Below are 57,671 nucleotides of genomic sequence, written 5' to 3' on the forward strand. Positions count from 1 at the left end.
ATATTATAAATAAATATTTTATAGTATATTTAATAACGTAAACTAAGATCTTTAATTAAAAAAAGATAAATTGAATATTTTTTTGATTTTATATAATCTAATAATTTTCTACGTCGAGAAACCATTCTTAACAATCCTCTTCGACCACAGTGGTCTTCTTTATGTTCAGTAAAGTGTTTTTGTAAATAATTTATTTTTTTAGTTAATAGAGCAATTTGTACTGACGTACTACCGCTATTAGTATGCAATTTACCATATTTTGAAATTAAATTTTGCGTTTCTAGTATATTTTTTAACATATATAAAACTCCATAAAAAACTTTATCCCAAATAACAATTACATAAATATTTAATATTTTGTAAAAAGAATTCAATTCATCAAAATACATTTTGGAATCAATATCCCTAATTTATTTATTACTCCTATCCCCAAAAATATACTATTTATTCCTGTAATTACTCGCACTAAACCTGTTTTATATATCTTTAATAAAGATATATTCATTTTTTTTTGAAAATTTTTTACATCTTCATGAAATAATTTTATCGAAGGATATTTTAAAAATATAGAACTTACAGGTAACAAAAACATGCGCAACATACTATGCGAATAAAAACGATATATTTGATTTATTTTTTTATTTTCAACAAAATATAAATCAGATAATTTTACTAATTGAGACGAACAATAAGGTCCTACTTGTATCCGACGTAAAAAAACAACATGCGCGCCACATTTTAATCGTTTACCAATATCTTGCGCTAAACTACGTATATACGTTCCTTTAGAACAAAGTACCGTAAACTCTAAAAAACTGTCAACATATTGAATAAAATTTAATTTATAAATTATTATCTCTCTTTTTTTTAGTGGAAGAAATATACCTAATCGAGCATACTTATACAATGGAACTCCATAATATTTGATTGCTGAAAACATAGGTGGAACTTGTTCTATTTTTCCAATAAAACTATTCAAAATAGAACTAATCTGAGTTTGCGTTACATGTACCAATCGATTTTGTAAAATAGATCCAGATAAATCACCAGTAGTAGTAATTACTCCTAATTTTACTATTACATGATATTTTTTTATTGAATTTGTTAAATATTCAGAAAATTTTGTTGCCGAACCAAATAAAATAGGTAAAATTCCCGTAGCTAAAGGATCTAAAGATCCTGTATATCCTGCTTTACCAGCATAAAAAATTTTTTTAACATGTTGTAACGCACAGTTAGATGAAATACCTTTTGGTTTATCTAGCAACAATATTCCAGAATTATCTTTATTACTTTGATAATCCATATTTTTAATCCATATACATATCAATTCAACATTTTTATATACTAATATAACTTGCTTTTTTTAATAAGCTGAGAAATTAATATTCCCTTAGAAAAAGAAACGTCGTGAACAAAGCACAAATTAGGAACAATGCGCAAATATATATTTTTGTTTATCAGTGAACGAATAAAACCTGTAGCTTTTTGTAAAATACCTAATATTAATTGTATTTTATGTTTATCTTTGTCATGTAAACACGTAAAAAATATTTTAGCATAACTTAAATCCGTAGATAATTTTACTTCTACTATTGTTATTAAAAAATTTAATCTAGGATCTCTTATTTTTTGTTGAATAATTATAGCAATTTCTTTATGTAAACTACGTTCTAACTTCATAGATCGACTAAAATCTTTTAACATATTATTTCCTATATAAAAAAATATATTTATATAAAATCACAAAAATAATTTACAATTTAATATGAAAAGATATTAATCATTTTTTAACCATCTGAAAAACTTCAACAATATCGCCTATGCAAATATCATTATAATTTTTTACCCCTATACCACATTCAACTCCATGTCGTACTTCTAAAACATCTTCTTTGAATCGACGTAAAGATTCTAACTCTCCTTCATAAATAACAATATTATTACGTAATACTCGTATAGGGTTTGTTTTTTTAATAATTCCTTCTTTTACCATACATCCAGCTATTAAACCAAATTTAGGTGCTTTAAATATACTTCTAACTTCTGCTAATCCAATTACTATCTGTTTGTCAGAAGGTACAGATAAACCTGATAAAAACGCTTTAATATCATTAATTAAATCATATATTATTGAATAATACCTGATATTTAAATTCTCTAATTCTATAATCTTTTTTGCAGAAATATCAGCTCTAACATTAAATCCTACTAACATCGATGTTGTTGTCAAACTTAAACATACATCAGTTTCTGTAATTGCCCCCACCCCAGAAGTGATGATATTAACTTTAACAATATTATTAGACATTAAATTCAAAGAATCTGATATTGCTTCTAAAGAACCTTGAGTATCTGTTTTTAATATAATATTTAAATTTGAATTTTTTTTTGTACTAACCTTTTCAAATAAATTCTCTAAATCAAATTTTTTTTTATATGAAAGTTTATTTTCTCTAGATTTTAATTTACGCCACAATGATACTTTTCTAGCCTGTTTTTCATTACGAACCACAAACAATGTATCTCCTGATTTTGGTACTCCTGATAAACCAAAAACTTCTACCGGAATAGACGGACCAGCTGATAATATAGTTTTATGAAATTCATCTCTAAGTAATTTTATTTTTCCATATTCTAAACCACAAATAATTATGTCGTGTACTTTTAGTATGCCTGTATGTACTAATAGGGTAGCTACCGGACCACATTTAGAATCTAAATAGGATTCAATCACTACTCCTGTAGCCATTCCAGAATATACTGCTGTTAACTCTAACATTTCTGCTTGTAATAAAATTGCAGATAACAAGTTATCAATACCTAAACCGGTTTTAGCTGAAACTAAAACAAATATATTGTCTCCCCCTAATTCTTCAGAAACAATTGAATATTTCATTAATTCTTTTTTAATTTTGTCTATATTAGACAGTGTTTTATCAACTTTATTAATAGCAACTATTATCGGTACTTGTGCAATATTTGCATGTTGAATTGCTTCTATTGTTTGAGGCATCACGCCATCATCTGCAGCAATTACTAGAATAACTATATCAGTAATTTTAGTACCTCTAGCTCGCATAGCCGTAAAAGCAGCATGACCAGGAGTATCTAAAAATGTAATAATACCTTGAGATGTTTTAACATGATAAGCTCCAATGCACTGTGTAATTCCACCTGCTTCTTTAGAAGCGACCTTAGTTGATCTAATATAATCTAGTAAAGAAGTCTTTCCGTGATCTACATGTCCAATCATAGTTACTATTGGTGGACGAGACTTTTTCTCAGTATCTCCTAAATAACGATCTTGCATTACAGAAATTTCTAAATCGTTGTCTTGATGCATATATACTGTATAACCCATTTCTTCAGCAACTAATTGAGCTGTACTTGGATCTAACATATTATTAATAGTTGATGAAATTCCTAATTTTAGTAATATTTTAATTAAATAAGAATGCTTTATTGCCATTTTATTAGATAATTCTAATACAGAAACAGCATTTCTAATAATTATCTTCTTGTATACAGTTCCTGTAGGTTTATTAAATTTTTGTTGCAAAATAGAGTTCTTAACTGTATATAATTTATTTTTTTTAGGATAATTTGAAAAACGTTTATCAGATCCTTTTAATGAATGAATGTTATTTTTTTTTTTATTTTTACGAACATTAATAATAGGAACAAATCTTTTTTTATCAACAAAATTATTTTTTTTGTTTGTATCCATAGTAAAAACAGAATTAATTTGTTTACTTTTTAAAACATTTTTTTTATTAAATTGATTATGATCTAATATTTTTTTATTCGTAAACTTTTTAAATAAATCACTGTTATTTTTTTTATTTAATGCTTTAAAAGGAAGATTGGACTTAACAGATTTTGAATTTATTGGCTGTATAAGTTTTTTTTTTAAATTTATTGATAATTTTTTTTTATCTTTTTTTAATGATCTATTATCATATTTATCTCTTGATTTTTTCAATTTCACCGGTAAAATTATCTCTTTATTTAAAGGTAAATTTAACTCATAATTAATATTATAAAAATTTTATTAAAAATAATATTTTAATGAATATCCACATAAAACTATACATATAAAATTATTAATATATAAGAATTACTTCCCATGACAATATTTTTTTAAAATTATTTTTTATACAAATAAAATATTATTATTACATATACAATAAATACCTATGTAAATTAAGTGTTAATTAGCAACACTTATTACATGAATGTTTTACAAAATATAATAATTATTTTTTAAATTTATAATTACATATATATGTATTGATTATATTATTTAAAATCTAAATTATTTGTGTTCATTAAACCAACAGATATTACGAGCTTCCATAATTAATTGTCCAGCTTGAGTAGAAGTCAATACTGAAATATCATTTAAATCATCAATACTTTGTTCAGCTAAGTGTTCTAAAGTATATATTTTTTTTTCTGTTAATTTTTGGATTATACACTCATCAATATTTTTTAAACGTAGTAATTCTGAATTTAAAAAATTTTTTTTAAGTTTAGTTACGAATTTTTCTTGATTTTTTTTTAAAATAAATATTGCTTTTCTCTGTACTCGTAGAATAATATCACTCTTGATACCTTTAACCGATAATAATGTATGTGTAGGAGCATTAGCAATATCTTGTATTGAAGAAAATCCTGAACGCAGAAGAAGTAAAACATCGTTCTTATTCAAATTTAATTGATTTTTACAAAAACAAAAAAAATCTTGTTTCTCTATTTCATTCTGTTCATGTAAATCATTAGAAGTCATGATATTTAACTCCCATCCAGTTAATTGTGATGCTAATCGTACATTTTGTCCGTTTCTTCCAATAGCCTGTGCTAAATTACATGCTTCAACAGATACATTAATAGTATGAGTATAATCATCTAAAGTAATTGATGAAACATCAGCAGGTGACATTGAATTAATAACAAATTTTTCTGGATTTTTGTCCCATAAAATTATATCAATTCTTTCTCCACATAATTCATTAGATACTGCTTGTACTCTGGCCCCTCTTATACCAACACAAGCACCTACAGGATCAATCCTATTGTCGCACGTTGTAACAGCTATCTTGGATCTTGATCCAGGATCACGTGCAATAGCCTTAATCTCTATCAATTGATCTCCAATTTCTGGGACTTCAATTCTAAATAATTCAATCAACATATCTGATTTAGATCGACTAATTAGTAAATATGTTCCACGTGATTCATGAGATATATCATACAATAAACCACGAACTCTATCATTAATTCTAAAATTTTCTCTAGGTAACATATCTTCACGCGTAACAATACCTTCAATATTATTACCAACATCTAAAATAATGTAATCTCTATTAATTTTTTTAACTATTCCAACAATAATTCGACCTTTTTGTTTATAAAAACGATTTACTAGAATTTCGTGCTCTGCTTCTCTAACTTTTTGTATAATAACTTGTTTAGCTATTTGAGTAGCAATACGATCAAAAATTACAGAATTAATACAATCTTCAACATAATCATGTAACTGTATAGTTTGATTTTCAAGACGTGCTGCATCTAATGTAATTTCTTTAGTTGGATTAGATACAATATTTACTACTAGCCATCTTCGGTATGTATTATAGCTACCATCTTTACGATTTATATACACTCTAAGATTAATATCTTGACCATATTTTTTTTTAGTAGCAATTGCTAAAGCACTTTCTAAAGCTTCAAAAATTTTTTCTCTTGGAATAGATTTTTCGTGTGAAACAGCATCTACTACAGATAGTATTTCTTTGTTCATATCCTTTCCTTTATTCTTAAATTAAAGTGGATGTATTCAACTAAATAAAAAATTCAAAGAAAAAGAACTTTTGTTTACCTAAGTAGGTATTAGCATTTATTATTAAGAAATTTAAAGATGCACCAAATGCAATAATTCTTATAATAAACAGTACTAAACAACATTTTTTATATAAAAAATTGTAATAAAAAACCCCGATTTTTTCGGGGTTAAAATATTAAATAACTGTTATAATATAAATAATCATAATAAAAAATAAAGAAAGAAAGAAAAAAGAAACACAATTTATACCGAAGGTGGGAATTGAACCCACACACCTATTTAAAATTAAGTACTATCCCCTCAAGATAGCGTGTCTACCAGTTTCACCACTTCGGTTAAAATATTAAATATCAATAAAATATACAAATATGTTAATCATCTAATAAAAATAATATTAAAAACAAATATTTTTATTATAAAAAAAACAATTACTGTTGAAAAATACTGGTATAATATAAATTAACATGATAAATAAAAATTATATTTTTAAATGATTAATAGTCCATATACTATATCTACATAACAATAAATTGACTATAAAAAATAAAGTTAACAAGACTAAAACCATGTATGTCATAACATAACTTTTTGAATTCTCGGTAAATAATTGAGAAGAATAATCACTTGTATTAGTAGACAAATTATTTCCAGAACTAAATTGAAACATAATAATCGAAATTAAAAAAAAAGAAATACAAATAAATGTAATCAATAAAAAAAGATGCATATAAAACACCATATATACTATTTAATAATTTTGTATTATATTTTTATAATAAAATAATAAACTGAATTTATTATGTATACACTTAAAAAACTAATAAAAATAGTTCTTTTATTTATATATATTATACAATTATATATAAATAAAAGCACTATGTGAAATATTTTTTATATGTCTATTAACTAAATGAGATTTATATATTATATATATAACATAATAATAATTATTATATTTTTAAATATAAAAAATATATATTTTTATATAAATTTCTTGAATAATAAATTTATTTTAAATAAAACATGTCAAAAACATAATTTGTAATAAAAATTTGAAATATAAATAAAAATTTTATTAATAATAAACAAATTAAAATATCTTTTTCAAATTATAAATACAATAAGATTTACCTGTATAGTTATTAACTGTTTATAAAAAAAAATATATTTAAAATATTAAAAAATACATATTTTAATTACATATTTCTATAAATATATAATTTTTATAAAAAACACAAAAAAATTAAACTTAATACACAATCAATATTGATTATATTAATTAAAAACCATTATACTTTATTGAATAATATTAAAATGTTTTCTGAAAAATTTAATAAATAATGTTTATTAAACACATATATAAAAAAAATAATGTAAAAAATATTACTACCACAATATATCAATGATATCTATTTGATAAAATAGATATCATTGCATTATTATCAAAATAATTATTATCAATACTTATGTATACATATACATATACATACTTATTATAGTAGTGTCTATATAAATATCTAAATTTCTATTCCTATACAAAATTTTTATTGCTGAAAAAATATCAATTAAGATGAATTAAATAAAATTTAACGTAAATTCCAACCATCAGGTTCACGAACTAATTTTCTAGACATTAAATCATCAATTTGTGAAGAATTAATAGTCTCATATTTCATTAAAGCATCTTTCATAGCATGTAAAATATCTATATTTTCATGCAAAATTTTTTTTGCGCGTTGATAATTTTCTTTAACTAACAATTGTATTTCTTTATCAATAATACGAATTGTTTTATCAGAAAAATATTTTAATTTAGACACAGAGTTACCTAAAGAAAAATCTTGATGCTCTTCTGTATATAAAATAGGTCCTAATTTATCTGAAAAACCCCATTTAGTAATCATTTTTCGCGCTAAATTAGTAGCTACTTTAATATCATGAGATGCTCCAGTAGAAATTTTATTAGATCCATAAATAATTTCTTCTGCTATTCGCCCACCATACAAAGTAGAGATCTGGCTTTCTAATGTTTGACGATTTAAGCTAAATACATCATCTTTCGGCAAAAATACAGTTACTCCTAAAGATTTTTCACGTGGAATAATAGTAACTTTATGAACAGGATCATGGTCAGGAACTAATCTACCTACAATAGCATGTCCGGATTCGTGATAAGCAATAGATTCTTTATGACTTTCTGTCATGACCATAGATCTTCTTTCAGAACCCATCAATATTTTATCTTTAGATTTTTCAAGCTCTATCATAGAAATTGTGGTCTTGTTACAACGAGCTGCCAATAAAGCTGATTCATTTACTAAATTAGCTAAATCAGCCCCAGAAAAACCAGGAGTACCTCTCGCAATAACCATTGGAACAACGTCATTAGAGATAGCTACTTTACGCATATGAATTTTTAAAATTTCTTCCCTACCAACAACGTCGGGTAATGGAATTACAATTTGACGATCAAATCTACCTGGTCTCAATAAAGCTGGATCTAGGACATCTTGTCTATTAGTAGCAGCAATTATAATAACTCCTTCATTACCTTCAAAACCATCCATTTCTACTAATATTTGATTTAATGTTTGCTCGCGTTCTTCGTTACCCCCACTAACTCCTGTTCCTCTTTTTCTTCCAACAGCATCAATTTCATCTATAAAAATTATACAAGGAGAATGTTTTCTAGAATTTTTAAACATATCCCTGACACGAGCAGCTCCTATACCGACAAACATTTCCACAAAATCGGAGCCTGAAATTGTAAAAAAAGGAACATTAGCTTCTCCAGCAACTGCTTTGGCTAATAATGTTTTTCCAGTTCCTGGGGGACCAACTAGTAAAATTCCTTTAGGAATTTTACCTCCTAATTTTTTAAATTTTTGGGGTTCTTTTAAATATTCTACTAATTCCGAAATATCTTCTTTTGCTTCGTTACAACCTGCTACATCTAAAAAAGTAATTTTAATGGAATTATCAGATAACATTTTAGCTTTGCTTTTACCAAAGAACAAAGATCCTATGCCATTACTAATTTGTGAATATTTTAAAAAACAAAAAAACAGCACTATTAATAAAAAAAAAGGAAGCCAAGACAAAAAAATAGATACTAGAAAATTTTGTTTAACTGGAATTGTATTGGTAATTATAATATCTTTTGTGAATAAAACATCTAATGATTTAATGTTATAAACAAACATATTGGTGATATATTGAGTCATATCTTTTCTCATAACTACAATTTTGTTTATTAATGTATATATTAAAAATTTTATTTGTACTAATTTAAATTAAAAAAAATACATAATTAATTGAGTATTATATACAGTACATCCGTATAAATTTTAAAATAACAATACCTATATCACTAAAAAATCAAGAAAATTAAATTTTAATTATATCAGTAAATAACAAACCGCTTTAAATAAATATTAAAAAAAAAATAACAAATTATTTTTTAATTCCTCGAGCTATAACAAAAACTTCTCGAGAATTAATACGAGAAGAACATGGCTTAAAAATTTTTACTAATTTAAAAACATCACAAATTTTTTTCATATACATATTAAATCCATAACCTTGAAATAACTTCATTATCAAACATCCATTTTTTAATAATACATGCATAGAAATTTTTAAAGCAACATCATTTAATTTAAACATATTAGTATTATCTATAATAGAAAAGCCACTAACATTAGGAGACATATCAGACATAACAACATTCCAAGAATTTTTTCTTAAATTAAAAAAAATTTTTTTTTGCATACGAATATCAGTAACATCCTCATGAAAAAAAGTAACATTTTTTAACGGACGCATTGGTAAAATATCATATGCGAAAATAATTCCTGAATTTCCAATTTTTTGAAGAGCATATTCTGACCAACCTCCAGGATTAGATCCTAAATCTATCACTTTCATTCCAATATTAAAAATTTTTTCTGATTCATTAATTTCTTTTAATTTAAACCACGCTCTAGATCTCAAATTTTTTTTATTTCTTGCTCGTATATACGGATCTGCAAAATGTTTTTTTAACCAATTATTAGAATTTTTTGATTTTTTTTTTGCAATCATAATATTTTGTAAAAATACACACTATCAATATGTAAAAATTACATATATTGATTTAACTTAAAATTTTTAAAATAATTTATAAATGTTTTATAAATATAAATTTTGTTAAAAATATCAATATACATACCATTTATAAAAATTTTTATATAAAATATTTTCATAGAAAATAAAAAATTTTTATATATAATAAAATTATTTAAATTGTTGAAACATATGTTACTGTAAAAATCAACATTTTAAAAAAATTAATAAAAAACTATATATTTTGAAAATAAAATTATATATTTTAAATATATTCAATTTTTTTAATTAAATATTCTACTAAACCTGTAGGAGTACTTACTGTAATTCTATCGTTCTTTTTTCTTCCAATTAACGCACGAGACATAGGTGAGTAAACAGAAATTGAATATTCTTTACAATTCGCTTCGTCATCACCAACAATAGTATACACGAAAGTATTATTAGTACATATTTGTAATACCGTTACTGTGGCTCCAAAAATAACAACACCTCGAAAAGGTATTTTTGTAACATCAATAATTTCTGAACATAATAACTTATTTTCAATTTCACAAATTTTATTTTCACAAAAACTCTGTTCTTCACGAGCTGCATGGTACTCTGCATTTTCTTTTAGATCACCCAACTGCCGAGCATTAGAAATTGCTTCTACAATCAATGGTCGTGTAATATATTTTAATTTATTTAATTCAGATTTAAGTTTATTAAAACCCCGTAATGTCATTGGAACTTTTTTAAACAAGCCCATTACTCCTTTACATTAACATAAAAAATGCAATCTAATTCATATACATAATTTGTATATTATGATGTCATTACAAAAAACTATATAAAAATATTATAAATCATATTTAGTATGATACTATGTTAATATTATATAATATAATAAATAATTATATATATTTATTCTAAATAGATTTATTAATAAATAAAAATTATTTTTGTAAAAAATACAGCATAGAAAATATAGAAAAATAATTTATTATAAAAAATAAAAAAAAGAATTTTTAATATATCTTTAAAAACATTTTTTCAAAAATTAAAATTATCAATAAAAATATTGTATATAAAAATATTTTTATCAATAAAAATGATTTAATCATATAATTAAAAAATAAAGGATATAAAAATCAATAAAATTAATTTTTATATAAACTAATATATAACTATAGAGTAATAAATATGCAGTTAGATAAAATCCAATACGCTATTAAAAATCAATTAAACCTAAAAAAAGTATTAATATTAAATCATAATAATCATGTTTTAATTACTGCTATAGGAGATTCGTTTATCGGAATGAATTCGTTAAAAAGACAAAAATCTATATATAAAATATTAATGCCATATTTTTTAACTAAAGAAATCCATGCAATACAAATTCAAACGTATACTATATCTGAATGGAATAAAAAACAAAAAAAATAAAAAATAAATTATATATACATATAAAAATTTTTATGAAATATATTTTAAAAATTTATGTTATGATTTATTTAAAATATAAAAAATTTTTTAGTAAAATATTTAATTTTATTCAAAAAAAATAAAAAAATTTTAATAAAACATCATATTTTATTTTTAATATTAAAACTATATATCTAATAATCGTATTATGTATAGAAATCAATATATTATCATATAACAATATATATCATATACTTACATATATTTATATATTAAATATGTTTTTAATAAAAATACTTAAAATTATAAAAAATATTCATATTAATTAACATTAATAAAAAATATTTTAACAATAATAATTTCTATACACATTAAATTCATATATTATATACATGTAATTAACCCTTATAATATAAATTATATAAAAATTTACATAATTTTTATATAATAATAGTATCATTTAATTTTTAAAAAATACATTTTAATTTTTACATTTTATTGAAATAAAAAATAAAAAACATTAAACATCAAGATGAATGTTTTAATAAATAAAATTTTTCATTATTAACCTGTAATATAATATCTAGAGAAAAAATTATGTATGTTATATTTTTAGATCGTAATACACAATATAAAGTAAAATCTGGTGACATAATTAGATTAGAAAAAATCAATATAAATATTGGAAAAAAAATAATATTTGAAAAAATAATATTGTTATCCGATAATACCAAAATATCTATTGGACAACCTATACTCAACAATGTTTATGTAGAAGGATCAATCTATCGACATGGAAGACATAAAAAAATAAAAGTTATAAAATTTAATCGCCGTAAACATTATAAAAAAAATCAAGGACACAGACAATATTATACAGATGTTAAAATAAAAAATATAACATACAAAAATTCTACACTATAAGGTATAAAAATGGCTCATAAAAAAGCAGGTGGTTCTTCTCGAAATGGAAGAGATTCTCATTCAAAACGATTAGGTATTAAGAGATTCGGAGGTGAACATGTATATCCTGGAAACATTATTCTCAAACAAAGAGGAACTAAATTTCATCCAGGACATAATGTAAAATGTGGTAAAGATCACACATTATTTTCTATTGTAAGCGGATTAGTAAAATTTGAAAAAAAAGGTTTACCAAAAAAAACATATGTAAATGTAATACAATAATAATATAAAAATATGTATTTTAATTAAATCAACAAAAATGTTTTATACTAAAACAATATTCTGTCAAAGAGAAATATAACATGAAATTTGTTGATTCAGTTGTAATTCATGTATCCGCTGGAAACGGGGGACATGGATGTACTAGTTTTAGAAGAGAAAAATTTATACCTAAAGGAGGTCCCGATGGAGGAGATGGAGGTAATGGAGGTAATATTTGGATAATATCTGATTTGAATATGAATTCACTAACTGATTATCGTATTAAAAAAATTTTCCATGCGGAAAATGGACAAAATGGATTTAAAAAAAATAGTTCTGGAAAAAAAGGAGAGGACAAATATATTCGTGTACCTTTAGGAACTAGAATTATAGATATTGAAACTAATGAAATAGTAGCTGATATACAGTATAAAAATCAAAAAATTCTTGTTGCTAAAGGAGGTTGGCATGGTCTAGGAAACACTCGTTTTAAATCATCTACTAATCGAACTCCTAAAAAAAATACAAAAGGTTCATTAGGCGAAAATAAACTAATTTCATTAGAATTATTATTAATTGCAGATGTTGGAACATTAGGTTTTCCTAATTCCGGTAAATCTACTTTAACTAGCATGATGTCTAATGCTAAAACAAAAATAGACAGTTATCCATTTACAACTTTACATCCAGTATTGGGAACAGTTAAAAAAAAAAAAAAAAATTTTATTATTGCCGATATACCTGGAATTATACAAGGAGCGTCATCAGGGGTAGGCTTAGGAATAAAATTTTTAAAACATTTATCTCGTTGTAAATTACTACTACATATTATTGATATAAATACCATAAAAAAAAAAAATCTCAATAAAATCAGATACATTATCTTACAAGAACTTAAAAATTTTAATAAATCACTATTTCAAATACCGAGATGGTTAATCTTTAATAAAATTGATATTTTAACAAAAAAAAACGTCAATAAAATTAAAAAATATATAAAAAGAAAAATTCACCCTTGTCAAAAATGTTACTTTATTTCTGCTAAAGATAACATCGGAATTAAAAATTTATCTAAAGATATTATTCGATATTTATATAAAAAAAACAACATACATAAATATTTTTAAAAAATCCATTTTTTGTAAACAAAAATAATAAAAGAGCATAAAAAAATATATTTTTATGTATATCTTAATTTTAACTATAAAGAAACCCGGATTAAAAAAACCGGGATTTCTTTATTATACAAAAATTACTATCTTTTAGAAAATTGAGTTTTTTTTCTAGATTTACGAAAACCATATTTTTTACGTTCAACTTTTCTTGAATCACGAGTTACAAAACCTTCTTTACGTAATACCCCTCGCAATGTATTATCATATTGTATCAATGCACGAGTAATACCTTGACGAATTGCTCCTGCCTGACCAGATATTCCACCACCTTTGACAGTAATATAAAAATCAAATATATTCAACATATTTACCAAAGCTAAAGGTTGTTGAACAATCATACACGCTGTTTTTCGACCAAAATATTCTTTTAAAGAACGTTTATTAATACAAATTTTTCCTTTTCCTTTACGTAAAAAAACACGTGCAGAAGAAGACTTACGGCGACCTGTACCGTAATTTATATATTCAGACATTGTATATATCCTAATGTTTTATATATATTAAATATTTAAAAAAATTGGTTTTTGTGCACTCAAATTATGTTCGTGCAATGGAAATACCTTTAATTTTTTAAAAATCAATCTGCCAAGAGAACCTTTTGGTAACATTCCTTTAACAGCTCTTTCAAGTATTCTTTCTGGATGATGTAACATCATATACTGAAAAGTATATTTCTTAATTCCACCCACATATCCAGTATGATGATAATAAAATTTATTAATTGATTTTTTTCCTGTAACAATTATTTTTGATGCATTTATAACTATGATATAATCACCAGTATCTACATGAGGAGTATATTCGGGTTTATATTTTCCTCTCAAGAACATAGATATTTTAGCTGCGAAGCGACCTAATATTTTGTTTGTCCCGTCAACATAATACCAAGATTTTATAATTTTATCCGAATTAGCTGAAAAACTTTTCATAATAAATTTCACCTTAAATATATAATTTAAAAATTAATAAATTTATTTATTTGATATGCAAAAAAACTATAAATATTATTTATATATGCAATAAATATTTATATAATTTCATTTATAATTAAACATTTTAAACTAATTAAACGAGAGTTAATAGAATGGACAAGAAAAAGACATTACAATTATTAAGAAATCAAATTAATAATGTTGATCATAAAATAATCAAATTATTATCATTTCGAGAATCTCTCTCTATAAATATTTTACAAAATAAAATACATAATAAACTTGATATTCGAGATAAAAATCGTGAAATAGAACTATTTAATAATTTACATCAACTAAGTCAAAAAAATAAAATAAATCCAAAATTCATACAAAAAATATTTGAAATAATTGTTAATAATTCAATTCTTGTTCAAAAAAAACATAAAAAAAAAATAAAAAATAATTCCAAAAAAAATTTTTGTGCTTACTTAGGTCCAGTTGGTTCATATTCATCCGAAGTATTTAATAATTTATCTAAAAACAAAAAAAATTTTTTTCTTGCACATGAACATACTAATTTTAATTCCATCATTGAATCTTTAAATAATCGTCGTTGTTACGTAGCACTATTACCTTTTGAAAATAGAATATCAGGAATTATTCCAGAAGTATATGAGATACTAAAAAAACAAAATGAAATATATATAATTAAAGAAATTTATGCAAAAATTCAACATCATTTGTTTACAGTAAAAAATTGTTTTTTCTATAACATAAAAAATGTATATAGTCATATACAACCATTTAAACAATGTAGTATATTTTTAGAAAAATTTCCAGAATGGAAAAAAAAATATTTTAACAGTACTTCTGAAGGTATGAAAAAACTTTCTTCAGAAAACAAAAAAAACTCTGCTGTAATTGGAAGTTCTATAGGTGGTTCTTACTATAATTTACAAAAAATAGCGGCTAATATTTCCAATATAGAAAATAATATTACTAGATTTATATTAATTTCTAAAAAAAAAAAAAAAATAACAAAAAAAATTCCAGTAAAAACTACCATCCTTATAACTTTAAATAATACAGAAGAAAACATTACAAAAATAAGAAAAATATTCCAAACAAGAAAAATTGAAATTACTAATATAATTTTAGAAAAAAACATAATTAATAACCCAACAAAAACATATCTAATAGAAATAATAGAAAATTTTTTTTCTAATATTATACAAGAAGCTTTACATACCATAAAAAAGCATGTAGAAAATATAAAAATTCTAGGCTGTTATCCTGTTGAAAAAAATATAAATAAACTATTTTAACCAATTTTAATATTTTTTTTTATAACTATAAATTTTGATATTATTACATTAAAATATTACTGATATAAGGATAATTATTATTATTATGTTTAATAACCTAACAAAAAAAATAACTGATATTTTTGAAAAAATTTCTCACCGGAGTCACTTAAAAGAAAAAAAAATTAAGGAAACTTTGCGTAAAATAAAATCAGCATTATTAGATGCAGACGTATCATTAATAATTGCGGACATGTTTTTAAAAAAAATAAAATCAAAAATATCAGAAGCATACATAAACAAAAATTTTAGTCCTAGTCAAAATTTAATAAAAATAGTATTGCGTGAATTAACTAAAATAATGGGAAGTAAAAGTCACTTATTTAATTTCTTATTAAATCAATTAACTATTTGTACTATTATTGGTCAACCAGGATCTGGAAAAACAACAAGTACCGCTAAATTAGCTCATTTATTATCTAAAAAGTATAAAAAAAAAATATTGGTAGTTTCTATCGATATATATAGACCTGCAGCTATTCTACAGTTAAAAAGATTAATACAAAAAACTAAAGCTAATTTTTTTCAGTCCAACTGCAATCAAAAAATTATAGAAATAATTAAATTAGCAATGCTCACAGCAAAGAAAAAAAAATATGACGTACTATTAATAGATACAGCCGGACAAATACATACTAACTACTCAAAAATAAAAGAAATAGAAAAAGTACAAAATTATATCAAACCACATGAAACATTGTTTGTTATAGATTCTATGGCCGGGCAAGATTCTGTTAATGCAATTAAAAAATTCAACAAAATATTTACATTATCAGGAATTATATTGACAAAACTAGATAGTGATACACGAGGAGGAGTAGCATTATCAGTAAGAGCTTTAACAAAAATTCCAATTAAATACATTGGTGTTGGAGAAAAGATTTATGATTTACAAATTTTTCATCCCGAAAGAATTGCTAAAAGAATTTTGGGTATGGGAGATGTATTATCTTTAATAGATGATATTAAAAATAAAATTAAAGATAAAGAACTAGATTTAATGAAAAACACTACTAAAAAAGGAAATACTTTTAATCTAAATGATTTTCTCGTACAAATTAAACAAATCAAAAAAATAGGAGGCATTGAATCATTAATACATAAATTACCTATTAGTATTATTAACAATAACTCTATGTTAAATAATATTGATAAAGAATCTTTCATAAAAATTGAAGCTATGATTCAATCCATGACTGAAAAAGAAAGAAAAACACCATCTATTATAAAATATTCTAGAAAAAAAAGAATTTCCAAAGGCTCTGGAATTACTATACAGGAAATTAATATTTATTTAAAGAAATTCGAAAACATGAAAAATATCATAAAAAATCTCAACAAAAACAAAAAAAACAAAATATTTGAAAAAATTAAAAATTATCTGATAAAATAATATAAATTATATTTGTTATACTTTAAAAATAAACTAAACATTTAAAATAAACTTTTTTTAATATAAGAGAAAAATTATATGATAAAAATCAGACTAGCGCGACATGGAGCTAAAAAAAAACCATTTTATCAAATTATAGTATCTGATGTAAGGTCTGCTAGAAATGGAAAATTTATTGAACGTATTGGATATTTCAATCCCTTTGCTAAAAAAAATGAAAAAAAAATAAATTTATCCATTGATAGGGTAGATTTTTGGATAAAAAAAGGAGCTCAAAAATCATCACGATTTGAAAAATTATTAATAGAACATACAAAAAACATATATCATACACAAAATTTGTATAAATCATGATTATTATTGGAAAAATAGGAAATCCATATGGAATTTTAGGATGGATACATATCCATTCATATACAGAAAAAAAAGAAAATATTTTTTATTATTTTCCATGGAAATTAGAAAAATTAAATATATACATTCACAAAAAAAATATTATTAGATATAAAAAACACACAAATCACTTTTTAGTAAAAATAGATAATTTACATAACAGAACACAGGCTCATTCTATAGCTAACCAAAATATATTAATGAAGTCTACTAAATTACCTAAATTACAAAAACATGAATACTATTGGAACAACATTTTATTATGTAAAATTTTTAATGTAAAAAAAGAAATAATAGGTTTAGTAAAACAAATATTAGATAATAAAGTTTATAATATCTTAAAAATATTTAATTTTAAAAAAAATAAAAATATATATGTTCCATTTATACAACCTAATATCATTAAAAAAATAGATATACAAAATAAAATTATTATTATTAATTGGAATTTATGTGAATAAACATAGATTTATTTAAGAAGACAAAAATGATGCAATTTAGTATTGTTACAATTTTTCCTAAAATGTTTGATAACATATTTCAATACGGAATCATTAATCGAGCTATTAAAAATAAAATAATTAGCATTAATATTTTTAATCTAAGAAATTTTAGTACAATGAAAAGAAAAAAAGTAGATGATAAAATCTACGGTGGAGGTCCTGGAATGTTAATTATGTTTGCACCATTATTTAACGCAGTTACAGAAATAAAAAAAATTCACAAAAAAAACAGTGTAGTAATTTACTTATCTCCACAAGGAAAATTATTAAATCACAAAAACATTCAACATTTTCTTAACATAAAACACTTAATATTTATTTGTGGTCGCTACCAGGGTGTTGATGAACGATTTATACGAAATCAAGTAGATGAAGAGTGGTCTGTAGGTAATTATGTTCTCACCGGAGGAGAATTACCAGCTATGATATTTATTGATACCATTACACGATTACTTCCAGGAGTATTAAATAATAAAAATTCCTTATTAAATGAAACTTTTTCTAAAAATTTATTAGATTGTCCTCATTATACACGACCAAAAAAAATAAACAATATGAGTGTACCTAAAATTCTATTATCAGGAAATCATAAAAAAATAAAACAATGGAGATTACAAAAATCATTCAAGAATACTTTAACAAAAAAACCAAACTTTATAAATAAATAAACTTACTACAATATTAATATAATAAAAATAAAAATTATTACAATCTAGCTAAATAAAATTTTTACACACTAATTATATGAGATATTCAAAATATGAACAATTATATTCACACTTTAGAAAATAAATATAAAAAAAAACAAGTTCCATATTTTAATTCAGGTGATTCTATTGTTATTAAAACATGGATATTAGAAGGTAACAAAAAACGCCTGCAGTCATTTGAAGGTATTGTAATTGCAAAAAGAAATAGAAATCTCAATTCTTCATTTACAGTTCGAAAGATATCTAACGGTGAAGGTGTAGAAAGAAAATTCTTAATACATTCACCAAATATACATGAAATAAACGTTGTAAAAAAAGGATTGGTGAAAAAATCAAAATTATATTATTTACGATATCGTAAAGGAAAGTCTGCACGAATTAAAGAACGCTTAAACTAATAACAATACTATATGTATACATAACAACAATTTATTTTCATATAAATCATGCAGTCAGCATACAAAATTGACTGCACAATATATATATTTTATATATTCAACTCGTTCCACCAATTGTTAACTGATCTATTTTAATAGTTGGTTGACCAACACTTACTGGAATATTCTGTCCATTTTTTACACAATTCCCTACTCCGTCGTCTATACATAAATTATCTCCTACCATGGATATAGATTGCATTACCTCTGTTCCTGATCCAATTAATGTAACGTCTTTTATAGGATAAATAGTTTTACCTTTTTTAATAAGATATGCTTCGGAAGTAGAAAAAACAAAATTTCCTGATGTTATATCTACCTGACCTCCACTAAAATTAACAGCATAAATACCATAATCAACACTATTTATAATATCAATAGGAGCATCCTTACCAGCCAATAAATATGTATTAGTCATACGAGGCATAGGTAAATGTGCATATGATTCTCTTCGACCATTACCTGTACTTTTTTTATTCATAATATGTGCATTCAATTTATCCAGTAAAAAAGATTCTAAAATTCCATCTTTAATTAAAACATTATATTGACCAGGCACTCCTTCATCATCTATATTTATAGAACCTCTTTTATTATACAGTGTTCCATTATCTACAATAGTACATAAAGTAGAAGCAACTCTATGTCCTTTTTTTTTAGAAAATACAGAGGTTTTTTTTCGAATAAAATCTCCTTCTAATCCATGTCCTACTGCCTCATGAAACAAAATTCCTGGCCATCCGGGACCAAGGATCACTGGAAATAAACCAGATGGTGATGATTTTGCAAATAAGGAAATAAGTGCTATACGAACTGCTTCTTTAGTCCAAGTATCTATCAATGTTCCTTTATTAGTTTTTTTTTCAAAAAATTCATTAATTTTAAATCTACCTCCTCCTCCACTAGTTCCTTTTTCTCTACTATTATTGTGCTCTACCGTTACTTGTATAGTAATATGGATTAATGATCGAATATCACTTGATAATGATCTGTTATCAGTAGATCCAATTATAATTTCTTCATATTCACATGTTAATGCAGCATAAACATCAGTAACTCGACTATCTTGTTGTCTAGCTAATTGATCAATATAATTTAAAATATAAATTTTTTTTTCAATATAATCATTATTAATGGGATTAAATTGTGGATATATACTTTTAAAATTTGAATATAATTGTTTTTTTATAATATTATTTTTAGTATTGACAATCATATTACAAACCATATTAGTAAAATAAATTAAATTTTTTAACGTAATAGAGTTAGTATAAGAAAAACTAGTAGAAATATCTTTTACTGCTCGTATTCCAACACCTTCATCATAAAAATAAGATCCTTGTTTAACAATTTTATTATCTAGAATCCATGCTTCTTGTTCTTTTAATTGAAAATATATATCTCCAAAATCAACTTTATTTTCTAACATATTATCTAACAACAAAAAAACATCTTGTTTTTTAAGATTATATTTATTCAATAAAATATTTATCATTATTAGAAATCTCTTAATATTTATATCAATTTAATTTTATAAAAATATTTTGATGACAATCTTTTAAATATATTTATAAGTACATTATTTATATTTTTATTTAAAATATGATAATAATTATTATTATTAATTATTATTAAATGCTATTATATTGTAAATATTATTGTTATTTTTACTAAATTTATATAAAATGAGATTAAATATGAATCAAAAATTAAAAATATTATTAATAAACGGACCTAATTTAAATTTATTAGGAACTCGAGAAACAAAAATATATGGTTCAGATACATTGCCTGAAATTATAAAAAAAATAAAAAGTACAGCTGATACTTTAAACGTTGAATTATATGATTTTCAATCTAATGCAGAGCACGAAATAGTAGAAAAAATACATGAAAGCAAATTGCTAAAAATACAGTTTATTTTAATTAATCCTGGTGCATTTGCTCATACCAGCATATCTATTCGAGATGCTTTGTTGGCAGTACAAATTCCATTTTTTGAAATTCATATTTCCAATATTTTTTCTAGAGAAAACTTTCGTTCACATTCCTGGATATCAGATATATCACGTGGAATTATATCCGGATTTGGAACTGAAGGATACATATGTGCATTAAATACATCTGTAAACATGTTAATAAACAAGGATGTATAAAAAATAATTATAAATATATAAAATAAAATTTTTCATCTGTTAAATTTTTTATTTTTATAATATAAATTAAGTTTTTTTCTTAACGTTCCGCGATTAATTCCTAAAATTAAAGCGGCTTGTGTTTGATTACCTCGAGTATATTGCATGATATTATCAAACAATGGTTTTTCTATTTCAGATAAAAATCGTTGATATAGATTATTATCATTTTTTTTAATAACTACTGAAAAATAATTTTTTAAGGCAATTGTAATATAATTAATCAAAGGAGTATTAAATACTTCTTTATTAATGATATGTGATACAAAAAAACAACTAGAATTTCTTTTATTATTTAACATATATTTACTTAATTAATTTTATAAAAAATATTCTTAATATGATCAAAAGATCAGGAATATTAACATTAAACTGTTTTATTTAGTAATGAATATATTTTTTTAATACATGAAGTATATCACTGTAAACTATATTGGTATAATTGTATGACTAAATACATATTTATTATACCATATCTTCGTAATATAATAATGTAAGTAGATGCACCATATCTAAAGGAGGACTAATCGTCCAAGTTTTTAATTCATTGGTTATAGGATGTATAAAACTTAACATTCTAGAATGTAGAGATGGTCTAGAAAATTTACACAAAAACCTACATGTTTTCTTAGATAATCCCAGTGAATTATGTTTTATACCTTTAGAATATATACTATCTCCAAATATAGGATGAGCAATGGCAGAAAAATGTACTCTAATCTGATGCGTTCTTCCCGTTTTTATTTGTACACGAACATATGTATAATTTCTGAATCTAGTAATAACTTTATAGTGAGTAATTGCTTTTTTTCCTCCGCTACCAATTGTCATAATGGTTCGACGATGAATATTTCTTTTAATTGGATAATTGATATTTCCGTTTCGTTTAATTCTTCCAATAACAATAGCATCGTATTCTTTAATTATTTTACGGTTTTTAAATAAACTAACTAAATAATTATATGCTAAAATTGTTTTAGCTACAACTAACAAACCTGATGTATTTTTGTCTAATCTATGAACTATACCTGCTCTAGGTAAACTAGAATTACGTTTATAATGAAAAATTAAAGCATTTAACAATGTTCCAGATGTATTTCCGTAGCCTAAATGAACAACAAAATTAGATGGTTTATTTATTATTAATATCTCAGAATCTTCAAAAATAATATCCAATGGTATATTTTCTTTTTTTATTTTAACGAGATTAAATTCATTATTGACACATACAATAATTACATCATTAAAAAAAATTTTTTTTTTGGAGCAGTGACAATCACATCATTTACAGATATACATCCTAATAAAATCCATTTTTTTATACGCGAACGAGATACCGGAAAAAACTTTTGAACTAAAATTTTATCCAATCTATAAGACTGTAATTTTGATACAGTAGATATAAATTTTAATTTTATTGTGTTAAAAGACATATTATACTCATTAAATTTTGTATTTTTAAAAATAAAAAATAACTATTACATTTTAACATAAAAAACATTAAATTTAGATATTTTTATGTTCAAAAGATAATTAAAAAATTACTTTTACACATAAAATTTTATTTTAATAAATTAAAAAAATCAAATATTTTTATTTATATAAGATAACTATATTCTTTATTTTAATAAACACCTGTAGGAAAAAATTATATGAAAACTGATAAAATACGATCTTTATTTTTACAATTTTTTAAAGAAAAAAACCATACTATTATTAAAAGCAGTTCTTTAATACCTAAAAACGATAACACTTTATTGTTTACAAATGCTGGAATGAATCAATTTAAAGAAATATACTTAGGACATAAAAGAAACCAAAAATCATCATATACTAGTGCTCAATATTGTATTCGAACAGGAGGAAAACATAATGATTTCAATAAAGTAGGATATGAACCATACCACCATACATTATTTGAAATGCTGGGAAACTTTAGTTTTGGAGAATATTTTAAAGAAACATCTATTATATATGCGTGGGAATTTTTAACTCATAAAAATTGGTTAAACATATCAAAAAAAAAAATATGGATTACATATTACTACAAAGACATTGAAACAAAAAATATTTGGTTAAATAAAATAAAAATTCAATCTAATCATTTAATCACAATATATGACAAAAATAACATAGAATATCATTCCAATAATTTTTGGAAAATGGGTAATTCAGGTCCATGTGGTCCATGTACTGAAATTTTTTACGATACAAGAAAAAAAAATAAAGAAAAAAAAACAATCAAAAATTACAATGAACTAAAAAAATATTGTGTAGAAATCTGGAATTTAGTTTTCATGCAATTTAATCAAATCAAATCTAAAAAACTAATAAAATTACCTATTCCTTCAGTAGATACAGGTATGGGTTTAGAACGTATATCAGCAGTTTTGCAGAAAGTATCGTCAAGTTATGAAACAGATAATTTTATAAAACTAATACAATCTATCAAAAAAACTATAAAAATTAAATCAAATAACTATATTTCATTGCGAATTATTGCAGATCACATTCGAACAGCAACTTGTCTAATTTCTGAAAATATAATACCTGGAAATGAAGGAAGAAATTATGTATTAAGAAGAATCATTAGAAGAGCATTAAGTCATGGATATTTTATAGGCTTGCATAAACCTTTTTTTTATAAATTATCCGAATTTATAATTACAAATATGACACAAATAAATACAGATTTTAACATTTCTTCTAATATTAGTGTTATAAAAAAAATATTATTGTCTGAAGAAAAACAATTTTCTCAAGTATTGAAAATAGGGATGTACAAATTAAAAAAAGAAATCGTTATCAATCAAACAAAAAGATTGTGTGAAAAAAAAATATTTTATTTATATGAAACATTTGGATTACCTATAGAAATTACAAAAGATATTTGTAAAAAAAAAAAAATATCTATTAATTTTCAAAAATTAAATCAAATTATAGAATTAAATAAACAACAACAAAAAAAAAAAAATATACAAACAAACAAACATAGTTCATGTTTAATACATATTACTGAAACATCTATTTTTGACGGATATCATGAATATATAAAAAAATCTAAAATTACTCAAATTATTTATAAAAATAAATCTGTTTCATTTTTATCTGAAAAATGCGAAGGAATATTAGTATTAAATATAACACCTTTTTATGGTGAATCTAGCGGACAAATAGGAGATTCAGGAAAAATAATCAATAAGAAAGGAACGTTTATAGTTAACAATACACAAAAAAATGGAAATTTTACTGCACACCTAGGATACCTTAAAAAAGGTATTTTACGCGTAGGAGAAAAAATAGTTGCAAAAATAGATACTAAAAAAAGAAAAAGAATACAATCTAATCATTCTGCTTCACACTTATTACATGCTGCATTAATTAAAAAATTTGGATTAAATATAGTTCAAAAAGGATCCTATATAAATAATGAATACTTCCGATTCGATTTTATATATAACGATAATCTTACAGAAAGAGACATTCAAAAATTAGAAATTACAATAAATAAAAAAATTCAAAAAAATATCAAAATACATGCTATTATTACATCATTTTCTCGAGCACAAAAATACAATGCTATATATTTATCATCTAAAGAATATAAAAATACCGTCCGTATGATCTGTATTAACAATTTTTCTATTGAATTATGCAACGGAACTCATCATGAGTCTACTGGAAAAATCGGATGTTTTAAAATTATAAAATATAAAAATATTGGAAATTCAATAAAGCGTATTACTGCAATAACGGGTATACCTGTAATACAGTATATTCAAAAAAAAACAAATAAAGAAAAAAAAATACAATATTTACTAAAAAATAATTCTAATGATATATATAAATCAATAAAAAAATTAGTGAATAAAATTCGTTATATAAAAAAAGAAAAAAAAGACTTAATAAATCAAAATATTTCGCAAATATCTAAAAATTTAATATCAAAAGCATACAATATTAATAATGTATTAATAATAATTTCATATATATCCCATTTAAAATATACAATGCTTAAAAATATATCTGATACTATCAAACAAAAAAAAGAATCCGTTATTATTATACTAATCAATAAAAATACTTCAATAATAAGATTTTTAATTAGTGTTACTGACAATATTATTCAATACATAAATGCAATAGATGTTATGAACATAATGTTTTCTGTATTATCTGGAAAAGGTGGAGGAAAAAAAAATATTGTTAAAGGAAAATTAAAAAATACAAACATTATATCTGAAAAAATAAAAAAAATGAAAAAAAAAATCATAAAATATATACACGAAAATAATATACATAAATAATACTTATGTTATAGAAAAAAAATCTATGAATAATATATATATTATTTTATTTATTTTAATATGTTTAAAAAAACAAAATATATATTTTGTTTCTCAAAAGGAACGAAAGAAATGCTTATTTTAACTCGTCGAATTGGCGAAACGTTAATGATCGGCGATGAAATAACTGTAACAATTTTAGGAATTAAAGGAAATCAAATTCGCGTAGGAATTAATGCTCCTAAAAAAATATCTGTACATAGAGAAGAAATATATAAAAAAATTCAGCTAGAAAAAAATTCGTGTGAAAAAAACAAAAAATAAACACTTACTGTATTTTGTGAATATTCAAAATACAGTAAAAATATTTTTACTTATTAAAAAACAGTTTAATTTTTTAACAAAAATATTACTTTTACAATAAAAATCATCTTATTGAAAAAATTAACAAAAAATAAATATTGAATTTGATAATAAAATTTCATTTGACTTATTTTATAAAAAAAGTAATATAGTCATATATATTTTTTATATATTTAATACATTGGTGAGATGGCCGAGTGGTTTAAGGCGCTCCCCTGCTAAAGGAGTATGTATTAATTTGCATCGAGGGTTCAAATCCCTCTCTCACCACAAGAATATCATATATGCATCCGTAGCTTAGTTGGATAGAGCACTCGGCTACGAACCGAGAGGTTGAAGGTTCAAATCCTTCCGGATGCATGAACAATATTTTTGTATATAAATAATAATTAATTAATACCTTAATTTATGTTTTGTTTTATATAAAATAGGATTTTATATTTTGTATATTCCTAGAATTTATTTTAATAAATCAATAAAAATTGACACAATTATTAAATTAAAAAAAAACATGGTACATTTTTGTATAAATGTAATTAGATTACGTATAGGTGACATAATACATTTATTTAATAACACTAATTATATATTTATCTCCAAAATATTAGACATAAAAAACAAAAATATTTTAATAAAAATTATAAGTACACAACTAGATAATAAAGAATCTCCAATAAAAATTCATTTAGGACAATGTGTATCTAAAAAAATGAATATAACAATTGAAAAATCAGTAGAACTAGGTATTAATACCATTACTCCTATAATATCCAAAAAAAAAAATTCTGAGAAATCAATATCTAAAAAAATATGTCATTGGAAAAAGATAATTATTTCTGCATGTACTCAATCTCTTAGAAATGTTGTACCAAAATTAAACACACCATCTACAATACATCAATGGTGTGATGGCATAACCCCACAATCTACCAAAATTATTTTTGATCCTAAAGCTAAAAATAAAATTTACAGCATCCCTAATCAATACAAAAATATTTTTATATTAATAGGTTCAGAAAAAGGATTTCATGGATATGAAAAAAAATGTGCAAAAGAAAAAAATTTTTTAAAAATATCATTAGGACCTAGAATATTACGAACTGAAACAGCAAGTATTGTAGCAATAACTGCATTACAAATACACTTAGGAGACATATAAAATATATATAAAATATATATACTGTTAATGATTAACACATACAATAATATAATTAAAAATATCTATTTAGAATTTAAAGAAGAATCAATCATTTCGTTCAAAACCAACATTCGAGATTTTATATGTTTAATACAATGAACAGATTTATGTTTTTCTATTTCTAGTTCGTAACAAATATTTAAAGCAGTAATAAAAATTAATTGTTCTATATTAGAAACACCTGTTTTTTCTTTTAAATCTTCCAATCGTTTATTCAAAATATTTGCTAGGTAGTATAAATCTGAAGAATTTTTATCGGGACAATTAACACGTATAAACCGACCAAAAACTTCTATATCAATAGATTTTAATGACATAAATAATTCTCTATGAATAATCAGTTTAAAAAATATATAATATTATCTAATAATCTATTTTAAAATCAAGCATAAATACATACGTATTATAAAGATATTTTATCTATTCTATTAGAATAACTAACTAAAACTAAATCTGCTTTTCTTACACAAAATAATCCTACAGATACAACTCCAGGTATATTATTTATATATTTTTCTAAATAAATAGAGTTGTTTGTACATAAATCATACATATCAATAACATAATTACCATTATCTGTAATAAAATTTTTTCTATATTTAGGTATTCCACCTAATTTTACTACCTCTCTGGATACACTATTTAATGAAATAGGAATTACTTCCACAGGAATAGGAAAATTATCAAATTTTTTTACATATTTTGATTTATCTACTATACACAAAAATTTTTTTGAAACAGAAGCTATAATTTTTTCTCTAGTTAAAGCTCCTCCACCACCTTTTATCATTTCTAAAGAATGATTTATTTGATCTGCACTATCAATATAAATATCAAGTGATGTAAGTGTATTTAAATCAACAATCGGTATATTAAATTGTTTTAGTAAATCTTCTGACATAGAAGAACTGGGTACAACTCCTCGAATATAACTAGAAATGGTTGATAACTCTTTAATAAAAAAATTTATTGTAGATCCTGATCCAATTCCAATGATAGAATTTTTTGGTACATAATTTATTGCAGATATAGCTACAGATTTTTTTAACGTATCAAACATATGTTCTCCATAATACATTAAAAATTATTTATCAAAAATAAAATGTTATAATGTTTTTTTTAGATAAATCAATTATAATCATAATAATAACAAAATTTAATCATTTCATTAATTATTAAAATAATAATACAATGTATATGTACATTTTGATATAAAAATAATCATTAAAAAAGTATTTTCATATAATTATTGTATAAATAATATTTATCTGGGGTACCTGGATTCGAACCAGGGATGCCGGTATCAAAAACCGGTGCCGTAACCTCTTGGCTATACCCCAAAATTCACATTAATAAAAATTTTTAATACTATTATAATTATGCGGAAGGCGAGATTTGAACTCGCAAACTTTTCAGCGCCAGAACCTAAATCTGGTGCGTCTACCATTTTCGCCACTTCCGCTTAATATATATATAATTTTTATGGCTATAACGAGAATCGAACTCGTGACCTCAGCGTTATGAGTGCTGCGCTCTAACCGACTGAGCTACATAGCCGGAATAATAAAAACTAATATTTAAATGTTAATTTTACACAAATAAAATGTTTTTTACAATAAAAATTTATAAAAATTATTTTATAAAAAAATAACTTTTTTTAACAAATATGACGTTTAAAAAAAACATCAAGTAAAATACAATAAAAATCATTATACATAAAATATATATGGAATAGTTTAATAATGAAACATACAAATAACAATAATTTCATTAATAAAATTGTAAAATATTCAATTTTGAAAAATCCTAAAAGAAAAATAAAAACACGATTTCCACCAGAACCTAATGGTTACTTACATATAGGACATGCGAAATCTATATGTTTAAACAATAATATCGCTAATAAATACAATGGTACATGTAATCTTAGATTTGATGATACAAATCCTAGAAAAGAAAATGAAAAATACATTCAAGCAATTAAAAAGGATATAAAATGGTTGGGTTTTGATTGGTATAAAAAAACAACATATACTTCAAATTACTTTAATCAATTATACCAATATGCAATTCAGTTAATAAAAAAAAAAGTAGCATATGTAGACGAATTAAATGTAAAAGATATAAAAAAATATAGAGGAACATTAAAAAAAAATGGAAAAAATAGTCCTTTTCGCAACCGAACTGTTAAACAAAATTTAATGTTATTTAAAAAAATGAAAAACGGAATGTTTCCAGAAGGATCCATGTGCTTACGAGCAAAAATAGATATGAAATCATCATATATTATATTACGTGATCCTGTTCTGTATAGAATCATTTTTTCTAAACATCATCAAACAGAAAAAAAATGGTGTATTTATCCCATGTATGATTTTGCACACTGTATTGCAGATGCTTTAGAAGGAATTACACACTCTTTATGTACATTGGAATTTTTAGATAATCGTCAATTATATATATGGATACTAGAAAAATTAAATTTTAATAAAATACCTCCAAGACAATATGAATTTTCTAAATTAAATTTAGAATATACAATTTTATCTAAAAGAAAAATACAAAAATTAATAGATCTTAAACTAGTAAGCGGATGGAAAGATCCAAGACTAAGTACACTATCGGGTTTACGAAAAAGAGGATATACTAACAATTCTATTAAAACATTTTGTCAGAAAGTAGGGGTTACCAGACAACAAAGTCTAACAGAATTATCTCTATTAGAATCGTGTATACGAAAAGATCTTAATTATTCTTCTCCTAGAAGGATGGCTGTTATTAACCCTATTAAATTAATTATAACAAATATTGATCATAATTATACAGAATACTTAGACGTTCCAAATCATCCTCATAGAAAAGACATGGGTTACAGAAAAATTTTATTTTCCAGAGAAATATATATTGAAAAAGAAGATTTTCGTAAAAGACCTGTTACAGGCTACAAAGGATTAGTGTTAGGACAAAAAATTCGATTAAAATATGCATACACTATACGGGCAAATCAAATTATAAAAAATAAAAACAATGATATTTTATGCATTTTATGTACTTATTACTTAAATAAAAAAAAAAAAAATATTTCATTAGAAAAAAAATATAATATAATTCACTGGGTATCTAAGAAAAATTCTACTAAAACTCAATTCAAATTATTTGATGTATTATTTACATCTAAAAATCCAGAAAAAGAAAAAAACATTATTCAATTGTATAATCCTAATTCATGTATAATTAAACTAGGATATACTGAATCTATAATGGATAATGAAAACATTCAACATGCTTACCAATTTGAAAGAATAGGATATTTTTTAAAATTAAAAAAAAAAAATAAATGTAATATTTTAGTATTTAATAGAATTGTATCGTTAAAAAATAAATATAAAAAACTAATACATTAAATTTTATTTGTTTAAATTTATTAAATATTTATTTATATTTTATAAAATTTATAATACTAAAATATTAATTCATGTAATAAGAATCATTTGTTTTTCTTATAAAATTAACAATAAAAAATATATATCAATATTAATAATTAACTTATCACTAATATTGATATAAATAAAAATACTATTTTTTAAAATAATATATGTAACTATTATATATTATATAAACATAAAAATTTTAGAATCAAATCATAATAACTGTCTAATAGTTTTATTTATATATAAAAGTATTGATAAAATAATAATTAATTTTATATTTTTATAAAAAATTTACGCATATGGAATAATAAAATGTCAAAAATAAAAAAAATATTTGCTCGCGAAATATTAGATTCACGCGGACATCCAACTATTGAAACTGAAGTGCATTTAACTAGCGGACATATTGGATTAGCTTCTGCTCCCTCCGGAGCATCTACTGGTTCTAAAGAAGCTTTAGAATTAAGAGACGGAGATTTGAAACGTTTTTTTGGTAAGGGAGTGCAAAAAGCAATACAGTGTGTGAATACAGAAATAAGAAGAAGTTTGTTAGGTAAAGAGGCTGAGGAACAAAAAAAAATAGATAATTATCTAATACATTTAGACGGTACGCCTAACAAGTCAAAATTTGGTGCAAATGCAATTTTATCAGTATCATTAGCACTCGCAAAATCTGTTGCTGCAGAAAATAGAATGCCATTTTATTCTTATATTGCTGAAATTAATAAATCAAAAAATAAATTTTCCTTACCTCTTCCTATGATCAATATCATTAATGGAGGTATGCATGCCAACAACAATATTGATCTTCAAGAATTTATGATACAACCAATAGGAGCTGTTAATATTAAACAAGCTATTCGTATAGGATCCGAAGTATTTCATAAATTAGGTATGATATTAAAAAATAAAGGATATACAACTTGCGTGGGAGATGAAGGAGGTTATGCTCCTAATTTACAGTCTAATGAAGAAGCATTATCTATGATGAGTTTAGCTGTAGAAAAAGCAAATTACAAATTAGGAGAAGATGTAGTTTTTGCTATAGATTGTGCTGCATCAGAACTGTTTGATAAAAAAACACAAAAATACAAGTTAAAAAATGAAAAAAAAACATTTAATTCACAAGAATTTACTCATTACCTTCAAAAATTAACTAAAAAGTATCCTATTTTATCAATAGAAGATGGGTTACATGAAAATGATTGGAAAGGTTTTATACATCAAACAAAAGTTTTAGGAAAAACTATACAACTAGTAGGAGACGATTTATTTGTTACAAATAAAAAAATTTTAAGTTATGGAATAAAAAATAAAGCTGCAAACGCAATTTTAGTCAAATTAAATCAAATAGGAACCTTAACAGAAACTTTAGAAACTATTCGTTTAGCTAAAAAAAATAAATACTCCGTTATTATATCTCATCGATCTGGAGAAACAGAAGATACCAGTATTGCTGATTTATCTGTCGGTACATCTGCAGGACAAATAAAAACAGGTTCCATGTGTAGATCGGATAGAACAGCAAAATATAATAGATTAATCAGAATAGAAGAGTTTATGGAACTTGATAGTAAACTACCGAAAGAAAAATTGAACATATTCAATCCATATAACTAAAATTATATATAATCTAGAATATACAATATATATTGTTGTTTATAAAATAGGGGTGTAACCCCTATTAACAATAGATATTAATATGTATAAAAATATATATAATATTTTAAAAATACAATTTATATATTTATATACCGCAATATTATAATATAATATAACTAAATTATTTTTATTTTATATTTTATATACAAATAAATCATTAATTAAGTTAATAAAAAAAGTACTCTACTGCACGGTTTTTTACAAAAAAATAGTTTTCAAAAACATAATAAAAATTTACACAAAAAAAATTATAAATTTTATTATTTTAATAATAAAAAATAATCATTATTTTTAAAAAAAATTCTAGTATTATATATTTCAATATTCTTAATTAATGATTTGTATAACTATAAGTACAGCAAAAAAATGACAAAAAAAATAACTATATTAATTGATGGAAACTATTGTTTATATCAAACATATTTTTCTTATTTAAAATTAAAAAATAAAAATGGAGATTCAACTGGAATATTGTATGGATGTATTAAAATATTTAATAAATTAATAGAAACATTTAATCCCAAAAACATCGTAATCATTTTTGATACTCCAAAAACAACATTTCGACATCAATTATACAATAAATATAAAACACACAGAAAACCAATGCCTAGTAACTTAAAAAAACAAATAAGACCTCTAAAAAAAATCATTCAATCTCTAGGGATTCCAGTGATCAATATAAAAAATGTTGAAGCTGATGATATTATTGGTAGTTTATCTAAGAAATTTACAAAAAAAAAATATTATGTGTTTATATACAGTGCAGATAAAGATTTAACACAGTTAGTAAATAAAAAAGTATCTATTATCCCAGGAAATTTTATTACAGAAGTATTAAATGAAAAGCATGTATACAAAAAATATGGGGTACATGCAAAATACATAGCAGATTTTTTAGGATTAACAGGTGATTCTTCTGATAATATTCCCGGCGTTCCCGGCATAGGAAAAAAAACAGCTGCTGTACTTTTAAAAAATTTTTCCTCTATATCAGATATATATAAAAATATAAACTATGTTGCTTATCTACCAATAAGAAACATAAAAAATATTACAAGCAGTTTAAAAAAAAACAAAAAAAAAGCTTTTCTATCGTACCGTCTTACTAAAATAGATCAAAATATTTATATAAAAAATATATCATCATATTTAAAAAAAAATAACACAGATATACCTTTATTATTAAAATATTTTAAATATTATCAATTAAATAAGTACATTAAACAAATATATGAAAACCAATTTCCTATTCTTGATAAATATCACAAAAAAAAAAACAAAAATATACAAATTAAAATAGTAAATACTGATGTTATATCAAAAATGATAAATATCATTATTCAAAAAAAAATATTTTCTATTGCAATAGATTTTTACATAAATAAAGAAAAAAAATTTTTTTTTTATATCTCCATATCAGTTACTAACTATACAACATGGTGGTATATTCATGATCAAAAAAAAAACAATAAATACATATTAACTCCAAATATAATTTTAAAAAAACTAAAGTTCATTCTAGAAAACGAAAATTATCATAAAATTGGTACTAATTTAAAAAAAATTTTTCATATTTTGAAAAAATTTGATATTACATTAACAGGAATATATTTTGATACATCAATTGCATTATATTATTATCAGTTAAGTAATAATATAAAAAAATGTAAAAAAAAAACCTTAAAAAAATACATAAACAAGAAAAAATTTTTTGATTCAAAAAAAATAATTTTTAACGTTATTCAAAAATCTTTAAATCCAATAAAAAAATATTTTCAGAATATAAAATATTTAATTATAAACTCTAAAAAACCATTTAAATCTATTGACATACCTTTAATACAAGTATTATCTAATATGGAATATACTGGTGTATTAATAAAAAAAAAAATATTAGAAAAACAAAAAAAAAAAATCAATAATACATCATTAAAACTTGAAAAAAAAATATATTATATAACTCAAGAAAAATTCAATATTAATTCTCCTAAACAATTACAAAAAATTTTATTTAAAAAATATAATTTTCCATACTTTAAAAAAACAAAAAATGGTAATATTTCTACTGATGAAACAGTTCTCACGGAACTATCTAAAATTCATAAATTACCCAAAATTATCCTACAATATAGAATATTGAAAAAATTAAAAAATACTTATTTAAAAAAATTAATTCAATCAATAAATACAAAAACAAAAAGAATTCATACCACATATCATCAGAACTCAACATCAACTGGTCGATTATCTTCTAGTGATCCTAATTTACAAAACATTCCAATTAAAACCAAAATAGGAAGAAAACTTCGAATAGCATTTGTTGCAAAAAAAAAATGGTTATTATTAACAGCAGATTATTCTCATATTGAATTAAGAATCATGGCACATTATTCAAATGATAAAAATATGATAAAAGATTTATCATATACTCAAGATATACATTATAATTCTGCTAAACATATATTTAATATTAATGACAATAAAATAAAATCTTATCATAGAAATACTGCTAAAATTGTAAATTTTTCAATATTATATGGAATTAGTTCTTTTGGACTATCTCGTAAATTAAATATTCCTATTTATGAAGCTAGAGAGTATATAAAAAACTATTTTTTAACATATAAAACAATTAAAGAATATATCAAATATACATATAATTTTGCTAAAAAAAAAAAGTATGTAAAAACATTATTTGGAAGAAAAATATATATTCCTAATATTAATTCAAAAAATAAAAAATTAAAAAATAACGCAAAACGTTTTTGTATCAATGTAATTATACAAAATACTGCTTCAGATATAATTAAAACTTCTATGATTAAATTACAACATATATTTCAAAAAAAATATCCAAATGATGTCAAAATAATTATGCAAATACATGATGAATTAATATTTGAAATAAAAGAAGAAAAAATATCTAAATTTAGTTATTTAATTAAATATCACATGGAAAATAGTACAAAATTAATAGTTCCATTATATGTATCTATTAAAATAGGAAAAAATTGGAAAGAAATGAAATCTTATATATTATCTGTTCCTAAATAAATTGTACCATAAAGATAAATGATGTCGAACAACTAAAATATCTAATTTATTAAATTTAGAAAAACCTAAAACAGTAATGTCCATATTTAAAATAGATATTTTTTTACGAATTTGTGAAATTTGTACTGTTTTTTTTTGTTTAGAAACTTTATCAGTTTTAGTTAAAATAAATAAAATTGAAATTAATCTTTTCTGCAAAATTTTTAAAATTTTCAAATCCAATAATTTTAAGGAATAACGAATATCGGATAAAATTATAACACCACGTAAACATAATCTATTACGTAAATAAAATAATAGACTTTTACTGAGTAATTTTTTAGTTAATAAATTAATTGTAGAATATCCATATCCTGGAAAATCTATTATTCTAAAACTTGATGTAATATTAAAAACATTTATAGTTTTAGTTCTACCTGGCAATTTACTTACTCTAGCTAATTTTTTATTATTAGTTAATACATTTAATAAACTAGATTTTCCAGAATTAGAATAACCTAAAACTGCAATTTCTATTCCAGAAAAATCTTCTAATTCACAAGTATTAATAATGCTTTTTAAAAAAGATGTTTTATCAAATTTCATATTATACACGATAAACAGTATCCTTATTGATATACCATAACCAAGATGTAAATAATTAATTTAAAAATAATAATTCATACATTAGAAAAATATTGTAAAATAAAAATATAATTATACACTATAAACATTAAAATTAAGAATATATCATCATATGTATTTAACATAGTATATAAATACTACTGTTTTGTTAAAAAAAATATTTTGTATTAAATATCTATAAATAATATCATGTTATTATTTTAAATAAAACAAAGTCATATAAATAATAATTTTAAAAATTACATTAATAATAAAAAACAATATTTTTTCTTCCATACCGAACTTTAACTTACATATTCGTTTAATAATTAACAAAAAATTGGTATCTATATGAATAAAATGATCAGAAATATTGCTATTATTGCTCACGTTGATCATGGAAAAACAACACTACTAGATCAATTATTACAGCAATCAGGTACATTTCAACAGCATGAAGAAAAAATTGATAGAATAATGGATTCCAACGAATTGGAAAAAGAAAGAGGTATAACGATATTATCTAAGCATACGTCAGTAACGTGGAAAAATTATCATATAAATATTATCGATACTCCGGGACATGCTGACTTTGGAGGAGAAGTAGAAAGAATTTTATCTATGGTAGATTCTGTTTTACTAGTTGTAGATGCTTTTGAAGGACCTATGCCTCAAACACGTTATGTAACTAAAAAATCATTTTTATATAACATAAAACCAATAGTAGTAATTAATAAAATGGATAGACCAACTATTCGACCAGATTGGGTAATTAATCAAATATTTGATTTATTTGTTAACTTATCCGCTAGTGATGAACAATTAGATTTTCCTATAATATATACTTCGGCATTATTAGGTCAATCGGGATATGATCCTGATAATATACAAAATAATATGGTCCCTTTATTAAATTCTATTATAGAATACACTCCAATACCCAACATATCAAAAAAAAAATTTTTTCAAATGCAACTTTCACAATTAGATTTCAATAATTATTTTGGAATGATCGGAATCGGAAAAATACAACAAGGAAAGTTAAGAAGTAATCAAATGGTTTCAGTATTGAGAAATAAAAAAAAAATTTATACAGGAAAAATTCAAAATATATTAAAATTCTACGGATTAAAAAAAAAAAAAATAGATATAGCATATGCTGGTGATATTATTGCAGTTACAGGACTTAACAACATTGAAATATCAGATACTATTTGTGATCCAGATTTTTTGTATCCTTTACCTAACTTAAAAATTGATGAACCTACTGTAAAAATGTTATTTTGTGTTAATCAATCACCTTTTTGTGGTAGAGAAGGAAAATACATAACATCTCGTCAAATCTTAGAGCGATTAAAAAAAGAAACTATTCGTAATATTTCTTTAACCGTAGAAGAAACTAAAAATTCAAACATTTTTTCTGTTTCTGGAAGAGGAGAATTACATTTATCTATTTTGTTAGAACAACTACGTAGAGAAAATTTTGAAATAGAGGTATCTAGACCTACAGTAATTTTTAAAAACAAAAACAATGTATTAACTGAACCATTCGAAATAACATTTTTAGATATTGAAAAAAAACATCAAGGACCGTTAATACAAAAATTAGGTGAATTAAGAGGTGAAATACAGAATATAGTGACCAGTGAGTACGGCAGAATTCAAATTGAATGTATTTTATCTAGTAGATCTTTAATTGGATTTAGATCCGAATTTATGAATCTTACATCAGGAAGTGGTACTTTTTTTTCATCTATTAATCATTATGGACCATTACAACAAAAAAAATTTGGACAAAGAAAAAATGGAGTTCTTATTTCTAAAAAAACTGGAACTGCTGTATCTTTTTCTATTTATAATCTTCAAAATAGAGGTAAAATGTTTATTCATCACGGAGAAGAGGTGTATGAAGGACAAATTGTAGGAATACATAACCGATCTAATGATTTAACTGTGAATTGCTTGACAGGAAAAAAATTAACAAATATGCGCGCTTCTGGAACTGATGAAGCTATAAATTTAACTAAACCAATTAATATTACCTTAGAATATGCTTTAAATTTCGTGAATGACGATGAACTAATAGAAGTAACTCCTCGTTCAATACGATTAAGAAAATTATTACTGAAAGAAAGTGATAGGAAAAAAAACAACAAAAATAATACTCGTGATTATTAATCATTAGTAAAAAATACATGATATACAATTCATATTGTTAACGATTACTAAAAAGAATCTTTATATCCTAAAAAGATTCTTTTTATAAAAAATACTATGAAATATAAATAAAAAATTTTTTAGATTATATAAATTTAAAAGTTTTACTAAAAATAACAATTTTAATTACATGTAATTTAATTAAATAAAATATTATATAAAAATGTATTAAGTATAAATTTAATCTCAATATTTATCTAAAATTCGTTTTTATAATTTTTATATAAATTATCCAAATACTACTTTTTTAATGCTTTATTTTTAATTAATTTCTGTTTTAAAATTATTATAGAAATTTACTATCTAGTAAACACAAAAAAATCAACAGATGGATTTGACTTTATAAAAAAAATATTTTTTTTTTTTAAAAAAATTTTTTTTATGCGAATTTGTAATAATAATTTTTTAGGATATATATATACCCACGATAAAACTACACCAACATGAAACTTATAACCTGATTTATCATCTAAATATTCAACAGATTCAAAAATATCAGGATGACAGGAATAATTATTACCTATTAATGAACAAACTGTAAATTTGTTAATCTTTTTATTTTCATATTTACACAATACTTCTTGTCCATAATAACAACCTTTATTAAAATCAATAGCATTCCATTTTTTTAAACCTAAAGACTGTAATATAAAAAAACCAGATATTTTTTTATCAATTATAGGAAAACATGCTTCAATATCTAACGCTAACCATTGCATACTAATACTCAATAAAATTTTATGCTTTATGCATTTTAAAAAATTTTCTACTTTATTTTCATGTACTAAAATCAAATATCTGTTAACAGGTTGATTGATTTTTAAAAAAACTAAACCATCTTGTACAATTACCGAAGTATATTGATTGAACCTAATGGAAAAAATATCCTTTAATATAAAATCTGATTTACTTCCGCATAAACCAAATAAACGAAAACTATTATCTTCAAAAATATCTACTTTAGAAAATAAAGAATATTTTTTTAATTCATATAAATGTTTCTTACAAATTGAAGATCGTACAATATATAAGTAACAATCATAATATTTAAATATAAAAAATGAAGTCCATACTTTTCCATTAATGTTACAATGAGTTCCAATTTTATAGTTATAATTATCAATTGAATTTATATCTATTGTAAATTGATTATTTAAATATTTTTTTTTATCTAATCCTAGAACACGAACTATAGACCAATCGTTTAATTGCATGTATATATTAGATAAATTATTACTCAGATAAACACTTGAATTATTTTGCATAAATTACTCTCTAAGAAAGCTTTTTTTTTAGATGTTTTTTATAGTATAGTCATATGATATGATACAATAAATTAATGTTTATATAAAAATTATTATATAATAATAATCATATAAAATATGTGATATATCAATTGATATAATAAATTAAAAAAATAAAAATTATACGTATTTTAAAAAAAATAACTAAAACTTTTAAAAAATAAAATGAAAAAAACATTAAATTTATCCACTTTAATTAAAAAAATACAACTATTTAAAAAAAAAATAATATTATTAAAGAGGAATCTTTGACTATGATAACAATACAAAAAAAATCCAGTCTATTAATTCTAAATTAAAAAATTTAAAATTTTATAAAAATTCTAAATTAATATCACATTTATATAAAAAAAAAAATATTTTATCTAAAAATAAAAATGACATTGTACGAATTACTAATATAGTACAAGATATAGAGTGTTGGATAAAAATATTTATACAAGAACCCGATAAAATTATTAAAAAAGAAATAAACATACAATATAAAAAATTAAAAAAAAAATTAAAAAAACTAGAAATATACATCATGTTTTACCATAAACACGATCATAATAATTGTTATATAGATATACAATCAGGATCAGGAGGAATTGAATCACAAGATTGGACAAAAATGTTATTAAAAATGTATCTAAAATATTCATTTAATAAAAAATTCAAAAGTAAAATTATATCCCAATCAATAGGAGAAAATGGTGGTATAAAATCTATTACATTAAAAATAAAAGGTGAATATGCATTTGGTTGGTTTAGAACTGAAACAGGTATACATAGATTAGTACGAAAAAGCCCTTTTGACATAAATAACAAAAGACATACTTCATTTAGTTCTGTATTTGTATATCCTGAATTAAAAAATAATATTAATATAGATATTCAACCCAAAAATCTGAGAATAGATGTTTACCGATCTTCGGGAGCTGGAGGACAACACGTCAATAAAACAGAATCTGCTGTACGCATTACACATATACCAACAGGTATTGTAACACAGTGTCAAAATGAAAGATCTCAGCATAAAAATAAACATGCTGCTCTAAAACAATTAACATCTAAACTATATCGAATAGAAACAGAAAAAAAAAAAACAGAAAAAAAAAACACAAATACAAAAAAACCTAGTATTCGATGGGGAAACCAAATTCGTTCATATATATTAGATGATTCTAGAATAAAAGATATCCGAACTAACATAGAAAGAAATGATGTATATCAAATCTTAAATGGTGATTTACATCAATTTATTAAAACTAGTTTAAAAATGGGATTATAAAAATAAAATATGTCAAAAAAAATTCAAGAAAAAAAAAAAAAGAAATCATCAAAAAATGAAGTTAATACAAGAAAAAAAAAATTATTTCAATTACGTCAATTAGGTTTTGATTTTCCTAATACTTTTAGTTGCACAAATAGTATCAAAGATATTTTAAATATATATCAAAAAAGCACAAAAGATGATTTAAATAAATTATGTTATATAGTTAAAATTGCTGGAAGAATTATAAAAAAAAGAATTTTAGGAAAAGCTGCATTTTTAGTAATATACGGTAATCATCATACAATTCAAATATATATAAAAAGTAATTTATTTGCAGAAGATTACTATAAAAATCATATTCTAGAATTAGATTTAGGAGATATAATCGGAGTAAAAGGAAAAATATTTAAAACTAATACATCAGAACTATCTATTTATTGTAAAACAATATATTTACTAACAAAATCTTTAAGACCATTACCAGATAAATACCAGGGATTGAAAAAAAAAGAATTAAAATATAGAAAAAGATACTTAGATCTTATATCTAATATTCAGACTACGAGAATTTTTACAAAAAGATCTTCTATTATTTTAAATATTCGTAAGTTTATGATACAAGAAAATTTTTTAGAAGTTGAAACACCCATGATGCATCCTATTCCTGGAGGAGCTAACGCAAAACCATTTGTTACTTACCATAATTCCTTAAACAAAAAAATGTATTTACGAGTCTCTCCTGAATTATATTTGAAAAGACTAATTATCGGTGGTTTTAATAAAATTTTTGAAATAAATAGAAATTTTAGAAATGAAGGATTATCAACACAACATAGTCCAGAATTTACTATGATGGAAGTTTATTCATCATATACTCAATATACTGACATGATGTCTTTTTTAGAAAAACTATGTATTTTTTTAGTAAAAAAAATTTTTCATTCATATATTTTTACATACGGTAAATACCAGTTAAATTTTGAAAAACCAATTAAAAAAATGACTATGATACAAGCAATATTAAAATTCAACAAAAAAATTAAAGAATCTGATTTAAAAACACTAAAAAAAGCTAAAAAGATAGCAAAAAAAATACACTTAAATATAAAAACATGCACTTCATTGGGGGAAATAATTTATTTAATTTTTGAAAAAAAGATAGAAAAAAAAATAATTACGCCAACGTTTATTACTGAATATCCCTTGGAAATTTCTCCTTTAGCTAAAACTAACAGTATAAATAAAAATATTACAGATAGATTTGAATTTTTCATAGCAGGTTATGAAATAGCTAACGGTTTTTCTGAATTAAATGATCCAGAAGAACAAAAAAGACGTTTTAAATTACAAAAATCACAAAAAAAAAATGTAGAATTTTTAAAAAATTTTTATTATGACCAAGACTATATTACTGCTTTAGAACACGGATTACCGCCTACATCCGGTTTAGGAATTGGTATTGATAGATTAATCATGATTTTAACTAATCAAAAAAATATCAAAGATGTTATACTGTTTCCGATTTTAAAGAATAAAATATATTAATAACTAAAATGATTAACTTTAATAAAATTAATCAAATATATAAAAAAATTGTTTCAATTAAAATAATAAACAATATTTAATATATATTAAATATAAATATTATTAATACATAAAAAATCATTAGTATTTATTCAAATAACATCTGTGGAGAAAAAATGCAAGATACATTAAATATTTCAAATAAAGTACTAACAAGAAAAAACCTTATTTATTTAATAAAAAAATACAAAACACCATTATGGGTATACAATGCAGATATTATTATTAAACAAATAAAAAAATTAAAAAAATTTGATATTATTCGTTTTGCACAAAAATCTTGTTCTAATATACATATTTTAAAAATAATGAAAGATAATAACATAAAAATAGATGCAGTTTCACTGGGAGAAATAAAAAGAGCGCTTATTGCAGGATTTAAACCACACAACAATGACATTGTATTTACATCAGATATTTTAGAAGAGAATGTACTAAAAGAAGTAGTTCAAAAAAACATTCCGGTTAATGCTGGATCTATTGAAATGTTACATCAGTTAGGGAAAATATCTCCTAGACATCCTGTATGGATTAGAATTAATCCTAAATTTGGTGGAGGACATCATATTAAAACAAACACAGGAGGAGATCAAAGCAAACACGGAATCTGGAATTCTATGCACGCTATATCAATAATTGAAAAATATAATTTAAATCTTATTGGGTTGCACATACACATAGGATCAGGAGTAAACACAAAAAACTTATATCAAGTATGTAAATCTATGAAAAATCACGCTATTCAATTAAATAAAAAAATACAATTCATATCTGCTGGAGGGGGATTAAATATACCATATAAACCAACGGACAAAGAAATTAACATCAATGAATATTTTCAAAAATGGAATAATGTAAAAAAAAAACTTATTTCTACTTTAAATTGCCCTATTAAACTAGAAATTGAACCAGGTCGTTTTTTAGTGGGTCAATCTGGAATATTAATAGCACAAGTATATTCCGTAAAAAAAACTCAAAAAAATATTTTTGTACTAATTAATGCAGGATTTAATGATTTAATGAGGCCTGTTTTGTACGGTAGTTATCATGAAATAACAGTGTTACATAAAAATATTAAAGATATTCAAAAAATACCCCTTATTCGAGGTATAATAGCTGGACCTCTATGTGAATCCGGAGATATCTTTACAGTACAAGATACAGGAATTATACTACCTCGAAATATTCCTTCAGTAGAGCCTGGAGATTATATAATTATCCACAATACTGGTGCTTACGGATCATCTATGTCATCTAACTACAATAGTCGACCTTTTATTCCAGAAATATTATATGAAAAAAAAGTTTTTAAATTAATAAGAAGGCGTCAAACCATAAAAGAAATGCTATCATTAGAATTATCTCTATAAAAATCATATAATGATATATATCATCCTGTTACAATATATGATATCTTATAGATCATAATAAATGATTATGCATTATAACTAAAAAAATTTATATAATAACATCATCAATACTTATTCTGTGTTTAAAATGAATTATGAACAAAAAAATAAATAAAAAAAAAATATATATTAAAACATGGGGTTGTCAAATGAATGAGCATGACTCCTCTATAATTGAAAACATACTAATAAAAACAAAAAATTATGTTGTTACTAAAAATCCAGAAAAATCAGATATTTTAATTTTAAATACCTGTTCAATCAGAGAAAAAGCTCAAGAAAAATTATTTCACCAATTAGGTCGTTGGAAAAAATTTAAAGAAAAAAAACCTAATATACGTATCGCTGTAGGTGGATGCGTCGCTACTCAAGAAGGAAAAAAAATTCACAAACGAGCTAAATTTGTTAATATTATTTTCGGACCTCAAACACTACATAAGCTACCTGAGTTAATACATCAATCTTATTACACTGAAAATCTAGTGATTGATGTTACCACATCATCTTTAAAAAAATTTAAAAATTCAGTTAATACGCACATTACTCAAAAATTCACTTCATTTGTTACTATTATGGAAGGATGCAATAAATATTGTTCCTTTTGTATTGTACCTTATTCTAGAGGAAAAGAAATCAGTAGACCACGTAAACATGTGTTATCTGAAATAAAAAAACTTTCTAATTTAGGCGTACGAGAAGTTATTTTATTAGGACAAAATGTAAACGCATATAAAATATATAATTCTATTAATAAAAAAAAATATAATTTTTCAGATTTATTGTATGAAATCTCAAAAATTCCAAAAATAAACAGAATTAGATATATAACCAGTCATCCTATGGAATTTAGTAATGATATTATACAAGCCTATAAATATATTCCTCAATTAACAAATTTTTTACACTTACCTGTACAAAGTGGATCTAATAAAATATTAAGATTAATGAAAAGAGGTTATACTATAGAAGAGTATGAAGATTTAATTAATAAATTAAAATTTATTCGACCAAATATAAGTATTAGTTCTGATTTTATTGTAGGTTTTCCAGGAGAAACGCATCAGGATTTTAAAAAAACATTACAGTTTATTTCAAAAATCAATTTTGATACAAGTTATAGTTTTATTTATTCTCCTAGACCAGGTACCAGAGCTGCAAAATTAACTGATAACACTACTATTGAAGAAAAAAAAAATCGATTATACTTATTGCAAAAAAAAATAATTCAACAATCGTTTCAGTGGAGAAGAAGAATGTTAGGTACTATTCAATTAGTACTAGTAGAAGGTTCTGCTAAAAATAACCCGAAAGAGTTATATGGAAGAACAGAAAACAATAGAATTATTTATTTCACTGGGAAATCAGAACTAATCGGACAATTTATACAATTAAAAGTCATAAATATCAATTATAATACATATTTAAAAGGAACAATTATTTAAAGAAATAAAACATTTTTTTAATATTTATAATAATTATATTGGTAAAATACTATGAACATATATATACAAATTGCATGTAAAAAAAAATTTTTTTTCCCAAAAAAAAATTTTTTTTATCATGTTTAAAAAAAATTTTTAAAAAAAAGAAAGTAGAAATTACTATTAGATTAGTAGATCTTATAGAAATCCAATCACTTAATAAAAAATATCGAAATAAAAATATACCCACAAATGTATTATCATTTCCAGCTACTAATAGTATATATATAAAACATAAATTTCAACATTATATAGGCGATATAATACTCTGCGCTCATTACATTAACAAAGAATCCTTATTATTACAGAAAAACATATTGGAACATTGGGCGCATATGATAATTCATTCTACACTACATTTGTTGCATTATACTCATAATACTACTCAATCTGCAAAACAAATGCAAACTGCAGAAAATACAATCATGAAAAAATTAGGTTTTCTTAATCCATATAACTTATACTAAAAATTTAAAATAAATAATAAAATTAAAAAAAAAAATCATTTTATATATAAAAAAAAGACCATAAAGTTTATAAAATTAATGATGTTATAAATAAAATTTTTTAAAATTATAAGCTATAATATATAGTATCTATAATTTTTAGCTACAATATAAAAACAAATTTCATAAAAAATAAATTCTTTATTTTAATAAAAATTTTTCAAATAGTTATATGTTGTAAATATAAAAGATATAAATATTTTTAAAAATTTTATAGTAAAAATTTTTTCAATAAATTAATATAAACTTTTATCTATAGGAAAGTTATGGAAGAAAATCAATATACTCCGAAAGAGATAGAATTAATAGTACAAAAACATTGGATGAAAAATAAAACATTTTCTGTAAAAGAGGACGAGAAAAAAGAAAAATTCTATTGTTTACCTATGATGCCTTATCCATCTGGAAAATTACACATGGGTCATGTTCGTAATTATACAATTAGTGATGTAATAGCACGTTATCAGAGAATGCTTGGAAAAAATGTATTACAACCAATTGGCTGGGATGCTTTTGGTCTTCCCGCAGAAGAAACAGCTATAAAACATAAAATTTCACCACACAAATGGACTCGTCAAAACATATCCATTATGAAACAACAATTAAAATCCTTAGGATTCAGTTATGATTGGAATAGAGAATTAACTACTTGCAAACCAGAATACTATCGATGGGAACAATCATTTTTTATAAAGTTATTTCATAAAAATCTTGTATATAAGAAAAAAACTATAGTAAATTGGTGTCCTGTTGATAAAACAGTTCTTGCTAATGAACAATCTCAAAATAGTAAGTGCTGGAGATGCGGATCTACTGTTATATTAAAAAAAATATCACAATGGTTTATAAAAATTACTGCATATGCTAATGAATTATTAAAAGATTTAAAATTATTACGAAAATGGCCCAAAGAAGTTATTACTATGCAAAAAAATTGGATTGGAAAATCAAAAGGTATAAAGATAAAATGTAAAATACATCATTTGGATTATTTTTTAAAAATATATACAACAAGACTAGAAACTATAATGGGTGTAACATTTTTTGCAATATCTGTATATCATCCAATAATTTCTAGTATTCTTAAAAAAAATGCTATAATTAAAAAATCATTAGAAAATAATTCTAAAATATACAATGAATATCAAAAAAATGACAATCTAATAGGTATTAATACAAATTTACTAGTATTACATCCTATTACTAAAGAAAAATTACCTTTATGGATAACAAATTATGTCAAACATGATTATGCTACTGGTGCCATTATGGCTGTACCCAGTAATAGTAAAATAGACTATTCTTTTGCAAAATTATATAATATTCCTATTAAATTAATATTTTCAACAAATATTAACCATCATAAACAAGAAAATAAAATTTTAATAAATTCCTATCCATTTAACAATTTAACTATAAAAAAAGCTCGACAAACTTTTTCAAATATTCTAATTGATAAAAAAATAGCAAAAAAATGTATATATTATAAAATAAAAGATTGGTGTATTTCTCGACAAAGATATTGGGGCGCTCCTATTCCTATGTATACAAACAAAAAAAATCAAATACTACCAATTCCAGAACAAAAATTACCAGTAAATTTACCCAACTATATACATAATAAAAAATATACAAAATCATTAAAAGCATATACTAGTTGGCTAAATACTAAAATATATGGAGAAAATGTAATTAGAGAAAGCGATACATTTGATACTTTTATGGAATCTTCTTGGTATTATGCAAGATACACAAATCCTAATTTTAATAAAGATATTTTAGATATTAAATCGGCAAAATACTGGTTACCTGTAGATCGATATATAGGAGGCATTGAACACGCAGTTATGCATTTAATATACTTTCGATTTTATCATAAACTATTACGTGATTTTGGATATGTTAATTCTCAAGAACCTGTAAAACAATTAATCTGCCAAGGAATGGTTATGGCGGAATCATTTTATGTACGCAATAGTGATGGAAATAAAAAATGGTTATCACCAAATCATTTGAATATTATTCGTAATAAAAAGGGAGATATTGTCAGTGTTTCTCAAAAAAATGTATCAAGTAATACCGTTTATGCTGGAAAAATGAAGATGTCAAAATCAAAGAATAATGGAATAGAACCTGACTATATTATTAATCAATATGGAGCCGATACATTACGATTATTTTTAATGTTTGCAGCTCCAATAAATAAATCTCTAGAATGGAATTCTCATAGTATTATAGGTATGCATAGATTTTTAAAAAGAATATGGAATTTTGTTCATACTATAAATATAACTAATCACAAAAATACAAAAAAAATTAAACCTTACAAAAAAAATTACATATATGACCAATTAAACAGTACTATTACTGCAGTAACTCATGATATCCATAAAAAAAACTCATATAATACTGCTATTGCACATATAATGAAATTTTTTAACTTTATAATAAAGTTATATAATAAGAAACAAGTCAGTTCACACAACTTACTTGAATCGATAAAAACTATAATAAAAATGTTATATCCATTTACACCACATATTTGTTTTATATTATGGAACAGAATCAACAAAAAGAAAAATTGTATTGATGTAGAAAAATGGCCTACACCAAAATCATATTCAATACTTAACAAAAAATCAACAATCATAGTTCAAATTAATGGAAAAAAAAGAAATATTATTCAAGTAAATAATAATATTGTAAAAAAAGAAGTTATTCAATTAATAACTAAAGACGATAAAAATAAAAAATATTTTTATAATAAAAAAATTCATAAAATAATTTATATACCGCTAAAAATTATTAATTTTGTATTGTTGGAGAAAAAAAAATAAAACTGTGCTTACAAATACTATGAATTTAAAACAAACTATTGACAAGAAAAAAATACAAACATACATTATTTTAGAATCTAAATATATTTTTATTAAAGAAACTCAAGAAATTATATATAAATACATTGATAAAAAAAAATCCTGTAAAATAACTAATATAATAATCAAAAATTATACTGATTGGGAATATGTTTGTAATCAAATAAAACAACAAGATTTATTTTCTACTACACATATTTTCAATATAACTGTTTATGATTCTAATATATCTACATTTTTAAAAATTAACATGAACAAAATAGGAAATTTATCTAATGTTAAAGTTATTAAAATTTTTTATTTTCCTAAATTAAAATATAATTTTTTATGTAATAATTTTTTTCATAATTATATAAAAAGTTCTATAGTATTAATTAATAATTCCTTTTCATATACTAATAATATAAATTATTGGATAAACAAAAAAATAAAGAAAAATAATGTTAAAATTAGCTTATCTGCAAAAAACTTTTTATTAAAAAAATTCTATATTAATATTAATTTTTATGCAAATTTACTAGAAAAAATAATTTTACTCTATCCAAATACAAGAATCACATATAAAAAATTATATACATATTATACAAAAACAAAACAACTTGAATACTATGATTGGATAAAATCTATTATCCATTTCAAACAAAATCAAGCAATTAAGAAATTATATGCATTAAAAAAACAAAAATACGATACTACTATTTTAATCAATTCTTTTAAAACATTGATATATATAATTTTGTATTATAAAAATAAAATTTTTATAAAAAAAAATTACATTAATCTTACATTATATAAAAAAAAAATAATGAAATTATCCATATATTCCATAATCAAAAAAACTACACTTGAAAAAATACTACTAGCATTAAAATTACTAAAAAAAATAGAACTATGTTCACAACACAATAATAAAAAAACAGTATGGATGAATTTAAAAACATTATCTATAATTTTAATCTAAAGTTACATATTAATAAATATTACAATGAATAAATAAAAACTATCGAATTTATATATAACAATTAACCATAAGAAATTTTTACTGAAATATATTCTTTTAAACAAACACTTAATGTTAAGAGATACAGATTATGCTAATCACAGTAAATTTATTAAAATTACGATGCCCAGATTTAATCATGATGTTAAGAAAAAAAACTAGAACGTTGGAGAAAGGACAGAAAATTTTAGTCCTAACTGATGATAAATTTAGTAATACAGATATTATTTTATTTTGTAGATTCATGAAGCACACATTATTATCGAGTTCACTTAATAAAATTCCATATACATATTTAATTAAAGTTCATACTGGATAAGTGGTATGTATAAATATATAAAATATAACATTATATTATAATAACTTTATTAAAATATTTAACATACGACGTAAAGGTTCAGCAGCACCCCATAATAATTGATCTCCAACAGAAAAAGCAGAAAAATATTTTTTTCCTATATTTAATTTTTTAATACGTCCAACAGGAATATCCAGAGTACCAGATACTCGTAAAGGATTTAGTTGAGCAGTAATAGAATTAAGATTATTATCAATAATTTTTACCCATGGATTATGAGATGAAATTAATAATTTAAATTCTCGAATTGAAATATCGCGATTTAATTTAATTGTAAATGATTGACTATGGCAACGTAAAACAGGTACGCGCACGCATGTACCATCAATTAAAATATTTTTTTTAGAATTTAATATTTTGTTAGTTTCCGCCGATCCCTTCCATTCTTCTTTAGTTTGTCCATTCTTCATAGATATGTCAATCCACGGAATTAAATTACCTAATATTGGAATCTTTGAACTATGCGCGGAATTATACATATTGTTTAATGAAAAAGTAAATATTTTTTCTATATTTAAAATTGATTCGGATAAAGGCAGATGTGGAGAAATATTTTGATATACATGTTCTATCTGCTTAATCAAATTTAACATACCTTGTGAACCACTACCGGATACTGATTGATATGTAGATACAGAAATCCAATCAACAAGATGATTTTTAAATAAACCACCTAAAGCCATTAACATCAAACTAACTGTACAGTTTCCACCTACAAATGTTTTAATTCCTTGCTCAATACCTAATTGAATTGATTTTAAATTAACTGGATCTAAAACAATAAGAGAGTTATTATGCATTCTTAAACACGAAGATGCATCAATCCAATAACCTTTCCAACCATTTTTTTGTAATTTTGTATAAACTTGAGTTGTATATCTTTCTCCTTGACATGAGAGAATAATATCTAAAGTCATTAAATATTCAATGTTATATGCGTCTTCTAAACGTGTAGAGACGCTATTAGTAACCCGTGGAGGAATTCCACATAATTGTGATGTAGTAAAAAATACTGACCTAAAACCAATAAAATCATTATTTTTTTGCAAACTATCTAATAAAACCGAACCTACCATTCCTCTCCAACCAACAAAACCAACTAATTTTTGCATAATTATTATTCTCAATCATATAAATTATATATAATAAATGATAAAAATCGTATACTCATATAAATACATTATTATGTATCTCATTAAAGATAATTTAATACTTTATTATTTATTTGTTATAATAAATTTTATTATAAAAATTACAGTAAATTTACTAAGAAATAACAATTTCATTACTTTATAAAAATTAATAATCTTATTATACTATAAAAATTAACAATTTGATAAAATACTTATAGTAATTGTTACTAATATAAATTAAATTATAAAATTATATATTTTTTAAAAGACATAAAAATACAGATCACAAAAATAATTATTTCAATTCATCAAAAATTTAATTATATATATATCGTTAGTTATATATAAAAAAAATTTTATATATAACTTAAATATATAAAAATAATTATAATTATGAATTTTTTAAAAAATATTAATTAATAAAAAAACTATTTATATTTTTTTTTATTAACCAAAAATTAAGTATAATGATTTAGTAAATATATTTTTCAAAAAAAAATCATAATAATATAAGTTAATAATTAATTAAAAATATATTTATATTTCTTAAAGTACCCAAAAAATAAACTTATTAAATAAATAATTTTTCATATATATAACTTTTGTAATAAATAAATTATATTTATTGATTACAAAAAAATAAAAAATTATATATATTAAAATATATAAATAATTATAAATATCAAACATTTATATAGTTAAAAAAAATTATATAGATAAAAAAATGGATAAATAATATGTTACATATGCAAGATATTGATCTAAATAATAAAAGAGTATTTATTAGATTAGATTTAAATGTTCCATTACACAATGGAAACATTACTTCTAGTGAACGAATTGATCGAGCAATTCCAACAATACAATTAGCATTAAGAAAGAATGCAAAAATAATAATAGCCTCTCATCTAGGTAGACCTAAAGAAGGTCAGTACAATAAAAAGTTTTCTTTATTTCCCATATTTAAATATTTACAAAAAAAATTATACGGAATAAATATAATTTTTTTACAAGACTATTTACAAGGAATATCACTAAAGTCTAACCAAATAACAGTATTAGAAAATGTTCGATTTAATTCAGGAGAAACAAAAAATAACAAAAAATTATCCCAAAAATATGCTAATTTATGTGACATTTTCGTAATGGATGCTTTTGCTACTGCTCATAGAGTAGAATCTTCTACGTATGGAATTTGTAGTTTTGCAAAAAAATCATGCATTGGTCCATTATTATATTCAGAAATAAAAACATTAAAACGCATATTCCATAAATCACAACATCCTATAACCACAGTAATTGGTGGAGCTAAAGTATCTACAAAATTCAAATTATTAAATTCATTACTGAAAATTACAGATAATATGTTAGTAGGAGGAGGAATAGCTAATACATTTATTTCTGCATTTTATTCAGTAGGAAAATCGTTACATGAACAAAATTTTAAAAAAATAGCAAAAAAACTACATGAAACAAAAAAAATATTTTTACCTATAGATTCTCTAGTTAGTACATCATATTCAATAAAATCAACAGCACAAGAAAAATTAATTTCTAATATTATGCCTAATGAAGAAATATTAGATATAGGAAATAAAACTATTCAAAGTTATAAAAAAAAAATTCAACAAGCTAAAACAATAATTTGGAATGGTCCTATGGGAGTATTTGAGTTTCCAAACTTTAGAAACGGAACTCAGGAAATTGCACAATCAATTGCAAATAGTGCTGCTTTCTCTATTGCTGGAGGAGGAGATACAATTGCAGTTATTGATTTATTTAATTTAAAAAATAAAATTTCTTATATTTCTACTGGAGGAGGCGCTTTTTTAGAATTTATAGAAAATAAAACTTTACCTATTCTGAAAAAACTAAAATACTAATAAACTATACAATTATAACATTTTCATTGAAATACATTAATGATGATTTTTTTATAAACCAGGAAAAATTATGTGTAAAATTTTAGACTACATCAAGCCAGGCGTACTAAATTCCAAAGAAACACAAATTATTTTTTCGTTAGCTAAAAAACATAAATTTGCTATACCTGCTATAAATTGCATTAGTACTGATTCAATGAATAGCGTACTAGAATCTGCTGCAAAAATGCAATCTCCAGTAATTATTCAATTTTCTTATGGGGGGGCTTCTTTTATTAGTGGATTAGGTTTAAAAAATCATAAACCTCATACAAATGCAATAATAGGTGCTATTTCAGGAGCACAACATATTCATTTATTAGCTAAATATTATAAAATACCAGTTATATTACATACTGATCATTGTGATATACATAATCTTGAATGGATTAACGGTTTAATTAGAGAAGGAAAAAAATTTTTTAAAAAAAACAAACGTCCATTATTTTCTTCTCATATGATTGATTTATCTAAAGAGTCAATAAAAAAAAATATAACTATTTCATCTCAATATTTAAAAAAAATAACTAAATTGAATATGATTTTAGAAATAGAATTAGGTTGTACTGGGGGAGAAGAAGATGGTGTAAATAACCTTCACATAAATAAAGAACTATTATATACTGACACTAAAGATATTTATTATACTTTTAAAAAATTAATCAAAATTAGCAATAACTTTATTATTGCTGCAGCATTTGGAAACACACATGGAGTATATCAACCTGGTAATATATTGTTAAAACCTTCTATTTTAAAAAAAGCACAAAAATATATAAGCAAAAAAAAAACATTACCACATAACCCATTAAATTTTGTTTTTCATGGAGGATCAGGGACAAATAGTAATAATATTAAAAAATCTATTAATTATGGAGTTGTAAAATTTAACATTGACACAGATATACAATGGAATTATTGGAAAGGAGTATTAGATTTTTATTGTACAAATAAACAATATTTACATAGTCAATTAGGAAATTCTCTTAAGGCTAATCAACCAAACAAAAAATATTATGATCCTAGAGTATGGTTACGAAGCGCACAAAATAATTTAAAAAAATACTTAGAAAAAATGTTTAAACTGCTAAATTCTTTTAAAAAATTATAAATAATAATAAATATATATTCTTATTGTGAAAACATAAAATCATGATATGATTATATATCATTTTTATCATTTAAAATAAATATATAATTCTTATTAAATATTTTTAAAAGCAATATGCTACAGTATTAACAACTTTGAATTACTTAAATATATAAATTAATTGTTATTTTTTAATATTGAATAAAAATATTTATTTTTAATACTCTTTAATACAACAAAAAATGCGCAAAAAAATTTTTGCTATAAAAAAAATAATAGAAGCATTCTATGTAATAAACTGCATAAATAACATTGGTTTATGTTTTTTATTAAATAAACAAATGTTTATATCTTATATAACAAATTTATTTTTCGCAATTATTATAATAATTATTGGTTTTTTTTTTAGTCAATTTCTTGCCAATGGAGCTCTTAAGTTATTTTCTGCTCGTCATATAGACAATACTGTTTCTGGTTTTTTATCTACTTTAGCACGTTATATAGTTATTACTTTTACAGGAATTATTGCTTTAGGTCAGATTGGTGTACAAACCAAATCCATAATTGCTATAATAGGAGCAGCCGGCATGGCTGTAGGATTAGCTTTACAAGGATCTTTATCAAATTTTGCTGCAGGTGTTTTATTAATTTTATTAAGACCACTAAGAACTAATGAATATGTAAATTTAGGAAATGCTGCCGGAACAGTATTACATGTACATATCTTTTATACAACTTTGAAAACACTAGATGGAAAAATTATAATTATACCTAACGGAAAAATTGTTGCTGGTAATATTATTAATTATTCTCGTGAACCAATACGAAGAAATCAATTCGTGATAAATGTTGCTTATGATTCAGATGCAGATCTAGTGATTTCAGTACTACAAACAGTTATTGATCAAGAAGAACGTGTGTTAAAACATCCAGGTAATTTTGTTGGATTAAATGAATTTTCACCTTCTTCATTAAAATTTATTGTTAAATGTTGGTGTCATACAACAGAATTAAATTCTGTATATTCTGATTTAATGTTAAATTTTAAAAAAGCTTTAGATAAACATAATATTACCATTCCATATCCAAAAATGGATATTTATTTTTATAAAAAAATAAATAAAATATTAAAAATAAGTGATATAAATAGTGTAGAAAGAAAGAAAAAGTAATACACATAAAATCTAAAATAATATAGCGTAGAAATGTTTTCTACGCTATAAAATTATAATGCTAAGAATGTTATTAACTACCATGTTAAAAATATATCAATCCAATCAAATGAATTTTTTAGTAGAAAAGTTATGCAAAAAAATACAATCCAAAAAAAAAATTTTAAAAAAAAAAACTATTTTAATTAATAATACTTACACAAAACAATGGTTAGAAATACAAATATCTAAAAAATTAACAATTTGTATGAATACACAATATATAGAAATTTCTAAATTTTTTATTAATTTAATAAAACAATCTAATCATAAACTGAAAAGCATAAAACCTAACATATTTGAAGTAAAATATTTAAAATGGATTTTAATGTCTATTATTAGTAAAAAAAATGATTGTATATTTCTAAAAGAAAATAGTATTCAATATAATAATTATGAATTTTGTTTACATATGGCAAATGTTTTTGTTAAATATATTTTTTTTCAACCAGATTTAATTTATACATGGGAACAAGAAATAAAAAATAATATTTGGGAAAAAAAACTAATATGGCAAAAAAAATTATGGAGTATGATAATACAAAAAACAAAAAATTCAGGAATTGCAAATTTTACTGACATTATAAATAATTTTAATAAAAATATAAATAAATCTTATTTTTTAAAATTTATACCAAAAAAAATATTGATATTTTCAAATATATCTATAAATCCATTCATTATAACGATATTACATATAATTAAAAATATAACTTCAATATATTTATTTCAATATACCTTTAAAAAAAAAAAAAAATATACAAATATATCAATTAATTTTTTAATTAAAAAACAAAAATCATCATCAGAAAAAAAACAAAAAAAACTCTTATATTATAAAAAAAAATTTTTTTATAAAAAAATATATACAAACAATATTTTATATAAATTACAATACGACATATTTAAAAATTCACTGGAAAATAGTATTCCAAGTAAGATACATTATAAAAATCATCATTCCCTTTCTATAAATCAATGTAGTTCTTATTTACAAGAAATTCAAGAATTATATAAATATATCATATATATATTAAATACTAATAAAAAAATAACACTAAATAATATTTTAATTACAGCTGATAATATAAAACCTTATATTTTTTATATTAATAATATATTTAATTCTATAAAAAAAAATAATCCTATGATTCATAACATTTCAAAAAATAACAAAACTAAAAAAAAAATAATTTTAACTATAAAAAATTTATTTAAAATTAAAAATAATCGTTTTAAATATTCATGGGTATTATCTCTTCTAAATACAAAATATTTAAGAAAAAAGTTTTATATTAAATCTAGCGATATTAAAATACTATATTCCTTTATATCTGATTTATATATTAGTTTTGGATTTGATAAAAACCAATTTAAAAAAATGTCTATTCCTGAAATTAATACATATTCATGGGAATATGCAATTAGCAGAATAACAATAGGATATGGAGCACAAAAAAATTATTCAATATGGAACAACATTTCTGTATATAACGTATCTTGTGAAAAAAGCAATGTATTGTTAGGTAATTTTATTAATTTAATCATTACATTAAATCAACTGAGAAAAAAATTATTAAATAAAAAAACATTAAAAAATTGGTTTCATATTTTTACAAAAATAATAAATAAATTTTTTCATATACCTCTTAAACACAAAAAATTCTTTTTTATTCTAGAAAACAAATGGAAAAATATAGTCTCTGAAGGAATTATGATGAATTATTCAGAAAAAATATCTATTGACGTTATAACAGATATTTTTTTTAAAAATAATTATTCATTATTCAAATATGACGCATTTTTTACCGGCAAAATCAATATCACTAATCTAAAAAATATAAGAACTATTCCGTTTAAAATGATTTGTGTTCTAGGATGCATACAAGGCAGTACCCCTCCTCTAAAAAAAACAGATATATTAAATCTTGCTAATAAAAAAACATATCACGATAACAAAAATATCTTCTTTGAAACTATTATGTCTACTCAAAAATATTTTTTTTGTAGCTTTGTCAAAACAACAGATACAGAAAGTACGTCTTACGCATCAAAATATATTATAGATATTATTTTTTATCTAAAAAAAATTTTTTATACAAAAAAAAA

The 57,671-nt window shown here is 22.5% G+C and carries 50 protein-coding genes and 6 tRNA genes (1 of these 56 only partly in view); 32 read left to right on the top strand and 24 right to left on the bottom strand.

Going from position 1 to position 57,671, the window contains the following annotated elements; genetic code table 11:
- Window positions 1-29: 29 nt before the first annotated feature.
- The 10 genes from rpsO to greA all read right to left on the bottom strand — a co-directional run bounded on the left by rpsO (window position 30) and on the right by greA (window position 10,697).
- On the bottom strand, window positions 30-299 hold the full coding sequence (gene rpsO, locus BUCISPPA3004_RS01195; protein ID WP_154048921.1) for a 30S ribosomal protein S15: 270 nt from the start codon (window positions 297-299) through the stop codon (window positions 30-32).
- A gap of 71 nt (window positions 300-370) precedes the next feature.
- Window positions 371-1,306, bottom strand: a complete 936-nt coding sequence (gene truB / locus BUCISPPA3004_RS01200) for a tRNA pseudouridine(55) synthase TruB (protein ID WP_154048922.1) — start codon at window positions 1,304-1,306, stop codon at window positions 371-373.
- A gap of 41 nt (window positions 1,307-1,347) precedes the next feature.
- Window positions 1,348-1,707, bottom strand: a complete 360-nt coding sequence (rbfA, locus tag BUCISPPA3004_RS01205; RefSeq protein WP_154048923.1) for a 30S ribosome-binding factor RbfA — start codon at window positions 1,705-1,707, stop codon at window positions 1,348-1,350.
- A 76-nt stretch (window positions 1,708-1,783) separates the two neighbouring features.
- Window positions 1,784-3,991, bottom strand: coding sequence for a translation initiation factor IF-2 (infB, locus tag BUCISPPA3004_RS01210; RefSeq protein ID WP_331866561.1), 2,208 nt, complete (start codon window positions 3,989-3,991; stop codon window positions 1,784-1,786).
- Between the two features lie 327 nt (window positions 3,992-4,318).
- Window positions 4,319-5,806, bottom strand: a complete 1,488-nt coding sequence (gene nusA, locus BUCISPPA3004_RS01215; RefSeq protein WP_154048925.1) for a transcription termination factor NusA — start codon at window positions 5,804-5,806, stop codon at window positions 4,319-4,321.
- Window positions 5,807-6,094: 288 nt separating this feature from the next.
- Window positions 6,095-6,184: transfer RNA gene (locus BUCISPPA3004_RS01220), tRNA-Leu, on the bottom strand.
- Between the two features lie 142 nt (window positions 6,185-6,326).
- A complete protein-coding gene (gene secG, locus BUCISPPA3004_RS01225) occupies window positions 6,327-6,575 on the bottom strand; it encodes a preprotein translocase subunit SecG (RefSeq protein ID WP_172598690.1) in 249 nt (82 codons plus the stop codon).
- A gap of 859 nt (window positions 6,576-7,434) precedes the next feature.
- Complete coding sequence (gene ftsH, locus BUCISPPA3004_RS01230; RefSeq protein ID WP_232036876.1) at window positions 7,435-9,072, bottom strand: ATP-dependent zinc metalloprotease FtsH; 1,638 nt, start codon at window positions 9,070-9,072, stop codon at window positions 7,435-7,437.
- Between the two features lie 229 nt (window positions 9,073-9,301).
- A complete protein-coding gene (locus BUCISPPA3004_RS01235) occupies window positions 9,302-9,931 on the bottom strand; it encodes an RlmE family RNA methyltransferase (protein WP_154048928.1) in 630 nt (209 codons plus the stop codon).
- A gap of 286 nt (window positions 9,932-10,217) precedes the next feature.
- Entirely contained in the window at window positions 10,218-10,697 is a 480-nt protein-coding gene (gene greA / locus BUCISPPA3004_RS01240; RefSeq protein WP_154049073.1) for a transcription elongation factor GreA, read from the bottom strand.
- Window positions 10,698-11,137: 440 nt separating this feature from the next.
- Between greA and BUCISPPA3004_RS01245 the strand changes: the two genes are divergently transcribed.
- From BUCISPPA3004_RS01245 to cgtA, 4 genes are all read left to right on the top strand, one after another.
- Window positions 11,138-11,383: a BolA/IbaG family iron-sulfur metabolism protein gene (locus tag BUCISPPA3004_RS01245; RefSeq protein WP_154048929.1), complete on the top strand. Its 246-nt coding sequence runs from the start codon at window positions 11,138-11,140 to the stop codon at window positions 11,381-11,383.
- A gap of 576 nt (window positions 11,384-11,959) precedes the next feature.
- Window positions 11,960-12,286, top strand: a complete 327-nt coding sequence (gene rplU, locus BUCISPPA3004_RS01250; protein ID WP_154048930.1) for a 50S ribosomal protein L21 — start codon at window positions 11,960-11,962, stop codon at window positions 12,284-12,286.
- Window positions 12,287-12,295: 9 nt separating this feature from the next.
- Window positions 12,296-12,550, top strand: coding sequence for a 50S ribosomal protein L27 (gene rpmA / locus BUCISPPA3004_RS01255; RefSeq protein WP_154048931.1), 255 nt, complete (start codon window positions 12,296-12,298; stop codon window positions 12,548-12,550).
- A gap of 80 nt (window positions 12,551-12,630) precedes the next feature.
- Window positions 12,631-13,656, top strand: a complete 1,026-nt coding sequence (cgtA, locus tag BUCISPPA3004_RS01260; RefSeq protein WP_154048932.1) for an Obg family GTPase CgtA — start codon at window positions 12,631-12,633, stop codon at window positions 13,654-13,656.
- Window positions 13,657-13,784: 128 nt separating this feature from the next.
- Here cgtA and rpsI read toward each other — a convergent pair whose 3' ends face one another.
- Complete coding sequence (rpsI, locus tag BUCISPPA3004_RS01265) at window positions 13,785-14,177, bottom strand: 30S ribosomal protein S9 (RefSeq protein WP_154048933.1); 393 nt, start codon at window positions 14,175-14,177, stop codon at window positions 13,785-13,787.
- A gap of 27 nt (window positions 14,178-14,204) precedes the next feature.
- Window positions 14,205-14,633: a 50S ribosomal protein L13 gene (rplM, locus tag BUCISPPA3004_RS01270; RefSeq protein WP_154048934.1), complete on the bottom strand. Its 429-nt coding sequence runs from the start codon at window positions 14,631-14,633 to the stop codon at window positions 14,205-14,207.
- Window positions 14,634-14,788: 155 nt separating this feature from the next.
- On the opposite strand from rplM, the gene BUCISPPA3004_RS01275 reads away from it, so the two are divergent.
- The 6 genes from BUCISPPA3004_RS01275 (at window position 14,789) to rplS (ending at window position 19,379) form a co-directional block, all read left to right on the top strand.
- On the top strand, window positions 14,789-15,943 hold the full coding sequence (locus BUCISPPA3004_RS01275) for a prephenate dehydratase domain-containing protein (protein ID WP_154048935.1): 1,155 nt from the start codon (window positions 14,789-14,791) through the stop codon (window positions 15,941-15,943).
- Between the two features lie 85 nt (window positions 15,944-16,028).
- Window positions 16,029-17,375, top strand: coding sequence for a signal recognition particle protein (locus BUCISPPA3004_RS01280; RefSeq protein WP_154048936.1), 1,347 nt, complete (start codon window positions 16,029-16,031; stop codon window positions 17,373-17,375).
- Window positions 17,376-17,453: 78 nt separating this feature from the next.
- The gene (gene rpsP / locus BUCISPPA3004_RS01285) at window positions 17,454-17,729 is read left to right on the top strand and encodes a 30S ribosomal protein S16 (RefSeq protein ID WP_154048937.1); all 276 of its coding nucleotides are present in this window, start codon (window positions 17,454-17,456) and stop codon (window positions 17,727-17,729) included.
- Window positions 17,726-18,229 carry a ribosome maturation factor RimM gene (rimM, locus tag BUCISPPA3004_RS01290; RefSeq protein WP_154048938.1) on the top strand — a complete coding sequence of 168 codons (504 nt, stop codon included), beginning with the start codon at window positions 17,726-17,728 and terminating at the stop codon, window positions 18,227-18,229. The genes rpsP and rimM overlap by 4 nt, the downstream gene beginning before the upstream one ends.
- A gap of 26 nt (window positions 18,230-18,255) precedes the next feature.
- Window positions 18,256-18,939 carry a tRNA (guanosine(37)-N1)-methyltransferase TrmD gene (trmD, locus tag BUCISPPA3004_RS01295; protein WP_154048939.1) on the top strand — a complete coding sequence of 228 codons (684 nt, stop codon included), beginning with the start codon at window positions 18,256-18,258 and terminating at the stop codon, window positions 18,937-18,939.
- A gap of 92 nt (window positions 18,940-19,031) precedes the next feature.
- Window positions 19,032-19,379, top strand: coding sequence for a 50S ribosomal protein L19 (gene rplS, locus BUCISPPA3004_RS01300; RefSeq protein ID WP_154048940.1), 348 nt, complete (start codon window positions 19,032-19,034; stop codon window positions 19,377-19,379).
- Between the two features lie 97 nt (window positions 19,380-19,476).
- Here rplS and tldD read toward each other — a convergent pair whose 3' ends face one another.
- Window positions 19,477-20,913: a metalloprotease TldD gene (tldD, locus tag BUCISPPA3004_RS01305; RefSeq protein ID WP_154048941.1), complete on the bottom strand. Its 1,437-nt coding sequence runs from the start codon at window positions 20,911-20,913 to the stop codon at window positions 19,477-19,479.
- 202 nt (window positions 20,914-21,115) lie between these two features.
- Here tldD and aroQ point away from each other — a divergent pair, with 202 nt between their 5' ends.
- Window positions 21,116-21,574: a type II 3-dehydroquinate dehydratase gene (gene aroQ / locus BUCISPPA3004_RS01310; RefSeq protein WP_154048942.1), complete on the top strand. Its 459-nt coding sequence runs from the start codon at window positions 21,116-21,118 to the stop codon at window positions 21,572-21,574.
- Between the two features lie 32 nt (window positions 21,575-21,606).
- Here aroQ and BUCISPPA3004_RS01315 read toward each other — a convergent pair whose 3' ends face one another.
- From BUCISPPA3004_RS01315 to BUCISPPA3004_RS02100, 3 genes are all read right to left on the bottom strand, one after another.
- Entirely contained in the window at window positions 21,607-21,915 is a 309-nt protein-coding gene (locus BUCISPPA3004_RS01315; RefSeq protein WP_154048943.1) for a helix-turn-helix domain-containing protein, read from the bottom strand.
- Between the two features lie 163 nt (window positions 21,916-22,078).
- Complete coding sequence (locus tag BUCISPPA3004_RS01320; protein ID WP_331866585.1) at window positions 22,079-22,867, bottom strand: RluA family pseudouridine synthase; 789 nt, start codon at window positions 22,865-22,867, stop codon at window positions 22,079-22,081.
- Window positions 22,849-23,046 carry a S4 domain-containing protein gene (locus BUCISPPA3004_RS02100; protein WP_232036877.1) on the bottom strand — a complete coding sequence of 66 codons (198 nt, stop codon included), beginning with the start codon at window positions 23,044-23,046 and terminating at the stop codon, window positions 22,849-22,851. Before BUCISPPA3004_RS02100 ends, BUCISPPA3004_RS01320 begins: the two co-directional genes overlap by 19 nt.
- A gap of 219 nt (window positions 23,047-23,265) precedes the next feature.
- Here BUCISPPA3004_RS02100 and alaS point away from each other — a divergent pair, with 219 nt between their 5' ends.
- The 5 genes from alaS (at window position 23,266) to BUCISPPA3004_RS01345 (ending at window position 27,421) form a co-directional block, all read left to right on the top strand.
- Window positions 23,266-25,920, top strand: a complete 2,655-nt coding sequence (alaS, locus tag BUCISPPA3004_RS01325; protein ID WP_154048944.1) for an alanine--tRNA ligase — start codon at window positions 23,266-23,268, stop codon at window positions 25,918-25,920.
- A 111-nt stretch (window positions 25,921-26,031) separates the two neighbouring features.
- Window positions 26,032-26,223 carry a carbon storage regulator CsrA gene (csrA, locus tag BUCISPPA3004_RS01330; protein ID WP_154048945.1) on the top strand — a complete coding sequence of 64 codons (192 nt, stop codon included), beginning with the start codon at window positions 26,032-26,034 and terminating at the stop codon, window positions 26,221-26,223.
- A 222-nt stretch (window positions 26,224-26,445) separates the two neighbouring features.
- Window positions 26,446-26,532: transfer RNA gene (locus BUCISPPA3004_RS01335), tRNA-Ser, on the top strand.
- A gap of 16 nt (window positions 26,533-26,548) precedes the next feature.
- Window positions 26,549-26,622 (top strand) — tRNA-Arg (locus BUCISPPA3004_RS01340).
- An 82-nt stretch (window positions 26,623-26,704) separates the two neighbouring features.
- A complete protein-coding gene (locus BUCISPPA3004_RS01345; protein ID WP_172598691.1) occupies window positions 26,705-27,421 on the top strand; it encodes a 16S rRNA (uracil(1498)-N(3))-methyltransferase in 717 nt (238 codons plus the stop codon).
- A gap of 62 nt (window positions 27,422-27,483) precedes the next feature.
- Here the strand turns inward: BUCISPPA3004_RS01345 and zapA are convergent, their stop codons facing one another.
- From zapA to BUCISPPA3004_RS01370, 5 genes are all read right to left on the bottom strand, one after another.
- Window positions 27,484-27,777, bottom strand: coding sequence for a cell division protein ZapA (gene zapA, locus BUCISPPA3004_RS01350; RefSeq protein WP_154048947.1), 294 nt, complete (start codon window positions 27,775-27,777; stop codon window positions 27,484-27,486).
- An 86-nt stretch (window positions 27,778-27,863) separates the two neighbouring features.
- Window positions 27,864-28,520 (bottom strand): ribose-5-phosphate isomerase RpiA, encoded by a 657-nt coding sequence (rpiA, locus tag BUCISPPA3004_RS01355; RefSeq protein ID WP_154048948.1) that lies wholly within the window; start codon window positions 28,518-28,520, stop codon window positions 27,864-27,866.
- 208 nt (window positions 28,521-28,728) lie between these two features.
- Window positions 28,729-28,800 (bottom strand) — tRNA-Gln (locus BUCISPPA3004_RS01360).
- Window positions 28,801-28,840: 40 nt separating this feature from the next.
- Window positions 28,841-28,922: transfer RNA gene (locus BUCISPPA3004_RS01365), tRNA-Leu, on the bottom strand.
- A gap of 21 nt (window positions 28,923-28,943) precedes the next feature.
- Window positions 28,944-29,017 (bottom strand) — tRNA-Met (locus tag BUCISPPA3004_RS01370).
- Window positions 29,018-29,202: 185 nt separating this feature from the next.
- On the opposite strand from BUCISPPA3004_RS01370, the gene BUCISPPA3004_RS01375 reads away from it, so the two are divergent.
- From BUCISPPA3004_RS01375 to polA, 3 genes are all read left to right on the top strand, one after another.
- Window positions 29,203-30,864, top strand: coding sequence for a glutamine--tRNA ligase/YqeY domain fusion protein (locus BUCISPPA3004_RS01375; protein WP_154048949.1), 1,662 nt, complete (start codon window positions 29,203-29,205; stop codon window positions 30,862-30,864).
- A gap of 339 nt (window positions 30,865-31,203) precedes the next feature.
- Window positions 31,204-32,511 (top strand): phosphopyruvate hydratase, encoded by a 1,308-nt coding sequence (gene eno / locus BUCISPPA3004_RS01380; protein WP_154048950.1) that lies wholly within the window; start codon window positions 31,204-31,206, stop codon window positions 32,509-32,511.
- A 408-nt stretch (window positions 32,512-32,919) separates the two neighbouring features.
- Window positions 32,920-35,610, top strand: a complete 2,691-nt coding sequence (gene polA / locus BUCISPPA3004_RS01385) for a DNA polymerase I (RefSeq protein ID WP_154048951.1) — start codon at window positions 32,920-32,922, stop codon at window positions 35,608-35,610.
- Here the strand turns inward: polA and yihA are convergent.
- The gene (gene yihA, locus BUCISPPA3004_RS01390) at window positions 35,593-36,195 is read right to left on the bottom strand and encodes a ribosome biogenesis GTP-binding protein YihA/YsxC (protein ID WP_154048952.1); all 603 of its coding nucleotides are present in this window, start codon (window positions 36,193-36,195) and stop codon (window positions 35,593-35,595) included. The genes polA and yihA overlap by 18 nt on opposite strands.
- Before the next feature lie 369 nt (window positions 36,196-36,564).
- Here yihA and typA point away from each other — a divergent pair, with 369 nt between their 5' ends.
- Entirely contained in the window at window positions 36,565-38,391 is a 1,827-nt protein-coding gene (gene typA, locus BUCISPPA3004_RS01395; RefSeq protein ID WP_154048953.1) for a translational GTPase TypA, read from the top strand.
- 338 nt (window positions 38,392-38,729) lie between these two features.
- On the opposite strand, the gene BUCISPPA3004_RS01400 is transcribed toward typA, so the two are convergent.
- Window positions 38,730-39,695, bottom strand: a complete 966-nt coding sequence (locus tag BUCISPPA3004_RS01400; protein WP_154048954.1) for a hypothetical protein — start codon at window positions 39,693-39,695, stop codon at window positions 38,730-38,732.
- Between the two features lie 204 nt (window positions 39,696-39,899).
- Between BUCISPPA3004_RS01400 and prfB the strand changes: the two genes are divergently transcribed.
- The 8 genes from prfB to BUCISPPA3004_RS01440 all read left to right on the top strand — a co-directional run bounded on the left by prfB (window position 39,900) and on the right by BUCISPPA3004_RS01440 (window position 50,167).
- Window positions 39,900-41,007 (top strand): peptide chain release factor 2 gene (gene prfB / locus BUCISPPA3004_RS01405; protein ID WP_154048955.1). Its coding sequence is split into 2 segments (ribosomal slippage): window positions 39,900-39,983 and window positions 39,985-41,007, totalling 1,107 coding nucleotides; the frame shifts between segments, so codons are not numbered across the junction.
- 9 nt (window positions 41,008-41,016) lie between these two features.
- Window positions 41,017-42,537 (top strand): lysine--tRNA ligase, encoded by a 1,521-nt coding sequence (lysS, locus tag BUCISPPA3004_RS01410; RefSeq protein ID WP_154048956.1) that lies wholly within the window; start codon window positions 41,017-41,019, stop codon window positions 42,535-42,537.
- A gap of 155 nt (window positions 42,538-42,692) precedes the next feature.
- The gene (gene lysA / locus BUCISPPA3004_RS01415) at window positions 42,693-43,946 is read left to right on the top strand and encodes a diaminopimelate decarboxylase (protein ID WP_154048957.1); all 1,254 of its coding nucleotides are present in this window, start codon (window positions 42,693-42,695) and stop codon (window positions 43,944-43,946) included.
- A 134-nt stretch (window positions 43,947-44,080) separates the two neighbouring features.
- Window positions 44,081-45,427 (top strand): tRNA (N6-isopentenyl adenosine(37)-C2)-methylthiotransferase MiaB, encoded by a 1,347-nt coding sequence (gene miaB / locus BUCISPPA3004_RS01420; protein WP_154048958.1) that lies wholly within the window; start codon window positions 44,081-44,083, stop codon window positions 45,425-45,427.
- 86 nt (window positions 45,428-45,513) lie between these two features.
- Window positions 45,514-45,933 carry an rRNA maturation RNase YbeY gene (gene ybeY, locus BUCISPPA3004_RS01425; protein ID WP_154048959.1) on the top strand — a complete coding sequence of 140 codons (420 nt, stop codon included), beginning with the start codon at window positions 45,514-45,516 and terminating at the stop codon, window positions 45,931-45,933.
- A 305-nt stretch (window positions 45,934-46,238) separates the two neighbouring features.
- Window positions 46,239-48,809, top strand: a complete 2,571-nt coding sequence (gene leuS / locus BUCISPPA3004_RS01430) for a leucine--tRNA ligase (protein WP_154048960.1) — start codon at window positions 46,239-46,241, stop codon at window positions 48,807-48,809.
- 19 nt (window positions 48,810-48,828) lie between these two features.
- Window positions 48,829-49,809, top strand: a complete 981-nt coding sequence (locus BUCISPPA3004_RS01435) for a hypothetical protein (protein WP_172598692.1) — start codon at window positions 48,829-48,831, stop codon at window positions 49,807-49,809.
- A gap of 130 nt (window positions 49,810-49,939) precedes the next feature.
- On the top strand, window positions 49,940-50,167 hold the full coding sequence (locus BUCISPPA3004_RS01440; protein ID WP_154048962.1) for a sulfurtransferase TusA family protein: 228 nt from the start codon (window positions 49,940-49,942) through the stop codon (window positions 50,165-50,167).
- 35 nt (window positions 50,168-50,202) lie between these two features.
- Here the strand turns inward: BUCISPPA3004_RS01440 and asd are convergent, their stop codons facing one another.
- On the bottom strand, window positions 50,203-51,318 hold the full coding sequence (gene asd, locus BUCISPPA3004_RS01445; protein ID WP_154048963.1) for an aspartate-semialdehyde dehydrogenase: 1,116 nt from the start codon (window positions 51,316-51,318) through the stop codon (window positions 50,203-50,205).
- 758 nt (window positions 51,319-52,076) lie between these two features.
- On the opposite strand from asd, the gene BUCISPPA3004_RS01450 reads away from it, so the two are divergent.
- The 4 genes from BUCISPPA3004_RS01450 to BUCISPPA3004_RS01465 all read left to right on the top strand — a co-directional run.
- A complete protein-coding gene (locus BUCISPPA3004_RS01450; protein WP_154048964.1) occupies window positions 52,077-53,222 on the top strand; it encodes a phosphoglycerate kinase in 1,146 nt (381 codons plus the stop codon).
- Between the two features lie 70 nt (window positions 53,223-53,292).
- Window positions 53,293-54,372: a class II fructose-bisphosphate aldolase gene (gene fbaA, locus BUCISPPA3004_RS01455; protein ID WP_154048965.1), complete on the top strand. Its 1,080-nt coding sequence runs from the start codon at window positions 53,293-53,295 to the stop codon at window positions 54,370-54,372.
- A 254-nt stretch (window positions 54,373-54,626) separates the two neighbouring features.
- On the top strand, window positions 54,627-55,523 hold the full coding sequence (mscS, locus tag BUCISPPA3004_RS01460; RefSeq protein WP_172598695.1) for a small-conductance mechanosensitive channel MscS: 897 nt from the start codon (window positions 54,627-54,629) through the stop codon (window positions 55,521-55,523).
- Window positions 55,524-55,581: 58 nt separating this feature from the next.
- Window positions 55,582-57,671, top strand: the 5' portion of a protein-coding gene (locus BUCISPPA3004_RS01465; protein WP_154048967.1) for an exodeoxyribonuclease V subunit gamma. The gene runs 1,057 nt beyond the window's last position; the window shows 2,090 of its 3,147 coding nt (coding positions 1-2,090); it begins with the start codon at window positions 55,582-55,584; the stop codon falls past the right edge of the window.

Origin of the sequence: Buchnera aphidicola (Cinara splendens) (genome assembly GCF_900698975.1) — a bacterium.
Classification (GTDB): Bacteria; Pseudomonadota; Gammaproteobacteria; order Enterobacterales; family Enterobacteriaceae; genus Buchnera_F; species Buchnera_F aphidicola_AI.

Excerpts from the sequence above, each read along its gene's own strand:
- ftsH (WP_232036876.1), bottom strand. The coding sequence starts at position 9,072 with ATGACTCAATATATCACCAATATGTTTGTTTATAACATTAAATCATTA.
- asd (WP_154048963.1), bottom strand. The coding sequence starts at position 51,318 with ATGCAAAAATTAGTTGGTTTTGTTGGTTGGAGAGGAATGGTAGGTTCG.
- eno (WP_154048950.1), top strand. The coding sequence starts at position 31,204 with ATGTCAAAAATAAAAAAAATATTTGCTCGCGAAATATTAGATTCACGC.
- BUCISPPA3004_RS01375 (WP_154048949.1), top strand. The coding sequence starts at position 29,203 with ATGAAACATACAAATAACAATAATTTCATTAATAAAATTGTAAAATAT.
- rplU (WP_154048930.1), top strand. The coding sequence starts at position 11,960 with ATGTATGTTATATTTTTAGATCGTAATACACAATATAAAGTAAAATCT.
- tldD (WP_154048941.1), bottom strand. The coding sequence starts at position 20,913 with ATGATAAATATTTTATTGAATAAATATAATCTTAAAAAACAAGATGTT.
- BUCISPPA3004_RS01435 (WP_172598692.1), top strand. The coding sequence starts at position 48,829 with ATGAATTTAAAACAAACTATTGACAAGAAAAAAATACAAACATACATT.
- rpsO (WP_154048921.1), bottom strand. The coding sequence starts at position 299 with ATGTTAAAAAATATACTAGAAACGCAAAATTTAATTTCAAAATATGGT.
- miaB (WP_154048958.1), top strand. The coding sequence starts at position 44,081 with ATGAACAAAAAAATAAATAAAAAAAAAATATATATTAAAACATGGGGT.
- rimM (WP_154048938.1), top strand. The coding sequence starts at position 17,726 with ATGATTATTATTGGAAAAATAGGAAATCCATATGGAATTTTAGGATGG.
- BUCISPPA3004_RS01235 (WP_154048928.1), bottom strand. The coding sequence starts at position 9,931 with ATGATTGCAAAAAAAAAATCAAAAAATTCTAATAATTGGTTAAAAAAA.
- BUCISPPA3004_RS01275 (WP_154048935.1), top strand. The coding sequence starts at position 14,789 with ATGGACAAGAAAAAGACATTACAATTATTAAGAAATCAAATTAATAAT.
- truB (WP_154048922.1), bottom strand. The coding sequence starts at position 1,306 with ATGGATTATCAAAGTAATAAAGATAATTCTGGAATATTGTTGCTAGAT.
- fbaA (WP_154048965.1), top strand. The coding sequence starts at position 53,293 with ATGTGTAAAATTTTAGACTACATCAAGCCAGGCGTACTAAATTCCAAA.
- rpmA (WP_154048931.1), top strand. The coding sequence starts at position 12,296 with ATGGCTCATAAAAAAGCAGGTGGTTCTTCTCGAAATGGAAGAGATTCT.
- rpsP (WP_154048937.1), top strand. The coding sequence starts at position 17,454 with ATGATAAAAATCAGACTAGCGCGACATGGAGCTAAAAAAAAACCATTT.
- BUCISPPA3004_RS01440 (WP_154048962.1), top strand. The coding sequence starts at position 49,940 with ATGCTAATCACAGTAAATTTATTAAAATTACGATGCCCAGATTTAATC.
- BUCISPPA3004_RS01280 (WP_154048936.1), top strand. The coding sequence starts at position 16,029 with ATGTTTAATAACCTAACAAAAAAAATAACTGATATTTTTGAAAAAATT.
- nusA (WP_154048925.1), bottom strand. The coding sequence starts at position 5,806 with ATGAACAAAGAAATACTATCTGTAGTAGATGCTGTTTCACACGAAAAA.
- leuS (WP_154048960.1), top strand. The coding sequence starts at position 46,239 with ATGGAAGAAAATCAATATACTCCGAAAGAGATAGAATTAATAGTACAA.
- trmD (WP_154048939.1), top strand. The coding sequence starts at position 18,256 with ATGATGCAATTTAGTATTGTTACAATTTTTCCTAAAATGTTTGATAAC.
- secG (WP_172598690.1), bottom strand. The coding sequence starts at position 6,575 with ATGCATCTTTTTTTATTGATTACATTTATTTGTATTTCTTTTTTTTTA.
- csrA (WP_154048945.1), top strand. The coding sequence starts at position 26,032 with ATGCTTATTTTAACTCGTCGAATTGGCGAAACGTTAATGATCGGCGAT.
- BUCISPPA3004_RS01450 (WP_154048964.1), top strand. The coding sequence starts at position 52,077 with ATGTTACATATGCAAGATATTGATCTAAATAATAAAAGAGTATTTATT.
- lysA (WP_154048957.1), top strand. The coding sequence starts at position 42,693 with ATGCAAGATACATTAAATATTTCAAATAAAGTACTAACAAGAAAAAAC.
- alaS (WP_154048944.1), top strand. The coding sequence starts at position 23,266 with ATGAAAACTGATAAAATACGATCTTTATTTTTACAATTTTTTAAAGAA.
- BUCISPPA3004_RS01315 (WP_154048943.1), bottom strand. The coding sequence starts at position 21,915 with ATGTTAAATAATAAAAGAAATTCTAGTTGTTTTTTTGTATCACATATC.
- rbfA (WP_154048923.1), bottom strand. The coding sequence starts at position 1,707 with ATGTTAAAAGATTTTAGTCGATCTATGAAGTTAGAACGTAGTTTACAT.
- cgtA (WP_154048932.1), top strand. The coding sequence starts at position 12,631 with ATGAAATTTGTTGATTCAGTTGTAATTCATGTATCCGCTGGAAACGGG.
- BUCISPPA3004_RS01245 (WP_154048929.1), top strand. The coding sequence starts at position 11,138 with ATGCAGTTAGATAAAATCCAATACGCTATTAAAAATCAATTAAACCTA.
- yihA (WP_154048952.1), bottom strand. The coding sequence starts at position 36,195 with ATGAAATTTGATAAAACATCTTTTTTAAAAAGCATTATTAATACTTGT.
- BUCISPPA3004_RS02100 (WP_232036877.1), bottom strand. The coding sequence starts at position 23,046 with ATGTCTTTTAACACAATAAAATTAAAATTTATATCTACTGTATCAAAA.
- zapA (WP_154048947.1), bottom strand. The coding sequence starts at position 27,777 with ATGTCATTAAAATCTATTGATATAGAAGTTTTTGGTCGGTTTATACGT.
- lysS (WP_154048956.1), top strand. The coding sequence starts at position 41,017 with ATGTCAAAAAAAATTCAAGAAAAAAAAAAAAAGAAATCATCAAAAAAT.
- BUCISPPA3004_RS01400 (WP_154048954.1), bottom strand. The coding sequence starts at position 39,695 with ATGCAAAATAATTCAAGTGTTTATCTGAGTAATAATTTATCTAATATA.
- rpsI (WP_154048933.1), bottom strand. The coding sequence starts at position 14,177 with ATGTCTGAATATATAAATTACGGTACAGGTCGCCGTAAGTCTTCTTCT.
- rpiA (WP_154048948.1), bottom strand. The coding sequence starts at position 28,520 with ATGTTTGATACGTTAAAAAAATCTGTAGCTATATCTGCAATAAATTAT.
- polA (WP_154048951.1), top strand. The coding sequence starts at position 32,920 with ATGACAAAAAAAATAACTATATTAATTGATGGAAACTATTGTTTATAT.
- aroQ (WP_154048942.1), top strand. The coding sequence starts at position 21,116 with ATGAATCAAAAATTAAAAATATTATTAATAAACGGACCTAATTTAAAT.
- typA (WP_154048953.1), top strand. The coding sequence starts at position 36,565 with ATGAATAAAATGATCAGAAATATTGCTATTATTGCTCACGTTGATCAT.
- rplM (WP_154048934.1), bottom strand. The coding sequence starts at position 14,633 with ATGAAAAGTTTTTCAGCTAATTCGGATAAAATTATAAAATCTTGGTAT.
- rplS (WP_154048940.1), top strand. The coding sequence starts at position 19,032 with ATGAACAATTATATTCACACTTTAGAAAATAAATATAAAAAAAAACAA.